54 protein-coding genes (2 of these 54 only partly in view) are annotated in these 56,563 nt (G+C 58.4%); 26 read left to right on the top strand and 28 right to left on the bottom strand.

What is annotated here, in order from left to right; genetic code table 11:
- A protein-coding gene (locus MHN28_RS08170) for a DMT family transporter (protein WP_239337847.1) crosses the window boundary here: on the top strand, nucleotides 1–778 show its 3' portion. 113 nt of this gene lie to the left of the window's left edge; the window shows 778 of its 891 coding nt (coding positions 114–891); its start codon lies beyond the left edge, outside the window; its stop codon occupies nucleotides 776–778.
- On the opposite strand, the gene MHN28_RS08165 is transcribed toward MHN28_RS08170, so the two are convergent.
- From MHN28_RS08165 to MHN28_RS08155, 3 genes are all read right to left on the bottom strand, one after another.
- Nucleotides 775–2,595 (bottom strand): M3 family oligoendopeptidase, encoded by a 1,821-nt coding sequence (locus tag MHN28_RS08165; RefSeq protein ID WP_239337845.1) that lies wholly within the window; start codon nucleotides 2,593–2,595, stop codon nucleotides 775–777. The two genes, MHN28_RS08170 and MHN28_RS08165, sit on opposite strands and share 4 nt — an antisense overlap.
- 77 nt (nucleotides 2,596–2,672) lie before the next feature.
- Nucleotides 2,673–3,650, bottom strand: a complete 978-nt coding sequence (locus tag MHN28_RS08160) for an alpha/beta fold hydrolase (RefSeq protein WP_239337843.1) — start codon at nucleotides 3,648–3,650, stop codon at nucleotides 2,673–2,675.
- Complete coding sequence (locus MHN28_RS08155; RefSeq protein WP_239337842.1) at nucleotides 3,650–3,940, bottom strand: SCP2 sterol-binding domain-containing protein; 291 nt, start codon at nucleotides 3,938–3,940, stop codon at nucleotides 3,650–3,652. The genes MHN28_RS08160 and MHN28_RS08155 overlap by 1 nt, the downstream gene beginning before the upstream one ends.
- Before the next feature lie 70 nt (nucleotides 3,941–4,010).
- Between MHN28_RS08155 and MHN28_RS08150 the strand changes: the two genes are divergently transcribed.
- The 6 genes from MHN28_RS08150 (at nucleotide 4,011) to MHN28_RS08125 (ending at nucleotide 9,882) form a co-directional block, all read left to right on the top strand.
- Entirely contained in the window at nucleotides 4,011–4,580 is a 570-nt protein-coding gene (locus tag MHN28_RS08150) for a tetratricopeptide repeat protein (RefSeq protein WP_239337841.1), read from the top strand.
- Between the two features lie 22 nt (nucleotides 4,581–4,602).
- On the top strand, nucleotides 4,603–7,416 hold the full coding sequence (locus tag MHN28_RS08145; RefSeq protein ID WP_239337840.1) for a DEAD/DEAH box helicase: 2,814 nt from the start codon (nucleotides 4,603–4,605) through the stop codon (nucleotides 7,414–7,416).
- 6 nt (nucleotides 7,417–7,422) lie between these two features.
- Nucleotides 7,423–7,788, top strand: coding sequence for an RNA-binding S4 domain-containing protein (locus MHN28_RS08140; RefSeq protein ID WP_239337839.1), 366 nt, complete (start codon nucleotides 7,423–7,425; stop codon nucleotides 7,786–7,788).
- A 66-nt stretch (nucleotides 7,789–7,854) separates the two neighbouring features.
- A complete protein-coding gene (gene fdxA / locus MHN28_RS08135; protein WP_170742515.1) occupies nucleotides 7,855–8,193 on the top strand; it encodes a ferredoxin FdxA in 339 nt (112 codons plus the stop codon).
- Nucleotides 8,194–8,478: 285 nt separating this feature from the next.
- A complete protein-coding gene (locus MHN28_RS08130) occupies nucleotides 8,479–8,997 on the top strand; it encodes a CarD family transcriptional regulator (protein WP_239337838.1) in 519 nt (172 codons plus the stop codon).
- Between the two features lie 114 nt (nucleotides 8,998–9,111).
- Nucleotides 9,112–9,882 carry a potassium channel family protein gene (locus tag MHN28_RS08125; RefSeq protein ID WP_239337836.1) on the top strand — a complete coding sequence of 257 codons (771 nt, stop codon included), beginning with the start codon at nucleotides 9,112–9,114 and terminating at the stop codon, nucleotides 9,880–9,882.
- Here MHN28_RS08125 and cobS read toward each other — a convergent pair.
- On the bottom strand, nucleotides 9,879–10,643 hold the full coding sequence (gene cobS, locus MHN28_RS08120) for an adenosylcobinamide-GDP ribazoletransferase (protein WP_239337834.1): 765 nt from the start codon (nucleotides 10,641–10,643) through the stop codon (nucleotides 9,879–9,881). The genes MHN28_RS08125 and cobS overlap by 4 nt on opposite strands.
- 79 nt (nucleotides 10,644–10,722) lie before the next feature.
- Between cobS and cobT the strand changes: the two genes are divergently transcribed.
- Complete coding sequence (gene cobT / locus MHN28_RS08115; protein WP_239337831.1) at nucleotides 10,723–11,736, top strand: nicotinate-nucleotide--dimethylbenzimidazole phosphoribosyltransferase; 1,014 nt, start codon at nucleotides 10,723–10,725, stop codon at nucleotides 11,734–11,736.
- 30 nt (nucleotides 11,737–11,766) lie between these two features.
- Here the strand turns inward: cobT and MHN28_RS08110 are convergent, their stop codons facing one another.
- Both MHN28_RS08110 and MHN28_RS08105 read right to left on the bottom strand, forming a co-directional pair.
- Entirely contained in the window at nucleotides 11,767–13,647 is a 1,881-nt protein-coding gene (locus MHN28_RS08110) for a monovalent cation:proton antiporter-2 (CPA2) family protein (protein ID WP_239337828.1), read from the bottom strand.
- Nucleotides 13,648–13,666: 19 nt separating this feature from the next.
- Nucleotides 13,667–14,122, bottom strand: coding sequence for an Lrp/AsnC family transcriptional regulator (locus tag MHN28_RS08105; protein ID WP_239337826.1), 456 nt, complete (start codon nucleotides 14,120–14,122; stop codon nucleotides 13,667–13,669).
- A 146-nt stretch (nucleotides 14,123–14,268) separates the two neighbouring features.
- Here MHN28_RS08105 and hppD point away from each other — a divergent pair, with 146 nt between their 5' ends.
- Entirely contained in the window at nucleotides 14,269–15,366 is a 1,098-nt protein-coding gene (gene hppD, locus MHN28_RS08100; RefSeq protein WP_239337824.1) for a 4-hydroxyphenylpyruvate dioxygenase, read from the top strand.
- A 56-nt stretch (nucleotides 15,367–15,422) separates the two neighbouring features.
- Here the strand turns inward: hppD and MHN28_RS08095 are convergent, their stop codons facing one another.
- Nucleotides 15,423–17,357, bottom strand: coding sequence for a hypothetical protein (locus tag MHN28_RS08095; RefSeq protein WP_239337821.1), 1,935 nt, complete (start codon nucleotides 17,355–17,357; stop codon nucleotides 15,423–15,425).
- Nucleotides 17,358–17,521: 164 nt separating this feature from the next.
- Between MHN28_RS08095 and MHN28_RS08090 the strand changes: the two genes are divergently transcribed.
- Nucleotides 17,522–18,217, top strand: a complete 696-nt coding sequence (locus tag MHN28_RS08090) for an SIMPL domain-containing protein (protein WP_239337818.1) — start codon at nucleotides 17,522–17,524, stop codon at nucleotides 18,215–18,217.
- Nucleotides 18,218–18,219: 2 nt separating this feature from the next.
- Here the strand turns inward: MHN28_RS08090 and MHN28_RS08085 are convergent, their stop codons facing one another.
- The 3 genes from MHN28_RS08085 to MHN28_RS08075 all read right to left on the bottom strand — a co-directional run bounded on the left by MHN28_RS08085 (nucleotide 18,220) and on the right by MHN28_RS08075 (nucleotide 21,296).
- Nucleotides 18,220–18,930 (bottom strand): GNAT family N-acetyltransferase, encoded by a 711-nt coding sequence (locus tag MHN28_RS08085; RefSeq protein ID WP_239337815.1) that lies wholly within the window; start codon nucleotides 18,928–18,930, stop codon nucleotides 18,220–18,222.
- A 3-nt stretch (nucleotides 18,931–18,933) separates the two neighbouring features.
- A complete protein-coding gene (locus tag MHN28_RS08080; RefSeq protein WP_239337812.1) occupies nucleotides 18,934–20,226 on the bottom strand; it encodes an O-acetylhomoserine aminocarboxypropyltransferase/cysteine synthase family protein in 1,293 nt (430 codons plus the stop codon).
- Between the two features lie 74 nt (nucleotides 20,227–20,300).
- Complete coding sequence (locus MHN28_RS08075) at nucleotides 20,301–21,296, bottom strand: hypothetical protein (protein ID WP_239337809.1); 996 nt, start codon at nucleotides 21,294–21,296, stop codon at nucleotides 20,301–20,303.
- Between the two features lie 172 nt (nucleotides 21,297–21,468).
- On the opposite strand from MHN28_RS08075, the gene MHN28_RS08070 reads away from it, so the two are divergent.
- The 3 genes from MHN28_RS08070 to preA all read left to right on the top strand — a co-directional run bounded on the left by MHN28_RS08070 (nucleotide 21,469) and on the right by preA (nucleotide 24,972).
- Entirely contained in the window at nucleotides 21,469–22,101 is a 633-nt protein-coding gene (locus MHN28_RS08070) for a cupin domain-containing protein (RefSeq protein ID WP_239337808.1), read from the top strand.
- A gap of 161 nt (nucleotides 22,102–22,262) precedes the next feature.
- Entirely contained in the window at nucleotides 22,263–23,597 is a 1,335-nt protein-coding gene (locus MHN28_RS08065; protein WP_239337807.1) for an NAD(P)-dependent oxidoreductase, read from the top strand.
- A gap of 70 nt (nucleotides 23,598–23,667) precedes the next feature.
- Nucleotides 23,668–24,972: an NAD-dependent dihydropyrimidine dehydrogenase subunit PreA gene (gene preA / locus MHN28_RS08060; RefSeq protein WP_239337806.1), complete on the top strand. Its 1,305-nt coding sequence runs from the start codon at nucleotides 23,668–23,670 to the stop codon at nucleotides 24,970–24,972.
- A 387-nt stretch (nucleotides 24,973–25,359) separates the two neighbouring features.
- Here preA and MHN28_RS08055 read toward each other — a convergent pair whose 3' ends face one another.
- Together MHN28_RS08055 and MHN28_RS08050 are read right to left on the bottom strand one after the other, a co-directional pair.
- Nucleotides 25,360–25,956, bottom strand: a complete 597-nt coding sequence (locus tag MHN28_RS08055; protein ID WP_239337805.1) for a hypothetical protein — start codon at nucleotides 25,954–25,956, stop codon at nucleotides 25,360–25,362.
- 235 nt (nucleotides 25,957–26,191) lie between these two features.
- On the bottom strand, nucleotides 26,192–26,800 hold the full coding sequence (locus MHN28_RS08050; RefSeq protein WP_239337804.1) for a TetR family transcriptional regulator C-terminal domain-containing protein: 609 nt from the start codon (nucleotides 26,798–26,800) through the stop codon (nucleotides 26,192–26,194).
- A 171-nt stretch (nucleotides 26,801–26,971) separates the two neighbouring features.
- Between MHN28_RS08050 and MHN28_RS08045 the strand changes: the two genes are divergently transcribed.
- The 9 genes from MHN28_RS08045 to MHN28_RS08005 all read left to right on the top strand — a co-directional run bounded on the left by MHN28_RS08045 (nucleotide 26,972) and on the right by MHN28_RS08005 (nucleotide 35,845).
- The gene (locus MHN28_RS08045) at nucleotides 26,972–28,222 is read left to right on the top strand and encodes a Zn-dependent hydrolase (RefSeq protein WP_239337803.1); all 1,251 of its coding nucleotides are present in this window, start codon (nucleotides 26,972–26,974) and stop codon (nucleotides 28,220–28,222) included.
- A 74-nt stretch (nucleotides 28,223–28,296) separates the two neighbouring features.
- Nucleotides 28,297–29,751 carry a dihydropyrimidinase gene (hydA, locus tag MHN28_RS08040; RefSeq protein ID WP_239337802.1) on the top strand — a complete coding sequence of 485 codons (1,455 nt, stop codon included), beginning with the start codon at nucleotides 28,297–28,299 and terminating at the stop codon, nucleotides 29,749–29,751.
- Between the two features lie 55 nt (nucleotides 29,752–29,806).
- A complete protein-coding gene (locus tag MHN28_RS08035; protein ID WP_239337801.1) occupies nucleotides 29,807–30,604 on the top strand; it encodes an ABC transporter ATP-binding protein in 798 nt (265 codons plus the stop codon).
- A gap of 4 nt (nucleotides 30,605–30,608) precedes the next feature.
- A complete protein-coding gene (locus tag MHN28_RS08030) occupies nucleotides 30,609–31,526 on the top strand; it encodes an ABC transporter permease (RefSeq protein ID WP_239338174.1) in 918 nt (305 codons plus the stop codon).
- Complete coding sequence (locus tag MHN28_RS08025; RefSeq protein ID WP_239337799.1) at nucleotides 31,523–32,368, top strand: ABC transporter permease; 846 nt, start codon at nucleotides 31,523–31,525, stop codon at nucleotides 32,366–32,368. Before MHN28_RS08030 ends, MHN28_RS08025 begins: the two co-directional genes overlap by 4 nt.
- 57 nt (nucleotides 32,369–32,425) lie before the next feature.
- Nucleotides 32,426–33,415 carry an ABC transporter substrate-binding protein gene (locus MHN28_RS08020; RefSeq protein WP_239337797.1) on the top strand — a complete coding sequence of 330 codons (990 nt, stop codon included), beginning with the start codon at nucleotides 32,426–32,428 and terminating at the stop codon, nucleotides 33,413–33,415.
- A gap of 154 nt (nucleotides 33,416–33,569) precedes the next feature.
- A complete protein-coding gene (locus MHN28_RS08015) occupies nucleotides 33,570–34,283 on the top strand; it encodes an ABC transporter permease (RefSeq protein ID WP_239337795.1) in 714 nt (237 codons plus the stop codon).
- Nucleotides 34,276–35,010, top strand: a complete 735-nt coding sequence (locus MHN28_RS08010) for an ATP-binding cassette domain-containing protein (protein WP_239337793.1) — start codon at nucleotides 34,276–34,278, stop codon at nucleotides 35,008–35,010. The genes MHN28_RS08015 and MHN28_RS08010 overlap by 8 nt, the downstream gene beginning before the upstream one ends.
- 19 nt (nucleotides 35,011–35,029) lie before the next feature.
- Nucleotides 35,030–35,845 (top strand): substrate-binding domain-containing protein, encoded by an 816-nt coding sequence (locus MHN28_RS08005; RefSeq protein ID WP_239337792.1) that lies wholly within the window; start codon nucleotides 35,030–35,032, stop codon nucleotides 35,843–35,845.
- Between the two features lie 6 nt (nucleotides 35,846–35,851).
- Here MHN28_RS08005 and MHN28_RS08000 read toward each other — a convergent pair whose 3' ends face one another.
- The 10 genes from MHN28_RS08000 to MHN28_RS07960 all read right to left on the bottom strand — a co-directional run bounded on the left by MHN28_RS08000 (nucleotide 35,852) and on the right by MHN28_RS07960 (nucleotide 45,010).
- Nucleotides 35,852–36,724 carry a helix-turn-helix transcriptional regulator gene (locus tag MHN28_RS08000; protein WP_239337791.1) on the bottom strand — a complete coding sequence of 291 codons (873 nt, stop codon included), beginning with the start codon at nucleotides 36,722–36,724 and terminating at the stop codon, nucleotides 35,852–35,854.
- Entirely contained in the window at nucleotides 36,725–36,850 is a 126-nt protein-coding gene (locus MHN28_RS24825; RefSeq protein WP_255732248.1) for a hypothetical protein, read from the bottom strand. It abuts the gene before it with no gap.
- 13 nt (nucleotides 36,851–36,863) lie between these two features.
- Nucleotides 36,864–38,126: a c-type cytochrome gene (locus tag MHN28_RS07995; protein WP_239337790.1), complete on the bottom strand. Its 1,263-nt coding sequence runs from the start codon at nucleotides 38,124–38,126 to the stop codon at nucleotides 36,864–36,866.
- Nucleotides 38,127–39,332, bottom strand: coding sequence for a formate dehydrogenase subunit gamma (locus tag MHN28_RS07990; protein WP_239337789.1), 1,206 nt, complete (start codon nucleotides 39,330–39,332; stop codon nucleotides 38,127–38,129). It lies immediately after the preceding gene.
- A 73-nt stretch (nucleotides 39,333–39,405) separates the two neighbouring features.
- The gene (gene fdh3B / locus MHN28_RS07985) at nucleotides 39,406–39,999 is read right to left on the bottom strand and encodes a formate dehydrogenase FDH3 subunit beta (RefSeq protein WP_058273836.1); all 594 of its coding nucleotides are present in this window, start codon (nucleotides 39,997–39,999) and stop codon (nucleotides 39,406–39,408) included.
- 12 nt (nucleotides 40,000–40,011) lie between these two features.
- Nucleotides 40,012–42,906, bottom strand: coding sequence for a formate dehydrogenase subunit alpha (locus MHN28_RS07980; RefSeq protein WP_239337788.1), 2,895 nt, complete (start codon nucleotides 42,904–42,906; stop codon nucleotides 40,012–40,014).
- A 104-nt stretch (nucleotides 42,907–43,010) separates the two neighbouring features.
- Nucleotides 43,011–43,199, bottom strand: coding sequence for a ubiquinol-cytochrome c reductase iron-sulfur subunit N-terminal domain-containing protein (locus MHN28_RS07975; protein ID WP_239337787.1), 189 nt, complete (start codon nucleotides 43,197–43,199; stop codon nucleotides 43,011–43,013).
- 62 nt (nucleotides 43,200–43,261) lie between these two features.
- Nucleotides 43,262–43,873 carry a molecular chaperone gene (locus MHN28_RS07970; protein ID WP_239337786.1) on the bottom strand — a complete coding sequence of 204 codons (612 nt, stop codon included), beginning with the start codon at nucleotides 43,871–43,873 and terminating at the stop codon, nucleotides 43,262–43,264.
- Nucleotides 43,874–43,877: 4 nt separating this feature from the next.
- Nucleotides 43,878–44,459, bottom strand: a complete 582-nt coding sequence (locus tag MHN28_RS07965; RefSeq protein WP_239337785.1) for a DUF3306 domain-containing protein — start codon at nucleotides 44,457–44,459, stop codon at nucleotides 43,878–43,880.
- The gene (locus MHN28_RS07960; RefSeq protein WP_239337783.1) at nucleotides 44,456–45,010 is read right to left on the bottom strand and encodes a DUF3305 domain-containing protein; all 555 of its coding nucleotides are present in this window, start codon (nucleotides 45,008–45,010) and stop codon (nucleotides 44,456–44,458) included. The genes MHN28_RS07965 and MHN28_RS07960 overlap by 4 nt, the downstream gene beginning before the upstream one ends.
- A gap of 263 nt (nucleotides 45,011–45,273) precedes the next feature.
- Between MHN28_RS07960 and MHN28_RS07955 the strand changes: the two genes are divergently transcribed.
- On the top strand, nucleotides 45,274–47,226 hold the full coding sequence (locus MHN28_RS07955) for a 4Fe-4S binding protein (protein ID WP_239337781.1): 1,953 nt from the start codon (nucleotides 45,274–45,276) through the stop codon (nucleotides 47,224–47,226).
- On the opposite strand, the gene MHN28_RS07950 is transcribed toward MHN28_RS07955, so the two are convergent.
- Nucleotides 47,220–47,948, bottom strand: a complete 729-nt coding sequence (locus MHN28_RS07950) for a cytochrome c (protein WP_239337780.1) — start codon at nucleotides 47,946–47,948, stop codon at nucleotides 47,220–47,222. The genes MHN28_RS07955 and MHN28_RS07950 overlap by 7 nt on opposite strands.
- A 132-nt stretch (nucleotides 47,949–48,080) precedes the next feature.
- Between MHN28_RS07950 and MHN28_RS07945 the strand changes: the two genes are divergently transcribed.
- The 3 genes from MHN28_RS07945 to MHN28_RS07935 are packed head-to-tail and all read left to right on the top strand — an operon-like array spanning nucleotide 48,081 to nucleotide 50,313.
- Nucleotides 48,081–49,142 (top strand): Mrp/NBP35 family ATP-binding protein, encoded by a 1,062-nt coding sequence (locus MHN28_RS07945; RefSeq protein ID WP_239337779.1) that lies wholly within the window; start codon nucleotides 48,081–48,083, stop codon nucleotides 49,140–49,142.
- Nucleotides 49,139–49,834: a biotin/lipoate--protein ligase family protein gene (locus MHN28_RS07940; RefSeq protein ID WP_239337777.1), complete on the top strand. Its 696-nt coding sequence runs from the start codon at nucleotides 49,139–49,141 to the stop codon at nucleotides 49,832–49,834. The genes MHN28_RS07945 and MHN28_RS07940 overlap by 4 nt, the downstream gene beginning before the upstream one ends.
- Nucleotides 49,834–50,313, top strand: a complete 480-nt coding sequence (locus tag MHN28_RS07935; RefSeq protein WP_239337775.1) for a DUF6505 family protein — start codon at nucleotides 49,834–49,836, stop codon at nucleotides 50,311–50,313. The genes MHN28_RS07940 and MHN28_RS07935 overlap by 1 nt, the downstream gene beginning before the upstream one ends.
- Nucleotides 50,314–50,316: 3 nt before the next feature.
- Here MHN28_RS07935 and MHN28_RS07930 read toward each other — a convergent pair whose 3' ends face one another.
- The 5 genes from MHN28_RS07930 to MHN28_RS07910 all read right to left on the bottom strand — a co-directional run.
- Nucleotides 50,317–50,817 (bottom strand): flavin reductase family protein, encoded by a 501-nt coding sequence (locus MHN28_RS07930; protein WP_239337774.1) that lies wholly within the window; start codon nucleotides 50,815–50,817, stop codon nucleotides 50,317–50,319.
- Nucleotides 50,818–50,906: 89 nt separating this feature from the next.
- Entirely contained in the window at nucleotides 50,907–52,319 is a 1,413-nt protein-coding gene (locus tag MHN28_RS07925; RefSeq protein WP_239337773.1) for a 3'-5' exonuclease, read from the bottom strand.
- A gap of 1 nt (nucleotide 52,320) precedes the next feature.
- Nucleotides 52,321–52,839: a hypothetical protein gene (locus MHN28_RS07920; protein ID WP_239337772.1), complete on the bottom strand. Its 519-nt coding sequence runs from the start codon at nucleotides 52,837–52,839 to the stop codon at nucleotides 52,321–52,323.
- 49 nt (nucleotides 52,840–52,888) lie between these two features.
- Nucleotides 52,889–54,712, bottom strand: a complete 1,824-nt coding sequence (locus MHN28_RS07915; RefSeq protein WP_239337771.1) for a DUF294 nucleotidyltransferase-like domain-containing protein — start codon at nucleotides 54,710–54,712, stop codon at nucleotides 52,889–52,891.
- Nucleotides 54,713–54,821: 109 nt separating this feature from the next.
- Nucleotides 54,822–56,563: the 3' portion of a sodium:solute symporter family protein gene (locus MHN28_RS07910; protein ID WP_239337769.1), read on the bottom strand. It continues 217 nt past the right edge of the window; the window shows 1,742 of its 1,959 coding nt (coding positions 218–1,959); the start codon falls outside the window, past its right edge; it ends in the stop codon at nucleotides 54,822–54,824.

The following is a 56,563-nucleotide window of genomic DNA, read 5'->3' as shown; positions in this document are numbered from 1 at the left end:
TCTCGGCGGGCTGCAGATTGCCGTGACCCGGTTGTTAATCGCAGCACTTGCCATCTATTGCATGCTCTGGGTTATGAAGGTCTCGGTGTCGATCCGGATCGGCGACTGGAACTTTCGGTTGGCCGTTCTGTCCACGGTGGTCAATTACATCCTGTTCCACATCGGGCTTGAACATACCGGTGCGGCCAACGCCATGGTTCTCGAGAATACCGCGCCGTTCTTTGTTCTGGTGTTCCTGTACTTCTTTGCGGATACGCCTGTCACGCGCACTGATGTTCTGGCAACTGCACTGGCGATTTTTGGTGTTTTCCTAACGGTTTATAAGGATTTTCAAGGCGGCGGCGAGCCTCTGTTCGGCGATCTTCTGGAAATAGGAGCGGGTCTCAGCTGGGCCGTCTTCCTGATTGCCAGCAGCCGGGCGATGCGGAATTCTGAATCGACCGAAGAGCGTTTGAATTTCCTGTTTGGGATTTTCCTGTGCTCTGGGGTGTTTCTGTTACCGTTGGCCGTCTTTTCACTGCAAGCGCCGACGGCCAACGACGTTGTCTTCCTGATTCTGCTGGGGGTGCTGCCAACCGCCTTGGCCTACTACCTGTGGTACGAGGCTGCGGCGCGTGTTTCGACATTGACGGCCACGTTGATGTTTGCCGCATCCGTGGTGTTCACGTTCATCAATTCGGCCTTGTTTCTGGGGGCCGCAATCACTCCGATCGCGGCCCTTGGGGCAGTGCTTATCGTGGCCGCCGTGTTTCTGACGACCAAAGCCAAAAGCGATTAATCTTCCATGGCTTCCAGTTCGTCGATGAAGCTGGAAATCATCGACAGGCCCTTGTCCCAGAACTTCGGATCACTTGCGTCCAGCCCGAATGGGGCCAAAAGTTCCTTGTGGTGCTTCGATCCACCGGCGCGCAGCATCTCGAAATACTTGTCCTCGAACCCATCCGAGCCACTTGCGTAAACGGAATAGAGCGCGTTCACGAGGCCGTCACCAAAGGCATAGGCATAGACGTAGAAGGGTGAGTGGACGAAGTGCGGGATATAGGCCCAGAAGGTCTCATAACCTTCCATGAATTCGAATGCGGGTCCAAGGCTTTCGGCTTGAACGCTCATCCACAAAGCGTTGATGTCGTCCGGGGTCAGTTCGCCTTCACGGCGGGCGGCATGCAGTTTGCATTCAAAGTCGTAGAAGGCGATCTGGCGGACGACCGTGTTGATCATGTCCTCGACTTTGCCCGCCAGCAGCACCTTGCGCTGTTCCGGGGTTTCAGCCTGATCCAGCATTTTGCGGAACGTCAACATTTCGCCGAACACGGAAGCGGTTTCAGCCAGAGTCAGCGGGGTCGAAGACAGCATCTCACCCTGATCTGCGGCCAATACCTGATGGACGCCGTGGCCCAGCTCATGCGCCAGGGTCATCACGTCGCGAGGTTTGCCCAGGTAGTTGAGCATCACGTAAGGATGCACCTCGGTAACGGTTGGATGCGCAAATGCACCCGGCGCTTTACCCGGTTTAACCGCCGCGTCGATCCAGCCTTTTGAGAAGAATGGCGCTGCAATCTCACCCATGCGCGGGTCGAACGCGTTATAGGCGTCCATTACGGTTTTCTCGGCCTCATCCCAACCGACAATGCGGGTGTCTTCCATCGGCAAGGGGGCGTTGCGGTCCCAGACTTGCATGACGTCCAGGCCCATCCATTTCCGCTTCAGCTCGTAATAACGATGGCTGAGTTTGGGATAGGCGGCCACGACCGCCTCACGCAGGGCCTCAACGACCTCGGGTTCGACATCATTCGACAGGTGGCGACCGGTCTGAGCAGTTGGCATCTGGCGCCAACGATCTACGATTTCTTTTTCCTTGGCTTGCGTGTTGTGCACGCGGGCAAAGGTCTTGATGTTGTCTTGAAACACGCTTGCCAGCTCGCGCGAAGCGGCTTCGCGTTTGGCGCGATCCTGCTCTGTGAGCAGGTTCAGAGTGCCTTCTATATTCAGTTCTTCGCCGTCGACAGTGAAGGTCAGACCGGCAATGGTTTCGTCGAACAAACGCTCCCACGCGTCGCCAACCACGCCGAGGTCGTGCAGGAATTTCTCGAGCTCATCAGAAAGTTGGTAGGGCTTCATCGCACGGATGCGGCGGAAGACAGGCTCGTACCGAGCCAGATCGGCATTGGCGTCGAAATGGGCTTTCAAAACATCATCTTCGATGCGGTTGATCTCGAGCGTAAAGAACACCAGCGGGGTGGTGAAGATCGTGATCTTTTCCTGCATGTCCGACAGGAACTTGGCGCGCTCGGCGTCGGTGGTCAGCTGGTAATAGCGCAGACCAGCGAAGGACATGACGCGTCCGGCGATGGAATTGATTTTCTCATTGCGCTGAACGCAGGTCAGCAGACCATCGGCATTCAACTCTGCCAGCTTGCCCTCGTAATCTGCGGCAAAAGAGGCGCATTCGCCTTCCAGCCACTCGAGATCTCGGGATAGCTCGGGCGCATCCTCTGACGTGTACAGATCGGTCAGATCCCATTCCGGCAGGTTGCCCAGATTGTCGGTGCCCCCGACAGCATTAGCGTCACGGACGGGAAAGGGAAGGTCGCGCATGGATCACCTCGAATAACAGCTTTCGCCAACATCTAGGCGCGGAGCAAGAGGATCACAAGCGGTGCGTGTGGGGGTCCCTAATTCGACAGGGCCGGTTCCGGCGCTGTATCCGGCTGAGCGGCTTTGAAATGCGCGGCCAGTTGGTCAAAGACCGGTCCGCGTACCTCCGGAGCTTCCATCAGTACCTCGTGTTCGCCATCTGGAATTTCTACCAAGGTTCCACTGGGCCAGTTTGCTACGCGCGCGCGAATGGCCTTGCGGTCGACGATCTGTTCGTGGCTGCCCAGGAAGGTCAAACTGGGTGTTTCAGGAGCTGTTTGTTCCATCAACCAGGCGCATTCATCCAGCGCCTCACGCAGCCATATTGTCGAAGGCGCGCCAAGGGCAAGTTCAGGATGTGCGGCCAACTGGTCCTTCATCATCTGGAACATGTCCGGATCGCGGGTCAGTACATTACCCTCAAAGGGTTGGGATGCGACGTAGCTCTCCAAAGTTGTGGTCGGAGGAGTTTTTTCCCCCAACCCGATCCGAGGTCCCCAGTAGGCTGTCAGACGGCTGAGTGGTTTCATGATCGGTGTAAAAAAGATGCCCCACATCGGACCGGTAAAGGCGCAAGCTGCAAAACAGTTTTTTTCCAACGCGGCGCGCAGGCCGATTGCCCCGCCCATGGAATGCCCAATGACGAACCATGGCTTTGGCAGGTTCAGCTCGGTCGCCAGATCCAGGGTGGCCTGTACGTCCTTTTGATAGTCCGTGAACTTGTCGACGTGACCGATCCTGGGATCATCCAACAGCCGGTCCGCCAAACCCTGTCCGCGCCAGTCGACGGCCAAAAAGGCAAAGCCCCTGCTGGTAAACTCGGCAGACGCGTCGCCATATTTCTCGACATACTCAGTGCGGCCGGGGAACATCATCACCGTGCCGCAAGCATCGCCTTCGGGCAGCCAGTGGCCAACCCGAATGCGTGTATTGTCCGCTGTGATCAGCCAATGGGCCGTACCACCGGCGGGGACGCCGGCCATGTCATCAAAGAAAGGGGCCGGCGACAGTTCCATCAGGCCAGCACCGACGCCAGCTGCATGGCAACGCCCATGTCGCCGTCTACGGTCAACTTGCCGGACATGAAGGCACCGGTCGGGTTCAGTTCACCGCTGAGGATTTGTTCGAACGTCTCGGCATCCGCGCTCATGGTGACGTCTGCGTCTTCGTCGCTGACGCGGGCACCGCTTGCGTCCAGAACGATCGAGCCCAGATCGGCGATGGCAAATTTTGCCGACGCGCTAAAATCGCCGCCCGACAGTTTTTCGTTCAGCGCGGCTGCGGCTTTTTCCAGAGTGTCGCTCATGATTCTCCTCACTATGTTTTGTGCGCCGGGAATGGACATCCACGGGCGCTGCGCTACACTGAACGTTGTTATGAGCATTGCAAGCACCAATCTCAAAGGTATCGTTGCGGCAACAGCGCTTCTAGTCACGTTTTCCTTCCCTTGTTCCGCTCAAACGGCGGATTCTCGGGATGAAGAAGAGCTATTGCAGCAATTGTCGCAGGCAACCCCCGAACAGTCGATCAACATTGATCGCCAACTCAAGGCACTGTGGGCGCAATCCGGATCAGCCTCGGCGGATTTACTGCTGGAGCGTGGCCGAGAAGCGCTGGATCATGGGGACACACAGGCCGCAATTGAGCATCTGACTGCGTTGACGGACCACGCCCCTCAATTTGCCGAAGGTTGGCATGTTCGGGCGTCCGTGTTCTTCGGGATCGATCTTTTCGGCATGGCCGCCGCCGATCTGGAGCATGCGCTGACGTTGAACCCGAACAATTACGAGGCCATCTACGGTTTGGGCCTGATTTTCGAGATCATCGGTCAGCCCGACAAAGCTCTGGAAGCCTATAACCGTGCTTTGTCTATACATCCCCATCATGAAGAAGTAACCAATGCCGTGAATCGACTGAAGCCTCAGGTCGAGGGCTCGGCCCTCTAAAGAACCGGGGCAGGGGGCAAAGGTGAGCGGGTCATCCCGAATCGTGGCCGTACTTGGCCCGACCAACACAGGTAAAACCCACTACGCGATCGAGCGGATGCTGGGGCATCGAACAGGTGTGATCGGCCTGCCGCTGCGTCTGCTGGCGCGTGAGGTCTATGACAAGATCGTCGCGATCCGAGGGCCGTCCGTCGTGGCGCTGGTCACCGGTGAAGAGCGGATCGTACCGCCGCGCACCCAGTATTGGGTCTGTACGGTTGAGGCGATGCCCGAAGGCATGGGGGCGGATTTCGTGGCCATTGACGAAATTCAGCTTTGCGCGGATCCCGAGCGGGGCCACGTGTTCACCGATCGTCTGCTGCGTGCGCGTGGGACCAATGAGACGCTGTTTCTGGGTTCTGACACGATGCGCGGCCCTATTGCGGCACTGGTGCCCGAGGCGCAGTTTGTCCGCCGTGAACGCATGTCCCAATTGGTTTATGCGGGCTCGAAAAAGATCAGCCGGATGCCGCCGCGCAGTGCTATCGTCGGATTTTCAGTTGAAAACGTCTATGCCATTGCCGAATTGCTGCGGCGTCAAAAGGGTGGCGCAGCGGTGGTTATGGGGGCGCTCAGCCCACGAACCCGGAACGCGCAGGTGGATCTCTATCAGAACGGCGAGGTTGACTATCTGGTCGCCACGGATGCCATCGGAATGGGCTTGAATCTTGACGTAAACCACGTGGCGTTCTCGTCCCTGACCAAGTTCGACGGCAGGCGGATGCGTCCACTTGCGCCGAACGAATTGGCCCAGATCGCCGGTCGGGCAGGACGTGGAATGTCGGACGGCACCTTTGGCGTCACCGGCGAAGCACCACCTTTGGACGATGGCGTTGCACAGGCGATCATGGATAGCCGGTTCACGCCGATGAAAAAGCTGAACTGGCGGAATGCCGCCCTGCGGTTTGGCTCGGTTGAGGCTCTGATTGCCTCGTTAGAGGTCGGCCCGGACAGCGAACATCTGATCAAGGCGCGCCCTGCCGACGACTTGAATGTGCTGAAATCGCTGTCGCAGGTCGCTGAAGTCGCGGCGCGCGCCAGTGACGGTCCGTCGATCCGATTGTTGTGGGATGTGTGTCGAATCCCTGATTTTCGCGGCATCAGCCACTCCGAACACGCTAGTCTGCTCGAAGTTATCTACGGCCACTTGCACGAGCGCGGTTCAATCCCAGATGATTTCATGGCGCGGCAAATCCGCCGTATCGACAAAACGGAAGGGGATATTGATGCGTTGTCCAAAAGGTTGGCATATATTCGCACCTGGACATATGTTGCGCAACGAAACGGCTGGGTCCGTGACGAATCGCATTGGCGCGCCGAAACGCGCACTGTAGAAGACAGACTGTCGGACGCTCTTCACGAACGTTTGACTCAAAGATTTGTGGACCGGCGCACGTCAGTGTTGTTGCGCCGGCTCAAACAGAAGGAGGCCCTTTTGGCCGAAGTAAATGACAAGGGTGAAGTGACCGTCGAAGGCGAATTCGTCGGTCGTTTGGAAGGGTTCCGGTTTACACCGGACAAAAGCGCGCAAGGAACCGAAGCGAAAGCGCTCAAATCGGCGTCCCTGCAAGCACTCGCGCCGCAATTCCATCTGCGTGCCGATCGCTTCTACAATGCGCCCGATACCGAAATTGATTTCACCGATCAGGGTGGCTTGATGTGGGGCGAATATGCCGTCGGCAAGCTGGTTGCCGGGGCAGAGCCTCTCAAGCCGATGGTCGAGGTGTTTGTGGACGAGGCCGCGGGTCCGGACGTCGAACAGAAGGTTCAGCGCCGCTTGCAGCACTTCATCGACCGCAAAGTGGCCGCTCTGTTCGAGCCGCTGCTGAATCTGTCGCGGGATGAAGAACTGTCTGGCCTGGCGAAAGGATTTGCTTTCCGCATGGTTGAGGCGCTGGGCGTTCTCCCGCGCGCTCAGGTCGCACAAGAGGTCAAGGATCTGGATCAGGACGCCCGTGGCGCATTGCGCAAGCACGGTATCCGCTTCGGTCAGTTCACCATCTTCATGCCGCTGCTGCTGAAGCCCGCCCCGACGCGCCTGCGTCTGGTTTTGTGGGCCCTGGCCGGCGGTCTGCAGGAATTCCCTGACGCGCCGCCTCCGGGACTGGTTACTGTTCCGGTCGCCAAGGATGCGCCCGAAGGCTACGATACCATGTGTGGCTACCGCGATGCGGGCGAACGCTCGATCCGGATTGATATGCTGGAGCGTCTGGCCGACATGCTGCGCGCAGAAGACAGCCGGGGCGGGTTTGAAGCCAAACCCGACATGCTGTCGATCACCGGTATGACGCTGGAACAGTTTGCAGACTTAATGCAGGGCTTGGGCTACAAGGCCGAGCGCGGTGAGCGTGAAAAGGTCAAGGCGGTATCGGTTGAGGCCGAAAAGCCTGCGGCAGAAGCTGCCGAACAACCTGCTACCGAAGAAGCACCAGCGCCCGAGGCCTCAGCTGAAGAGGTCGCCACAACCGCCGAGGCGCCAGCCGAGGCCACCGAAAGCGCAGAGGCGGTAGCCGATGCACCTGCTTCGGACGAACCTGAAGTTGAGGTCTTCTATACCTTTACCTGGGGCCGTCAGCGTCAGGCCAATCGTGGTCCACGCCGTGAACAGCGTCAGGGGCAGGGCAAAGGCAAGCCACGCGGTAAACCCCAGGACGGTCGCGGCAAGCCGCAGGGCAAGAAGGGCGGAAAACCTCAGGGTTCCAAAACCTTCTCTTCACGGCCTCCGAAGAAAGAAAAGGCTATCGATCCGGATAACCCGTTCGCAGCAGCGCTGATGGGTTTGAAAGACGGTAACTAAGGCGAGATGGCCGAGGCCAAGCTGCGGATCGACAAATGGTTGTGGCAGGCGCGGTTCTTCAAGACCCGTAGCCTGGCCGCCAAGCAGGTCAGCGGTGGCCATGTCAGGTTGAACGGAAACCGGGTGCTGAAACCGGCACAAGCGGTGGCCCCCGGTGACGTTCTGACCTTCCCGCAAGGCCGTATTGTTCGGGTTGTACGGGTCAAAAAGCTGGGCGAACGCCGCGGCCCGGCACCCGAGGCGCAGACGTTGTACTTCGATATGACGGAAAAGAAGGACGCGCCGCCCAAAAATCCGGGATTTGAGGGAAAAGGTCGTCCGACTAAGAAAGATCGACGCGCGCTTGATCTTTCTCGCACCAAAGAGGGCTGATCCGCCCTTGAAGACAGTATAATACTGGATTAGCTAGACGCCCAAACCGCTAATGGGAATCCCACAATGACCTATGTTGTCACCGAAAACTGCATCGCCTGCAAATACACCGACTGCGTCGAAGTATGCCCGGTGGACTGTTTCTATGAAGGTGAGAACACACTGGTCATCCACCCGGATGAATGCATCGACTGCGGTGTTTGCGAACCGGAATGCCCAGCGGATGCAATCCGTCCTGATACCGAGCCGGGGATGGATCAATGGGTTGAGTTCAACCGGAAGTACTCGGAGCAGTGGCCGGTGATCGTGACCAAGAAAGACCCCCTGCCTGACGCAGAAGAACGCGACGGCGAAGAAGGTAAGATGGAGAAGTATTTCTCTGAAGCACCCGGCGAAGGTGGCTAGGCGATTCGCTCATTGAACCGGTTGGTTCAATTGCCAATTCAAGACGTATACCTCTGAAAAACATCAGACTTTCTGAGGGTCAGGGGGGTCGGCCTTTCGGGTGCCGCAATTTTGTGATATACTCCTAAGCTGAATGATGAATGAGATGGGGATGTGCTCCGTAAGTATGTGCGCTTTGGAGTCGTGATTTTTTGACATACTTGTCGCCTGACCGGGCCTGCAACTGGCGTGGTTTGGGGTCTTTTGTTGTCTGCACCTCGCTCTCGTAACCAAGGATGAACCTGTATGTCTAAGTCGAAAAAGCTTGAGTTCCGCCCGAACGACTATGTTGTCTACCCTGCCCATGGCGTTGGCCAGATCATCTCGATCGAAGAGCAGGAAGTCGCGGGATACTCGCTCGAGCTGTTTGTCATTTCCTTTGAGAAAGACAAGATGACCCTGCGGGTGCCGACCAATAAGGTCACGGAATCCGGTCTGCGGTCGCTCAGCTCGCCTGATGTTATCAGTCAGGCGATGAAAACGCTGAAGGGCAAGGCCAAGGTGAAACGCGCCATGTGGTCGCGCCGGGCACAGGAATACGAGCAAAAGATCAACTCGGGTGACCTGATCTCGATCGCTGAAGTTGTTCGCGACCTGCACCGCACCGATGATCAGCGCGAGCAGAGCTACTCTGAGCGTCAGCTGTACGAAGCTGCGCTGGAGCGTCTAACCCGCGAAGTTGCTGCTGTTTCCGGCGCCGATGAAGTGTCCGCAGCCAAGCAAGTTGATGAGGTTCTGACCTCGCGCGCTGCTGCTGCTGCGTAATCTCATCTGTTTTCAATATCCAAGCCGCTCTCGAAAGGGGGCGGCTTTTTTCATTTTCGCGGCTTGGTGAACGTCTGAATTGCCGTTAATTTCCCAATAGACAGAGGCATGTAGATGGCGAATGTGAAGCAAGCAGTTAAGTACCTGTATGTCGGGCACGACCCGATTTCGGTCTGGTTTCGCTATGTCCTGATCCTGTTTGATGCGGTCACAATCGTCTTCTTTGTTGCAACTGCCAGAGGCGAGCACGGTCCAGGATTCACGGTTGCCAGCCTGATTATCGGGTTGTTCATCGTGCTGGATTTTTCGGCACGGATGTGGATTGCGAAAGATCGTTGGAAGCTGCTGCGCAAGATCTACACACTGGCCGATATAGTCGTGATCGTTTCACTTCTGGCTGATCTTTTCTTACCGTGGAATCTGGCGTTCCTGCGGATCCTGCGTGCTTTGCGCCTGATCCATTCCTATCATTTGCTGAGGGATTTACGGCGCGACAGCGATTTCTTTCGCACGCATGAGGACGCGGTAATTGCGGCGATCAACCTTTTGGTCTTCGTATTCGCCACCTCGACGGCTGTTTTGGTTTTCTTCATCCCTGAAAACAGCCCGAACGCATATATCGACGCGCTTTACTTCACGATGGCCACGCTAACCACGACCGGGTTCGGAGATATCACTCTGGCCACGCCCGGGGGCAAACTGTTTTCGGTCTTCATCATGATTGTCGGCGTGGCGTTGTTCGTCCGATTGGCTCAGGCAATCTTCATGCCGCAGAAAGTGCGTCACAAGTGCTCCAACTGTGGTCTGTATCGCCACGATCCCGATGCAGTGCACTGCAAGCACTGCGGCGAGACGCTCAGGATTGAAACCGGCGGGACCAGTTAGATCGCTGCGGCCACCGCAGCCAAAAACGCAAGCTCGGCCAGTTGCTGCGACGCGCCCAATACATCCCCCGTCTGACCTTTGATCTTGGCTTTTGCCACCATAGCCAGGGCAACGACGACTAGTGCGGCAAACACAGTGGGGATCAAAGCGCCAGATCCAAGCAGCAACATGGACAAGCCAATGGCAAGGCCGAAACCAATTGCTGCAGTTTCGGCCTTTGGACCGCCGACAGAATGGCTCAATCCACTGTTTCGGGCGTTCGGCAGCGCGGACATAAGTACCGGCATGAACGCGCGAGATATGATGCAGGCCGCCAGTATTCCTGCGTATTTGTTTGCGGCCATCAGGGTTGCAACCAACGCGACGCGCAGCAATTGTGTGAAGATCAGGGTCAGGACACCGTAGGCACCAATATGGCTGTCTTTCATGATTTCCAGCCGGCGATCGGTGGTGAAGCCGCCCCAAAAGCCATCGGCCGTGTCGGCCAACCCGTCCTCGTGCATCGCGCCCGTGGCTATGACCAGCACTGCCACCAAGACCACCGCACCTGCCGTTGCTGGCAGGTTCGTGGTCATGGCAACCCAACCGAATGCACAGGCCAAAAGGCCGACCACCAGCCCAACCAAGGGAAATGCCCAAGCCGCGTTGGCTTGCCTTGAAAACACATTTTCCGGCAGGCGCGGTATAGGCAGGCGCGTCAACAGCACCAGCGACAGCGGAAAATCCCACGCGGAAAAGAGTTTGGTGTCGTTTTTGTTCACTCCCGCGCCTTTCGGGGTCTTGTTGGATCGGACGCTTCGGTTAAACACACAGGACCACTCTGATGCAACGAGGCTTTGGATGCTGCCCGAACTAAAAGACCTGAATACACTCCGAGACGCCCTGAACAACGCTCCCGGACCCGAGGATACGGCACTGCAAGGTGCCGCTGAGCGGAACGGACAATTGACCAAACCCCCTGGAGCCTTGGGGCGGCTCGAGGATCTGGCGATTTGGTATGCAGGCTGGCGTGGGGATGCCCGGCCGCAGATCTCGGCCCCGCAGGTCATCGTGTTTGCCGGAAATCATGGCGTGACTGCGCAGGGCGTATCGGCCTTTCCGCCAGAGGTGACCGTGCAGATGGTCATGAACTTTGAACATGGCGGCGCGGCGATCAACCAGTTGGCTAAGGCGGCAGGTGCGGCGATGGATGTGCACGCGCTGGATCTGGACCGACCCACGGCGGATTTCACCTCAGGCCCGGCCATGTCCGAGGATGAACTGCTTGAGGCCCTGCGTGTAGGTTGGACAGCTGTCGACCCTAATGCGGATTTGCTGGTGGTCGGAGAAATGGGGATTGGCAACACGACTCCGGCGGCCGCCATCGCTTGTGCTTTGTTCGGCGGTGGGGCAGCGGATTGGACCGGCCGCGGCACCGGCGTCGACGATGCTGGCCTGGCCAACAAAACCCGCGTTGTGGCCGAGGGCGTGGCCCTGCATGGCGGATCGGGCGACGGGCTGGAAATCCTGCGCCGTCTGGGTGGGCGTGAAATCGCGGCCATGGCCGGCGCCATTGCTGCAGCCCGTGCCCTGCGTATTCCGGTCATTCTGGATGGCTTTATCTGTTCGGCTGCGGCGGCCTGCCTGGCTGATGCATCCGAGGGCGCGCTGGATCACACTGTCGCAGGCCACCAAAGCGCCGAGGGCGCGCATGGTGCGGTGCTGGCCAAGCTTGGAAAAGAACCGCTGTTGAGCCTTGGGCTGCGTCTGGGCGAAGGCTCGGGCGGGGCGCTGGCCATCAACATCCTCAAAAGCGCTGTCGCGTGCCATTCCGGTATGGCGACATTTGCCGAAGCGGGCGTTTCGGACGGCTGATCAAAATGGCCTGATCCGAAAAAAAACGGATCAGGCCGATTTCTTTGCGTGTTTCTCGGCCAGTTCCAAAAGCTCGGTCTCAAGATCTTTCTCAAGCTGCTGCGCGCGTTCGATGTACTTCTTGTTGTCTGCGGTTGGCATGCCGGGAATCCACAGCTCTGCCAGATCGCGCACAGAAGACCGGTCGTGGTGGTAAAAGGTCTGCTCGGCCTGCGCGGCCTCGTATTCGCTCAGTCCAATGTTTTCGAGGACATAGCGGCCCGCTCGTAGCGACCCGTCGAACATCTCGCGCACAATGTCGTCTGCACCGGCTTGATATAGCTCGTAGACATGGGTGCGATCATGCGCCCGTGCCACGATGTGCAGGTCCGGGCGTTGACGACGTGCATAGCCCACCAGTCGTGTGACCTGTTTGGGGTCGTCCATTGCAGCAACCAACACGGCCGCCTTTTCAATCCCGGCGGCACGCAGCAACTCGGGCCGTGTTGGGTCGCCTAAGAACCCTTTGACGCCAAAACGGCGCATCAGTTGGATCGTCTCGATATCGTGGTCCAGCACGACGGTCTTGAACCCGCTGGCCCGGACCAGCCGGTTCACGATCTGACCAAATCGCCCAATCCCGGCGATGATGACCGGGCCTTTTTCGTCGATCTCATCCGGCTCGGCCTGGGGGACGCCGTCACCGATACGGCGCGAAAGCTGGTCGTAGATGATGAACAAAAGCGGTGTGATCAGCATGGTCAGGGCGATGATCATCAACAGCTTCTGGGACAGGTCGGGGGGGATGACGTTCTGCTGGGTCGAAAAGGCCAGCAAGACAAAGCCAAACTCGCCCGCCTGCGCCAAGCCCAACGTGAATAGCCAGTGATCCCGGCCACGCAGCCTGAACGCGCGCCCGACGAGATACAGAATGACCCCCTTCGCCAATATGACCAGCAGCGCCAGGCCGATCAGGTCGAGCGGGTCGTTGAAGAAGTACCCCACATCGATCCCGGCACCGACCGTTATGAAAAACAGACCTAGAAACAGGCCTTTAAACGGTTCGAGGTCGCTTTCCATTTCATGCCGGAACTCCGAGCTGGCCAGAACAACGCCCGCCAGAAACGCGCCAAGGGCTGGGGAAAGCCCGACAAGGGTCATCAGGAAGGAAATGCCCACGACTATCATCAACGCCAGCGCCGTATACATCTCGCGCAGGCGCGTGGCGTGTATGAACCGGAAGAGGGGACGTGTCAGGTAGATGCCCGCCAGAATGACAAAGGCAACCGCGCCAATCGTGACAAGGGTAACGGCCCAGCCCGGCAAGCCTTCGACCAGAGACAGGCTGTGATGCGCCGCGTCATGCGCTGCGCCCGTGCCTCGATCGATCGAGCCATCGCTTTCGAGATGAGGAATGGCCGGCAGAGCCAACAGCGGCAGCAATGCCAGAATTGGAATGACCGCGATATCCTGCGTCAGCAGTACCGAGAACGTGGCCCGGCCGCCATTCGTCTGCATAAGTCCCTTTTCCGAAAGGGTCTGCAGAACAATCGCAGTCGAGGACAAAGACAAGGTCAACCCGACAGCCAGAGCGACCGACCACGGGTGGTTTGCGTACATGGCTACAGCGGCGATTGCGGCTGTGGACAGCAGAACCTGCAGGCCCCCAAGACCCAGCAGCCGATCCCGCATGTCCCATAGCGCCCTTGGTTCCAGCTCGAGCCCGATCAGGAACAGCATCATGACGACGCCGAATTCGGCCACATGCTGCAGGCTTTCGGTCTCAGCACCGACCAGACCGAAAATAGGTCCGATAACGATACCAGCAGCCAGATAACCCAGAACTGACCCTAACCCCAGACGTGCCGACAACGGCACTGCTATCACGGCGGCAGCCAGATAGATTGAAGCCTGGTAAAGGAAATCGTCCATGTCTGTCCTCTCGGTCCGGTCAGGTGGGCAACGGTGCGTCGCGTTTAAGTTGGTCCATCACGATCTGGCTGTGCACCCGTGCCACTGCAGGATGCGGCAGTATCACTTGGTGAAGCAAGCGATTGAGCGCGGAAAGATCGTCGCAATAGACGTGCAGCAGGTAATCTGCCTCTCCGGTCATCGTCCAGGCGCTGGTGATCTCGGGGCGGGTGTTTACCATGCGGGCAAAACTCTCGGATTGTTCCGGTCCATGGGTGCCCAGATGCACCTGAATAAAGCCCTGAACCTGCAGCCCCAGTTTCAGGGGGTCCAGCCGCGCGGCATAACCGGTGATGTAGCCTTCGGCCTCTAACCGTTGACGACGTCGCCCCGCCTGGCTTGGGGAAAGGTTCAGCATTTCACCCAGTTGATGCGCGGTCAGGTGGGCGTCCTTTTGCAGGGCAGACAGCAGACGCGTATCGGTGGAATCCAGCATATGCGGAATTTCTCCAGAATTTCTTAAAACCGTGCGTGATTTGCGCGCGTGAATACAGTTTACACGAAAACTATGCGCAGAAACAGCGCTTGATAAGGCGTATTTTGGAATCAGCAAAGAAATTCCTGTTTTTACGGAGACGCGCCATGGGTCCTTTCCCGCATAACGCCCCGAAATCTGTCATCAGCCCCGAAAACCCCGCCGGAACCGATGGGTTCGAGTTTGTCGAATTCGCCCATCCCGAACCTCAGGAACTGCGCGATCTCTTCGCAAAAATGGGGTTCGAACTGGTCGGGCACCACAAGGACAGGCCTCTGGTCGAACTGTGGCAACAAGGTGATGTGACTTACATCCTGAATGCCGAGCCCGAAAGCTTCGCCGCCAAATTTGTCCAAGAGCACGGACCATGCGCGCCAGCGATGGGATGGCGTGTTGTGGACGCGCAAAAGGCCTATGAACACGCGGTGGCTAAAGGGGCTGAACCCTACGAAGCGGCCGACAAAACCATGGACGTCCCGGCAATCAAGGGCATTGGTGGGTCGCTGATCTATTTCATCGATCAGTATTACGAAACATCGCCTTACAATCAGGAGTTCAACTGGACTACCCAGTCGAAACCGCGTGGCGACGGGTTCTATTACCTCGATCACCTGACCCACAACGTCTACAAGGGCAACATGGACAAGTGGTTCAAGTTCTACGAGGACCTGTTCAACTTCCGTGAAATCCGGTTCTTCGACATTCAGGGCAAGTTCACTGGCCTGTTTAGCCGCGCGCTGACGTCGCCCTGTGGCCGTATCCGCATCCCGATCAACGAAGACCGTGGCGAGACGGGGCAGATCGTGTCTTACCTGAAAAAGTACAAGGGTGAAGGTATTCAGCACATCGCGGTGGGCAGCGAAGACATCTACGCGTCGACCGATGCGATTGCCGAAAAAGGTCTGAAGTTCATGCCGGGTCCGAACCAAGCGTATTACGAGATGTCCACGGATCGCGTCGCGGATCACGAAGAGCCTTTGGACCGGATGATGAAGCACGGCATTCTGATCGATGGCGAGGGCGTTCTGGACGGTGGAGAGACGCGGATCCTGTTGCAAATCTTCTCGAAAACCGTGATTGGCCCGATCTTTTTCGAGTTCATCCAGCGTAAAGGCGATGATGGCTTTGGCGAAGGGAACTTTCAGGCCCTGTTCGAATCCATCGAACGCGAGCAGATCGAAAGTGGCGAAATTTCAGCAGCTTAAAAGCTCTTCTTGAATCACGCGAAAGGCGGTCATTTAGGCCGCCTTTTTTTGCGCCTTTAGCTTCGAGGCATCTTCAAGGTCACGTTCTTGCCACGCTTCTGGTATCGCAGCTCGCTGTCACCGATGGCGATGACGCTGCCTCCGTCCAGCCTGTCTCCGACTTTCAGCTTTTTGTACCGACCACTCGGCAACCGGACCAAAGCACGCCGGTTGGCCGGGGTGCCGTAGACCCCAATCAGGTTCAGCTTGCGCAGATTGATCGCATTGTCGATCGTCGCCTGCCGCGCCACCGAAGCGGTCGAGGGTATTTTGGGTGCAACGCTTTTCGGCTGGAAAGATCCGGGCTCATTCGAGCTCTGGTCAATCGCAGCGGTCGAACCAAGATTAGCGGTCTTAGTGCTGGTCGGCGGAGCAAGCCCCGCAGGGCGCGTTTTGGGGCGTGGTACCCGAACGACGGCCAAAGCGGTCGGCGTGTGATCAACCTCGATCTCTTCCTGCACGGACGCGGGGCGCAGTTTCGGGCGGACTACAGCCAGTTCCTCGCGTGTGCGCCCGCCCAGTTGCTGACGTTCAAAGCTTTCCAACAGATTACCCGGCCGGGGTTTCGGCCGGTATTGCGCCAGCCGATCTGCTGGGTCTTCCTCAATTGGTTCTTGTTCGAACCTGACCGGAACGGCCGGTGGAACTTTGGCCGGACGGCCCAGATAAACAACAACCCCGTCGGGGTTCAGGGTTCCTTCGGCACTGGCCGTGACTAGACCGCGTTCATCCAGATCGAATTGGGCTCCGGCCAGCGCGGGCAGGACGGATTGTTCGAAAGGCAAGTCGGTTTCAAAACTGCTGACGGGGGGCAGCGCCACGGCGTCTTGAGACAGATCTGTTTTGTCCAAAGTCGCAAGGTACAGGTCTTCGGGCGGTGCCAGAATCGGGTCTTGCAGGGGGCCTGGAGCGGTAATCTCGATACCTGTCGGCGTCGCAGATTGCTGAGTCTCGGTGTCTTGTTCGACCTGTTCAACAGTGGTCGGCGCAACATTCAGGGCCTCAAGGATCGCGGCGTCCGTGGCGCTCAGGTCCGGAGCCGTTTCCTCGACAAGATCCAAGGCCGCTTCTCCATCCGGCGCAGGCTGCTGGGCCTCAGGTGGGGTAATGACTGCAATTTCCGGTTCGTCGGCTACCTCTGGTTCCGGCGCTTGGGCAATCTGGGTGTCACTGGTCAAGGGTTCAGGGGCTGGCTCGGTATCCTCGACCTGAACGGTGTCCGCTGCAGAAAGTTTCTCATCACCCGAACCTGTCAACGACCACATGGCCACGGCAATGCCAACGATCACACATGCCGCAGCGGCCGGAATGGCATACCGGGTAACGGACTGTGACGCGGGCGCGCTGACTGAGGGTTTGGCTACCGGCGCGGAACGAAACTCGGTCGGAGCCTCGGATTCGGCGATTGCATGGACGGCGGGGCCGGGCTCTTTGGCAGAAGGTTCTTCAACCTCGTCCGGCTCAGCTACAGTCGGGTTGTCGTCGCCGATGTAGAATGTGGGTTCAGACGGAAAGTCCTGCCCTTCAACCGGCGTGCTGTATTGAACGGGGACAAACCCGTGCTCGGTCGCAAACGTTCGCGCTTCTTCCAGGGTCTGTTTAGCAACCGCCGCGACATGGGTGATCGGACCATCTGTCGCTGTGTCAAAGGCCAGTTCATTCAATTCATAGGGCGTGGAATCGGCCAGTTCGGCCTGCGCTTTCTCGGCGCTTTCCTTCGGGCCAAGCCCGTCGGTCGTCACGGACAGAAATCGCACCTGATCCGCTGGGATCACCAGTTTGCAATTCAGATCGTTTTCGAGGGCAAAGCCTTTGTCTCGCAATGCGACGATTTGCGTATTCAGGTCCGGCGCATCCAGAGAGACCTCGCCAACGCAGAACCAATCGCCGTCCGAATGGTGGTGCAAGGATATTCCGGTCGAAGAAAAAGACAGCGCAAAGGCGGGTTTCATAATCCGGAAGAACCATAATTGTCAGCATCTGTGCAAACGACTGTTCGTTCGCAGAGTGACATTAAAGCAGGATCCCGCCGAGGGAAAGAAAAAGCCGGTCTTTCCCCTTGTTCGGCAGACCACCGCCACCCCATGTTGGGGCAAAGCATATCGGAGGGAAGACCTTGAATAAAATCGCTTTTCTGGCCGCAGTATTGTCGATGTCGGTGGCTGGCCTCGCCCATGCGGAAGAACGTCGCATCACAGTTGACGCGGCGGGAACCGTGCAGGCCGCGCCCGACATGGCGACCATCACGCTTGGCGTCACCAATGAGGACGCGCAGGCGTCGAACGCCATGAAAGCCACGTCAGACGCTGTGGCGCAGGTACTGAATCGCCTGCAAGAGCTTGGGATCGAAACGCGCGACGTGCAGACGCGTGATGTGTCCTTGTCGCCGGTTTGGAACAACCGGAACAGCTCGACCGGAGATCGACCGGAGATTTCAGGCTTTGTCGCGTCGAATCGCGTTTTCGTCCGCGTTCGTGACCTGTCGCAGCTTGGAACGATCATGGACGCGGTTATCCAGGACGGCGCCAATGACTTTGGCGGGCTGAGCTTTGGTGTGCAGGACCCCAAGCCGCTGGAAGCGAAGGCGCGGGCCAATGCCGTTGGTGAAGCGACGGCCAAGGCCGAGCAGCTTGCGCAGGCGGCAAACGTGACGCTTGGTCCGGTTCAAGAGATCAGCGAACAGGTCGGCGGTGTTCGTCCCGTTGCTATGATGCGTGAGTTCAGTGCCGCGGATGCAGGTGGCGTACCGGTCGCTGGCGGCGAGGTTTCCGTCTCGGTCACCGTGACAATGGAATTCGAAATCTCTGAGTGACCTCAAGAACCTGCGCGGGCCATCAGCGGTTGTCGTTGTTGGCCCGTTTGATCGAAGTTGTCTGGCGACAGCCACGCCCCAAAGGCGCTGCGGATGCGGGGCCACTCGCTGTCGATGATGGAATACCACGCCGTGTCCCGGTTGCGGCCTTTGTAGTGGGTGGCCTGTCGGAATGTGCCTTCGTAGGTAAATCCCAACCGCTCGGCCGCCCGGCATGACGGCGCGTTCAGCGCATCGCATTTCCATTCATAGCGACGATATCCCAGCTCATCGAATACACGACGCATCATCAGGAACATGGTCTCGGTCGATTGCGGCTTGCGTTGCAGCAGGGGCGAGAAGTGGATGTGTCCTACCTCAATCACACCCGCCGCAGGTTCAATCCGCAGGAATGAGGCCATACCAACCGGTGTTTCATTGCTGTCCAGCACCGTGTGAAACATCGGATCGGCGTCCATACAGGTTGCCCGCGCCCAATCCTCGAACGCCGGTTCACTGTCGAATGGCCCATAGGGCAGGTAGGTCCAGTTGTGGCCATCGGTGTCGTTGGCAAACGCCCGGAACAATCCGGGCGCGTGCCGGTTCACGTCCAGCGGCACGACAGAACAATAGCGGCCTTCCATCGGCGTATAAGGCGGGGTCGGGCGAGGGAAGTCGCCTGACACCGACAGTCCGACGGGTTGGCCCAGTTCGTTGGTGTCGTGCCCGCTCATCTGTCAGGCCGACGCTTTGGCCAACGCCTGATCCAGATCAGCGATCAGGTCGTCCGCGTCTTCGATGCCAATGGACAAGCGCACAACGTTCGGGCCAGCGCCTGCTGCCTCTTGCTGTTCGGGTGTCAGCTGACGGTGCGTGGTCGAGGCCGAGTGGATGATCAACGATCGCGCGTCGCCCAGATTGGCCACATGGCTAAAGATTTCCAACGCGTTGACCAGTTTGATGCAAGCGTCATAGCCGCCTTTGACCGCGAAGGTGAACAGCGCGCCCGCGCCCTTCTTGTATTGCGCCTTGACCCGGTCGTGGTAGGGCGAGGAGGGTAGTCCGGCATAAGTGACGTATTCCACGCGGTCATCCGCCTCGAGCCAGGCCGCAATCTTCTGTGCGTTTTCGACGTGACGCTCCATCCGCAAGGACAAGGTCTCGATCCCCAGCAGCGTGTAATGCGCCGCCTGCGGATTCATCGTCATGCCCAGATCGCGCAGGCCGATGGCAATACCGTGGAAAGTGAAGGCCAGCGGGCCGAAGGTCTCATGGAATTTCAGGCCGTGATAGGCCTGTTCCGGTTCGCTCAGTGAGGGGAACTTGTCGTTGGCCGACCAATCGAATTTGCCCGAATCCACGATGCAGCCGCCGGTGACGGTCCCGTTACCGGTCAGGTACTTTGTGGTTGAGTGCACCACCAGCGTCGCACCCTGTTCGATGGGGCGGCACAGGTAAGGTGTGGCCGAGGTGTTGTCGACGATCAACGGAATACCCGCCGCATCTGCAATGTCAGCCATCGCACGGATATCGGTGACATAGCCGCCGGGGTTGGCAATGGATTCACAGAATACCGCGCGGGTGTTTTCGTCGATGGCGTCTTTCACCGCGTCCAGATCATCGGTGTCGACGAATTTCGCAGACCAGCCAAAGCGTTTGATGGTCTGGTTGAACTGGGTGACCGTACCGCCGTACAGACGCGTCGAGGCCACAACGTTGCAGCCCGGACCCATCAGCGGGAACAGAGCCATGATTTGCGCCGCATGGCCCGAGGAACAGCAAACGGCGCCAACGCCACCTTCCAATGTGGCGATGCGTTCCTGCAGTACGGCCACCGTCGGGTTGGTCAGACGGGAATAAATGAAGCCGACCTCTTGCAGGTTGAACAGGGCGGCCGCGTGATCGGCGTCGCGGAATACATAGGCTGTGGTCTGGTAGATAGGTGTCTGACGTGCGCCAGTTGCCGGGTCGGGCCGGGCGCCCGCGTGAATTTGAAGCGTATCAAAACCGTAGGTGGGGCCGTCAGACATCTTGGAATTCTCCTGTTGATATATATGCGTTGCTGAATCTCTAGGCGATTGGGCTCGCGCGCACAACAATCCTGTCAGCGCATCCAAAGGCCGTTACTGCGGATCTGATTGCGAATGACCTGCTCGCGCTGCGGCAGGTTTTCGCGGTCGAACATATCCCGGATTTTGTGACCCTTGCGCTGGATCACCAGCTTCTTGATCGGGTCATAGCCCTTGAGCACTTTCTTGACCCGGTTTGGTGCCACAACGGTTTCCAGCACTTCGACAACGTGATCGTTTTCACGGGCGTAAAGCAGGGGGAACAACCGATAGTGACAGCTGACCGACCCATCCAGAAGACCCGAGGGCAGGGCATCCCGACCACCACCAAAGGAATGGATCACCAGTGGCAATGCAGCCTGATCCAGCCACGGATCAAGGTTTTGGCCTGCCAGTTCCGGAATATCCCCATCCCGGATCGTGCGGGCATAATCCAGAAAGCGTTCCCCAAACGTGTGCGGGCAGGAATAGAAGAAAAATCCTGCGTTGAAGTACAGGTAGCGCCGCCAGTAGTCCACCGGTTGGCTGGTATCCAGCGAGCTTTCAAAATCCAACCCGAACCGGCGATACAAGGCGTTCCAGATGCCATCAAATCCGGGACCGTAGAGTGTCGGCTTAGGCCAGGTTCCCTCGACCTTCAGCGATGCACCGGGGCGGTCAAAATCGAAGGGGACGGTGTTTAGATCACCGGTGATCAGCGTGTCGCTGTCGAAAAACACAAACGGCTCGCCTTTGGGCATGGCCTGCAGGGCTTCGATCTTGTTGCCACAAGGATAGCTGCTGCCAAAGAAATGGTTTTCGAAAGGCAGGAATTCGACATCCAGCTGACGCAGGGCTTTCAGGACATCCTCGTCCTGGATACTGGGGTCCTGCGGCCAGCGTGGCCCGGGCTGAGGTACTGCGACAAAGAGGCGACCAGAGAAATTCGGTGAACTGTGGCGCAGCGAGGCCGCGAACAGCAGCGCCTCGTATTGAAGCCGGTTGTTTTGTCCGATGATGACAATGTTGAATTTCGGTGGGTTGGCCTGCATCGGATTTCTTTCGGGTATTTGGCCGTTGTCCGGCACTGCTCGGATTCTGTCCGGCCTACAGTACGCAGCAGATGCCTCTAAAACCAGATGCGAACGGGGATCGTCCGGCAAAATTTGAAAACGTCGGATTCGCGCCCATGTAATGCTGAGGTGGCGAGACAGGAGAATCCTCATGAGGGTCAACGCAGATTTCACCAAACGCGTCGCGGTTCATTTCGATCAGAACGAATGGGTGGCTTCACCCGCAGCCGGGATCGAGCGCAAGATGCTGGATCGCATTGGTGAGGAGGTGGCTCGCGCGACAACCATCGTTCGCTTCGCTCCGGGCAGCGCTTTTGCCCCACATACGCATGACGGCGGAGAAGAATATCTGGTTTTGGACGGTGTGTTTCAGGACGAAACCGGAGATTTCCCGGTCGGTAGCTATGTTCGAAACCCGCCGACCTCATCGCATACACCTTCGGCTAAAGAGGGGGCGACGATTCTGGTGAAATTGCACCAGTTCGACCCTGAAGATCGGACCGAACTGCGCCGTTCGATCGATGGTGAGGGCACGGTTCGACTTTTTAAGGACGAACGTGAAGAGGTCCGTGTCCTAAACTTGGCACCTGGTGAGAAGCTGGATCTGGATGCATCCCAGGGTTTGGAATTGTTCGTGATCGAGGGCGGGTTTCAAGAATCCGGTGAAGAGTTTTCGACCTGGGATTGGCTGAGACTGCCACCGGAAACGCAGTCCAACGTCGTCGCTGGGCCTTCAGGCGCGCGTGTTTGGGTTAAATCCGGTCACTTGTCCGAGATGATCTGAATAATCCATCTGCATGAAAAACAGGCAAAACCTGCAGAAAATCGTACTTCGAAACCCGGATTTTTGATTTTTTTGACCATTTGGCAAATTTTACCAATTGATAAAAAATCAGATTGTGGCAAGCTGAGGTCATAACGAACATATCTACAGGGAGTAGAGTGATGGCACAGGGCCAGATTGCCTCCGGCATTGTCTCCGGGCGGCTGTCCAGCGATGAGCTGACCTCGAATTTCACGGATCTGCATCCGCCACTGGCCCCGCATGAGGCCGCCGTGGCAGCAGATCGGTGTTATTTTTGTTACGACGCGCCATGTGTGACGGCTTGTCCAACGGACATCGATATTCCGCTGTTTATGCGGCAGATACAGGCTGGCCAACCTGAAGCTGCGGGTGAGACCATTCTGGCGCAGAACATTCTGGGCGGCATGTGCGCCCGCGTTTGTCCCACCGAGACACTGTGCGAAGAATCCTGTGTGCGCGAAACTGCCGAAGGCCAGCCCGTTGAGATCGGTCGTCTGCAGCGCTACGCGACAGACAGTGTCATGGTTGCAGGGGATCATCCGTTTGAACGGGCTGCGCCCACGGGCAAAACGGTTGCCGTAATCGGGGCAGGGCCTGCAGGACTGGCGTGCGCGCACCGGCTGGCGATGCTTGGTCATGACGTGGTGATCCACGAAAGCCGTCCCAAACCTGGCGGTCTGAACGAATACGGGATCGCTGCGTATAAATCGACAAACGACTTTGCCCAGGCCGAGGTCGACTGGTTGCTGAAAATCGGCGGGATCTCAATCGAAACGGGTTCTGTGCTGGGCGAGAGCATTTCACTGGACGGACTGGTTCAAAACTACGATGCCGTGTTCCTGTCCATTGGACTGACCGGGGTGAACGCTCTGCGGGCGCAGGGGGCTGATCTGGACGGTGTCCGCTTCGCGGTCGACTTCATCTCGGACGTCCGTCAGGCGTCTGATCTGGCAAATCTTCCGGTTGGACGAAACGTGGTCGTGATCGGCGGCGGCATGACCGCGGTGGACGCTGCGGTAAAGTCGAAACTGCTGGGCGCTGAACATGTAACGATCGCCTACCGTCGCGGCCGGGATGCCATGGGAGCCAGCCGATATGAGCAGGATCTCGCTTCCTCGCACGGCGTCAAGATCATGACCAACGTGCAGCCCGTGGCCGTTCATGGAAACGGGGCAGCGGCCGAGATCGAATTGGAGTATACTTCCAGCCATGACGGCCAGCTTTCCGGTACCGGAGAGATGATCCGCGTGCCAGCAGATCAGGTGCTCAAGGCAATCGGACAAAAGCTGGATGGCGCGCCCGATGGGCTGAAGCTGGATGGCAACAAGATTGCCGTGAGTGAGGCTGGACGCACGTCGATGGCTGGGGTCTGGGCTGGGGGCGACTGCGCCGCGGGTGGCGAAGACCTGACAGTGACAGCTGTGGCCGAAGGCCGCGATGCCGCGATGGATATTCACGCAAGCCTGACCGCATGACGGCAGGCGTCGAACAGTGAGTATTTGTAAAAAGATGAAGATGCCGAGTTGCATCAGGGAGGCCGGATAAATGGCTGATTTGAAGACAAACTTTCTTGGGATAGAAAGCCCGAACCCGTACTGGCTGGCATCCGCGCCGCCGACGGACAAGGAATACAATGTGCGCCGCGCATTCGAGGCCGGATGGGGTGGAGTTGTTTGGAAAACGCTGGGGTCGGAAGGGCCGCCGGTCGTAAACGTTAATGGCCCACGCTATGGGGCAATTTACGGTGCTGACCGTCGGTTGCTGGGTCTCAACAACATCGAACTCATCACGGACCGACCGCTTGAGGTGAACCTCGAGGAGATGGCGCGGGTCAAGGCTGACTACCCGGATCGTGCACTGATCGCCTCGATCATGGTGCCGTGCGAGGAAGAGGCATGGAAAGCCATCCTGCCGCGCGTCGCTGAAACCGGCGCCGATGGGATCGAACTGAACTTTGGCTGTCCGCACGGGATGAGCGAGCGCGGCATGGGTTCGGCCGTGGGGCAGGTGCCGGAATATATCGAGATGGTGACCCGTTGGTGCAAGCAATACTATGACCGCCCGGTCATCGTGAAATTGACGCCGAACATCACCGACATTCGCAAGCCAGCCGAGGCCGCCAGGAACGGTGGTGCGGATGCTGTATCTCTGATCAATACCATCAATTCGATTACCAGCGTCAATCTGGACACGTTCAGCCCGGAACCGTCGATTGATGGCAAAGGAAGCCATGGCGGCTACTGCGGCCCCGCGGTGAAACCGATCGCTCTGTCCATGGTGTCCGAGATTTCCCGGGCTCAAGCCACGCATGGCCTGCCGATTTCAGGTATCGGCGGCGTGACCACATGGCGGGATGCGGCGGAGTTTATGGCGCTGGGATGTGGCACCGTTCAGGTGTGCACCGCGGCGATGACCTATGGGTTCAAGATCATCGACGAACTGACCGCCGGCCTGTCCAAATGGATGGACGAAAAGGGCTACAAGGATGTCTCGGAAATCGTCGGTCTGGCCGTTCCGAACGTCACCGACTGGCAGTATCTGAATCTGAACTACGTGGCGAAGGCCAAGATTGATAAGGACCAGTGCATCAAATGCGGCCGCTGCTATGCCGCGTGTGAAGATACAAGCCATCAAGCGATCTCGATGTCCGATGACCGGGTGTTCGAGGTCATGGATGACGAATGCGTCGCCTGTAACCTGTGCGTGGATGTGTGTCCGGTCGACGGATGTATCTCGATGGTGCCGATGGAGGCAGGAGAGGTCGATCCGCGCACCGGACGGGAAGTACAGCCGGAATATGCGAACTGGACAACCCATCCAAACAATCCGATGGCAAAAGCTGCCGAATAGGTCGACTGGCAAAAGCAACAAAGGGCCGGCAAATGCGGGCCCTTTTTTGAGAACCGCACTTCCGTTGACACATTGTACGTTCTACGAAACGAAAAGCTGCACGTTTGCCCTGCAAAGGCCCCCCAACAGCCCGCTACTAGAATTTGTCTTTAGCCAAAGGGTGAGTTTTCGCCCGGCGGGAAATGGCGGCCAAAAGGAAAATCCTGCGCATCTGAGCACTTAGATAAGTCATCGGGGGTAACTGCCCGATACATCCCTTGTGTTTGGTGGAAAGAGAGAAGGATCTCGAGAAAGCTGGGCTTGATCAGAGCCGCTCATAAGCCAGAAGACGAGTACTATAAGATATCAAGCTTTTAGGCAGCCACCGTTTTCGCCACCGTCGGTATCTTAGTCATCGTCATCGTCATCGTCATCGTCTTTGTCTTTGCCGCTACCTTTCCCTTTGCCTTTGCCCTCACCTTTCCCTTTCCCTTTCCCTTTCCCTTTCCCTTTACCCTTACCTTTGTCACCGCCCTTACCCTTACCCTTACCTTTGCCCTTGTCAGCACCTTTGCCTTTGCCTTTGCTGTCGTCGCTTTCACCGAAACGTTTGCCGCCTCGCGCGTCCGTCGCTCGGTCAACTTCGTCGAAGCTGTTTCCGCCAACTTGGGCGCTCGCGATTAGGCCTTCGAGCCTACTGTTGTTTAAGCTGTCGGCCCCATTATCTTTTTCGGAACGCCCGGTTCTTGTGCTGTTTGAGAAGTTATTCTTGCGGGGATCGCATTCGTTGCGAGATCTCCATACGAAGCTGCGCAATTCCCTTGATAGTTCGTCGTCACCTGTAAGGGCGAAAGGGCGTGCCACCACGTATCGCCACACTTCGCAGTTGTCACCCGCATTCAAAAGCCTATCGATCTCTTGCAGGTACTCTGCCTCGGTATTTCCGCGGGACGTTACACCGCACCCGGTCAAAAAGAGAAAAGCAACTAACAACAACTGGCGCATATCAAATGCCCCTACAAGCACCACGGAACGCCTGGCTGGTCGCGCGCCGTCACCAAAACCCAGTATGAACTAAGCAATCATACTATCACGCAGTTTCAGCCACGACAGAAAAAAGCTCAGCGACTTTGAGTGGCCTTAGCGTTATGCGCAGCTAAGCCAGACTATCGGAATCGCCAAAGTCTCCGTAGGTCGCATGCGGATGTTACTTGCCACGGCTCCCGCACGTAGCCCTTCGTCATGGCGCCAGCAGCTTGCGATAGAGCGTATCGATAAACGGTTCAGCCCCTTCAAACGGGTCTTCATCCCCCAGGATCGAACGGACCTGAACATCGAAATCCGCGTAGTGCTGCGTCAGTGCCCAGATCGAGAAGATCAGGTGGTAGGGATGCAGCCGTGCGATTTTCCCCTCATCCATCCAACCCGTCAGGATCGCCGTTTTTTCATCGACCAAAGCCTTCAGGTCATTCGAAAGTGCATCGTGAATACGCGGCGCGCCCTGAACCAGCTCATTGGCGAAGAGGCGGCTTTCGCGCGGTAACTCGCGGCTCATCTGCAATTTTCGGCGGGTGTACGAGAGGATTTCTTCCATCGGGTCGCCTGATTCGTCAAGATCGTGCAAGGGGGCCAGCCACGTTTCCAACAGGCCGGACAGCAGGGCAGTGTGGATCGCCTCTTTCGACGGGAAGTAATACAGCAGGTTCGGTTTGCTCAGCCCGGCCTCGGCTGCGATCTGATCGACAGTTGCCCCACGGAAACCATGCGCGGAAAACACGTTCAGCGCGGCCTCGAGAATCGCGGCGCGGTTCTTTTTCTGTATTCGGGTCGGGGCGCGGTCTTTGGGCATGTTTCCAGGTCGTCTCTTTTTCCGCCAAGCGGGCACCAAATATGCCGAAATTTCCGGCGGCACCATGCAATTTCTTGACTGATGTTGAACCCGTGATAGCGTGAGTTTGACCAGATGGTCAAATCAAGACACCAAAAGCGAGCCAATTCGCAAGCGACAGGGAAAATCAAAATGGCAGCTCCGGCGCAAAACCTCAGGATCAATGGCGACAGACTTTGGGACAGCCTGATGGAGATGGCCAAGATCGGCCCGGGCGTTGCGGGCGGCAATAATCGCCAGACCCTGACGGATGAGGATGCGGAAGGGCGCGCCTTGTTCCAGAGTTGGTGCGAGGATGCGGGCTGTACTATGGGGCTGGACCAGATGGGTAATATGTTTGCCCGCCGCGAAGGCACCGATCCCGAGGCGCTTCCGGTTTATGTCGGCTCGCATCTGGATACACAGCCGACTGGCGGTAAGTATGACGGTGTTTTGGGGGTGCTTGGTGGTCTGGAAATCATCCGCACGCTTAACGATTTGGGTATCAAGACGAAACACCCGATCATCGCGACCAACTGGACCAATGAAGAGGGTACGCGTTATGCCCCGGCGATGCTGTCTTCAGGCGTGTTTGCTGGAATGCACACGCAGGACTGGGCCTATGACCGCGAGGATGCCGAGGGCAAGAAGTTCGGGGATGAGTTGCAGCGCATCGGCTGGCGTGGCGACGAAGAAGTTGGCGCCCGCAAAATGCATGCGTTCTTTGAGTTGCATATCGAACAGGGGCCAATCCTTGAGGCCGAAGGCAAAGACATCGGCGTCGTTACGCATGGGCAGGGCCTGAGTTGGACCCAAGTCACCGTGACTGGCAAAGACGCGCATACCGGCTCGACCCCGATGCCGATGCGCAAGAACGCCGGGCTGGCGATGGCGCGTATTCTGGAGAAGGTGGACGAGATCGCGTGGTCCCATGCCCCTCACGCCGTTGGCGCGGCTGGGCATATCGATGTCTATCCCAATTCTCGCAACGTGATCCCCGGCAAGGCGGTGTTCACAGTCGATTTCCGTTCGCCCGAGCTGGACGTCATCACTGATATGGAGAACCGTCTGCGCGTCGCGGCTGAAGATATCGTCGAAGAGATGGGCCTGCAGATCGCATTCGAAAAGGTCGGCGGATTTGATCCGGTGAAGTTTGACGAGGGGTGCGTCGCAGCGGTTCGCGATGCGGCCGAGCGGCTGGGATACTCGCACACCGACATCATTTCGGGGGCGGGACATGATGCCTGCTGGATTAACCGTGTGGCACCAACCGCGATGGTCATGTGCCCCTGTGTCGACGGGTTGAGCCACAATGAGGCCGAAGAGATCAGCAAGGAATGGGCCGCTGCTGGTGCGGACGTCTTGTTTCACGCCGTCGTAGAAACTGCAGAAATCGTTGAATAAAAGGGAATCGGCCCGGTCGCTGGGTTCTCAAGTCAAAACAACATGAGGCGCAAAGCGCCCGCAGGGAGAAAAACATGTCTACTGTGATCAAGAACGGAACCGTCGTTACTGCTGATCTGTCGTACAAAGCTGACGTCAAAGTCGAAGACGGTGTCATCACCGAAATCGGAATGGGTCTGAAAGGTGACAACGAACTGGACGCCACCGGTTGTTATGTCATGCCGGGCGGGATCGACCCGCATACGCATCTTGAGATGCCTTTCATGGGTACATACTCCAGCGATGACTTCGAGAGCGGCACGCGTGCTGCGCTGGCAGGCGGTACCACAATGGTTGTCGATTTCGCTCTGCCAAACCCGGGCGAAAGCCTGCTGGACGCTCTGAAACGCTGGGACAACAAATCCACCCGCGCAAACTGCGACTACTCTTTCCACATGGCTGTGACCTGGTGGGGCGAGCAGGTGTTCGATGACATCAAGACCGTGATCGAGACACGCGGCATAAACACATTTAAGCACTTCATGGCTTACAAGGGCGCGCTGATGGTGAACGATGACGAACTGTTCGCCTCGTTCAAGCGTCTGGCCGAACTGGGCGGCACCGCGATGGTGCATGCCGAAAATGGGGACGTGGTGGCGGAGCTGAGCGCCAAGCTGTTGGCCGAGGGCAACACGGGACCCGAGGCGCATGCCTATTCCCGTCCGCCACAGGTTGAGGGCGAGGCGACCAACCGCGCCATCATGATCGCCGATATGGCCGGTGTTCCGCTGTATGTGGTGCACACGTCCTGCGAAGAAGCGCATGAAGCCATTCGCCGGGCCAAGATGCAGGGCAAACGCGTGTGGGGTGAACCTCTGATCCAGCATCTTACGTTGGATGAGAGCGAGTACTTCGATCAGGATTGGGATCATGCCGCGCGCCGCGTTATGAGTCCTCCGTTCCGGAATAAACAGCATCAGGACAGTCTGTGGAACGGTCTGCAATCCGGATCGCTGAGCGTGGTAGCTACGGACCATTGTGCCTTTACGACTGAGCAAAAGCGGTATGGAGTAGGGGACTTTACCAAGATCCCAAACGGCACAGGCGGGTTGGAAGACCGGATGCCCATGCTCTGGACACACGGGGTGAACACCGGGCGTCTGACGATGAACGAGTTTGTGGCCGTTACATCAACGAATATCGCCAAAATCATGAATTGCTATCCGAAAAAGGGCGCGATCCTTGTCGGGGCGGATGCGGATATCGTTGTATGGGACCCTGAGAAGACCAAGACGATCAGTGCGGGGTCTCAGCAGTCGTCGATCGACTACAACGTGTTCGAAGGCAAAGAGGTGGAGGGCCTGCCGCGCTTTACGCTGACCCGTGGCCATGTGGCTGTACATGACGGCGAAATTCGCACGCAAGAGGGGCATGGCGATTTCGTTGCGCGCGAACCCAATGGGCACGTGAACAAAGCGCTGAGTACTTGGAAAGAGTTGACCGCGCCGCGACCGGTGGAACGGTCGGGCATTCCGGCGACGGGCGTATGATGCGTGCGGGCCGCGTATCTCGCGGCCCAAAGCCAAATCTTTTCAAGGCTATGGAATGAATACTGAAAGCACTACCCAGCCCGTTATCGAGGCAAGGCAGCTGGACCTGACCTTCCAAACCAATGACGGACCAATTCACGCGCTGAAAGACGTAAACCTGACGGTCGACAAGGGAGACTTCGTCAGCTTCATTGGGCCTTCTGGTTGCGGCAAGACAACCTTCTTGCGATGCATCGCTGCGCTTGAAACGCCGACCGGGGGGACCCTGACCGTCAATGGCATGACACCGGATGAGGCGCGGCGAAATCGTGCTTACGGGTACGTGTTTCAGGCGGCCGGGCTGTATCCTTGGCGCACCATTGCCAAGAACATCAAACTGCCGCTCGAGATCATGGGATATTCGACTGCTGAGCAGAATGACCGCGTGAAAAACGTTCTGGAACTCGTTGATCTAGAAGGGTTTGGTGGAAAATTCCCATGGCAATTGTCTGGGGGAATGCAGCAGCGGGCCAGCATCGCTCGGGCACTGGCATTTGATGCGGATATCCTGCTGATGGATGAGCCTTTCGGGGCGCTGGACGAGATCGTGCGCGATCACCTGAACGAACAGCTTCTGGCGCTGTGGGCGCGGACGGAAAAGACCATTGGGTTTGTTACGCACTCGATCCCCGAGGCTGTGTATCTCAGCACCAAGATCGTGGTGATGAGCCCGCGACCGGGGCGGATTACGGATGTGATTGATAGCCCGCTGCCGAAAGAACGGCCATTGGACATCCGAGACTCGCCGGAGTTCATCGAGGTCGCCCATCGCGTGCGCGAGGGCCTGAGGGCGGGGCATGCGGATGATGAGTGACGGCATCAAGGCATTCTGGGCTGTTTTGACCGTTCTCGCGGTGATCGTCGCATTTTGGTACGCCGCCTGTGTTCCCATGAACATCAAAGGCGTGCTGACCGAGCAGGAGCGTGCAGGGGCCGAAGTGCAGCCCCCGTCAGCAAAAGACCGGCGGGATATGTCCGAGTTCGGACTGGTGTTCAAAAACAGCTTCGCTATTCCGGCGACGTGGGAGCAGGACCGACCTCGTTTGCCAGCCCCGCATCAGGTCGCCATCGAGATGTGGGAGACGACGGTCGAGAAGAAGATCACCTCAAAACGGTCTTTGATCTACCACGGCTGGGTTACGCTCAGTGCGACGATGCTAGGCTTTGTGATCGGCACCGGATTGGGCATCTTGCTGGCCGTGGGCATCGTCCACAGCCGGGTCATGGATCTGTCAGTGATGCCTTGGGCTATCGTCAGCCAGACCATTCCCATCATTGCTCTGGCCCCAATGATCATCGTGGTGCTGTACTCGGTCGGTATTCAGGGGATCATCCCAAAGGCGGTTATTTCGGCCTATCTGAGTTTCTTCCCGGTCGTTGTCGGCATGGTTAAAGGCCTGCGCAGCCCGGACGCAATGCAACTGGATCTGCTGCGCACCTATAACGCAAGTCGGTCTCAGGGCTTTTGGAAACTGCGTCTGCCTGCTTCGATGCCGTACCTGTTCACGTCGTTGAAAATCGGTATCGCAGCGTCTCTGGTCGGAGCAATCGTCGGTGAATTGCCGACAGGGGCGGTGGCCGGTCTTGGCGCGCGCTTGCTGGCCGGCAGCTATTACGGTCAGACGGTGCAGATTTGGTCGGCCCTGTTCGCGGCAGCCATTCTCGCGGCGTGTCTGGTCGGACTACTGGGGCTGATTGAGCGGACAGTTCTCAAACGGATGGGGATGGTCCAATGATGTTGGTGTTGATTGCAATCGCCGTTTGGATGTCTGGCTGGTGGCTGAACGGCCGACTGGCCAGCGGACCATATGCCAACACGCGTATGGTTCGATTTCTGGCACCGTTCATCTTTGGCCTGACGATCATTGCGGTGTGGGAGTTGGTGGTTCGGGGCCTTGAGGTGCCATTGGTCATCCTGCCTGCGCCATCCGTCATCGCGGTGCGCTTCGCCGATAGCCTGCCGATACTTTGGGCGGACTTCTTTCAGACCATCATAAAGGGGGCGCTCAGCGGTTACCTTATCGGCTGTAGCGCCGCGTTCCTGATGGCGATCGCCGTGGATCGTTGGGATTTCCTGCGGCTTGGGCTTCTACCAGTTGGCAACTTCGTCGCGGCCCTGCCTATTGTGGGCACGGCCCCCATTCTGGTGATGTGGTTCGGGTTTGACTGGCACTCCAAAGCCGCCGTGGTCGTTGTGATGGTCTTCTTCCCGATGCTGGTGAATACAGTGGCCGGTTTGCGAGAGGCCACTGCCATGCAACGCGACCTGATGGAGACCTATGCAGCCACCTACTGGCAAAGCTTTCTAAAGCTGCGATTGCCAGCCGCGATGCCCTTTATCTTCAACGGCTTAAAGATTTCTACCACTCTGGCACTGATCGGCGCTATCGTGGCAGAGTTCTTTGGCTCACCAACGCTTGGCATGGGCTTTCGGATTTCGACCAGCGTCGGGCAATTGTCGCTTGATATGGTCTGGGCTGAGATCGTGGTGGCGGCATTGGCCGGGACAGCATTTTATGGTCTGGTCGCAATGATCGAAAAGGCGGTGACATTCTGGCATCCGTCGCAACGAGGATAACAATAACAATTCAACAGACCCCAAAAGGGGCACCAACAGTAACTAGGAGATATGAAGATGAATAAGTTACTCAGCGGGGCGATAGCCGCCTTTAGCCTGGCCGCCAGTTCGGCCTTCGCTGCGGATGAGGTGACATTGCAACTGAAGTGGGTCACGCAGGCACAGTTCGCGGGCTACTATGTTGCCAAGGACAAGGGGTTCTACGAAGAAGAGGGGCTGGACGTCACCATTCTGCCCGGCGGTCCGGACATTGCGCCAACGCAGGTGATTGCAGGTGGTGGTGCTGACGTGACCGTTGAATGGATGCCCGCCGCTCTGGCCGCGCGGGAAAAGGGGTTGCCGCTGGTGAACATCGCGCAGCCGTTCAAAAGCTCGGGCATGATGCTGACCTGCTGGAAAGATGCCGGTATTGCCGCGCCCGAAGACCTTAAAAACCGCACGCTGGGCGTTTGGTTCTTCGGCAACGAATTCCCGTTCATGAGCTGGATGAGCCAGTTGGGCATCGACACCGGGGGCAAAAGCGAAAGTGGTGTCGAGGTTCTGAAACAGGGTTTCAATGTCGACCCGCTGCTGCAGCGACAGGCCGATTGCATCAGCACGATGACCTACAACGAGTACTGGCAGGTTATCGACTCCGGCGTTAGCCCCGATGAGCTGGTAACATTTAAATACGAAGATCAGGGTGTCGCGACGCTAGAAGACGGTCTGTATGTTCTGGAAGAGAACCTGAGCGACGCAGCCTTCGTCGACAAGATGGAGCGTTTCGTTCGTGCATCCATGAAGGGCTGGAAATACGCCGAAGAGAACCCGGAAGAGGCGGCGGATATCGTGCTTGAGAACGACGCGACCGGTGCCCAGACCGAAGAACATCAAAAGCGCATGATGGGTGAGATTGCCAAGCTGACCGCAGGTTCAAACGGCGCGCTGGACCCTGCCGATTTCGAACGCACAGTGGCCACGTTGCTGGCCGGTGGTTCTGATCCGGTGATCACCAAGCAGCCGGACGGAGCGTGGACGCATCAGATTACAGACGCTGCCCTGAACTGATCCTGCTCAATCGAGCTGAAAAAACGCGGTCCCATTTGGGGCCGCGTTTCCTTTTGAAGATGTCGGAAATGTGTCTGTACTTGCGGTCAAAATGGCTTAGAATTCCATTGTATTTTAGCGCATTTGCTACGAAACACCCGAAAGACCGAAGGAAATGCAGGGATTTGCAACAGAATTCAGCTCTGCCATTGCGCTCATCCTGAACGGGGATGCCGAGCTTTGGGCGATCGTGCTGTTGTCCCTTAAGGTTTCCATCTTTGCAGTCCTGATTTCCGCTTTGATCGGGATGCCGGTTGGGGCGGCTTTGGCCGTCGCGCGCTTTCCCGGGCGGCGGATGTTGATCATTCTGATGAACGCTCTGATGGGGTTTCCGCCAGTTGTTGTGGGTCTGTTGGTCTACCTGATGCTGTCGCGGTCCGGGCCTTTGGGCGTACTTGAGTTGCTCTACACACCTACCGCGATGATCATCGCCCAGGTGGTTCTGGTGACGCCCATTGTGGCTGCCCTGACGCGGCAGGTGGTTGAGATGCTGGCTGAGGAATACTCGGAGCAGCTCCGTTCGCTGGGCGTGTCTCGTTTGGCCTCGGTTCCGGTTCTGTTGTGGGACGCGCGGCTGGCGCTCGTTACGGCCCTGTTGGCCGGGTTCGGCCGCGCCATTGCCGAAGTTGGTGCGGTCATCATAGTCGGCGGCAACATCAACCACGTTACCCGCGTCATGACGACGACCATCGCGTTGGAAACCTCAAAAGGTAATCTGGCGCTGGCACTGGCGCTAGGGGCGATCCTGATTGGTATTGCGGTGGCGGTGAACGCGATGGTCAGCACGCTTAGCCTGCGTGCCGAGAAGGAGGGGTTGCGTCATGCGTGACCTGGCCCCTGAAATGATTCGTTGTATCTCTGTCAGTGGTTTGCAGATCTCAAAGAATGGCACCGCCTTGCTGAATGTACCGCGCCTGAATCTGGATGGGCCGGGGCCAACTATGATTCTTGGGCCAAATGGGGCTGGCAAAAGCCTGTTGCTGCGTTGCCTGCACGGTCTGATTGCACCCGACACAGGGCGCGTGGAACAAGACGGCGTTCCGTTGAATAAGGACCACAAGGCGCGTCAGGCGATGGTCTTTCAGAAACCCGTTTTGTTGCGCCGCTCAGTTGCGGCCAACATGGATTTTGTTCTGAAACGGCGGGGCTTGCAACGCACGGTTCGCAAGGCGCGCATCGCGGAATTGCTGGCCGAAGGCGGGCTGGAAAGCAAGGCTCGACAATCGGCCAGATCACTGTCCGGGGGTGAGGCACAAAGGCTGGCCATATTGCGCGCGTTGGCGCTGGACCCGGACACACTGTTCCTGGACGAGCCGACGAGCGCACTAGATCCCAGCGCTACACAGATGATCGAACGGATGATCCTGCGCGCCTCGACCCGTGGGGTGCGGATCGTCATGGTCACGCATGACATCGGTCAGGCACGTCGACTGGCGGCGGATATCGTAATGATGCAGGGTGGTCGTGTGGTTGAACACGGTGACGCTCGGCAGGTCTTGGATGCCCCCCAAAGCGATGCCTCTCGCAGGTATCTTGCAGGTGGGTTAGTCACATAATCAAAAACTGGAGTTCGGAATGATCCGGAACGTTTTTCGGGCAGCATTGGTTTCCCTTGGCTTGTTAACAGGCCCGGCATTGGCCGAAGAGCCCTTTATCGTGGTGCAATCAACGACTTCGACCCAGAACTCAGGGCTGTTGGATTACATCCTTCCCTGGTTCGAAGCAGAGACCGGGATCGACGTGCGCGTTGTGGCGGTCGGCACCGGTCAGGCGATCCGGAACGCGATCAACGGGGACGGCGACGTTCTGCTGGTCCATGCCAAAGCGGACGAGGAGCAGTTCGTCGCAGACGGCTGGGGCGTTGAACGGTTTGACGTCATGTACAATGATTTTGTCCTCGTCGGGCCCAAGTCCGATCCGGCCAAAGTCAAGGGCGGATCAGACATTGTGGCGGCGCTGGCTGCGGTGTCCGAAGCTGAGGCGCCATTTGCCTCGCGCGGGGATGATAGCGGGACCCACAAGGCCGAAATGCGTCATTGGAAAACGGCCGGTGTCGATCCAACCGGTGCCTCGGGCACCTGGTACCGCGAAACGGGTTCCGGCATGGGGGCGACATTGAACGTAGCCAGCGGCATGGATGCCTATACGTTGACCGATCGCGCGACGTGGGAAGCCTTTGGCAACAGAGGAAACCTAGAGGTGTTGGTCGAAGGCGATCCGCGTCTTTTCAATCAATATGGCGTCATTCTGGTGAACCCCGAAAAACACCCCCGAGTGCGCGCAGCGGCGGGACAGCGATTTATTGACTGGCTTGTCGGCCCGGACGGGCAGGCGGCAATTGAGTCCTATCAACTGAATGGCCAGCAATTGTTTTTTCCGAACGCAAACTGAGGCGGGTCACCCGCTGGCACCGTTATGGTGGATTGTGCCAAGCCCGGAAAGGTCGTAGCCGCCGAACTCATCCGCGCGGGTTGCGAACCTTTCCGATTGCAGAAAGCTCAGCAGTTTGAGCATCGGTTCGTCGAAATAGGCCCTGCGCCAGATTGCCAGGTCCAGACGCTCGGAATGCGTAGGAACAAACCCTAGGTCGTAGAGCCCGGCCAGTGCGCCCAGTCCGAAACCCGCTTCGGCCTTGCTGTCGTGCAGGGCAATGGCCAACTCTTCTTCGGTGCGGGCGCAGGTTGGCAGGGTTTCCAAATCGTCACGTGTCATGCCGTGGGCGTCCAGTTGGGCATCGAATAACCTTTGGCTGGCCGCACTGTCCTGACGCAGGATGACACGTCGGCCTTTTAGGTTCGCAAAACCCTGGATATCCGTTACGCCCGGAGCTAACAACAACCCGCGCTGGCGATGCGCAACTTCGAACAGAACAACCGGTGCTTCGCCCAAAGTGTCTCGCAAAGCTCGTATGTTGAAGCCACCGTCTTCGTGGATATGCAACGCCGCTGCCTGGGCGTTGCGGTCACTCAGGCGGGTCAGACCGTCGAACGAACCGTCATAGTACGTCGCCAGACCCGAACCGCTTTCGCGCAACGCCCAGTCCAGCAGCGGATCATGGCTGCCCGCGACAATCGGGGGCAGGGGCGGCTCGGCCACCTTCGGACCGGATCGCGATGCGTTCAGCCAGGCAATCACCTCGGCCCGTGGAAACAGCAGCTTGCCCATGGCGCGCACGCAGGGAACCTCGCCTGATGAGGCCAGATCATAAGCCTTTCGCTCGCCAATGCGCAGCAGGTCGGCCAGTTCTTTGGTGGTTAGATATTCGGACATTCAGTCGAGACGCACAGCCGATCCGGTTCCGGCATCTGCTGCACTGAAATCGATCTGCTCCAGCGCAAATGGCGCGGCGACAGTTATCACTGCCATTACGGCGACAGCTGCGAGAAAGGCTTTCATAGTCTCCTCCGGCTCAGTTTTCCGGTGCCGTTGCACGGCGCAGAAAGGCAATCAGGTCGTCCCGGTCCTGGGGTTGAGTAATCCGTTGCATCGGCATCTTCGACCCTGGGATGTAATGGTCCGGCCCTTCGTCAAACAGAGCGTTTATCGTTTCTTCATTCCAAACGATATCAGAGTCTTGCAGCGTGTCCGAGTAAAAATATCCCGAAAGCGTACCAGCCTTGCGCCCAAACACGCCGTGCAGCGTCGGGCCGGCGCGCCGCTGTCCATCTGGGGTCAGGCTATGGCAGATCGAACATTTGCGGGCAAACTGACGCTCGCCGTTTTCCATTTCCTCGGGGTCTTTTAGAAAGCTTGGCTCAGCAGAAGCCATCTGTTCCTGATCCCCAAGCGCGGTTACAGGCCAGCTATACATGGCCTCATCGATACCGCCTGCGTGCAGATTTTCACCATCCGGAGAAAAGGCCAGCGCCCAGACCGGCCCGCGCAATGTGGCCCGGAAATCCTGCGCGATGCGCCATTCTATAGTGTCGATCACCATGATGTAGCCCTCGCCATCTCCGACAGCCAAAAGGCTACGGTCCGGGCTGAGGGCCAGCGCTAGAATCGGGCGGCGGTCCAGTGTGAAATCGCGTTCGCCCCCGGTCGTTAGATCAACGATGCGGGTGACGCCGTCAACCGCGCCGTACGCGATCCAATTGTCCGCCTCATTCAGAATCAATTCGTTAATGCCAAAGCCGTGCTCGACCAAACGGTCTATTTCCTGCCCGCTGGCTACGTTCCAAAGGCGCAATGACCCGTCAACGCCGCCGGAATAGAGTTGCGATCCATCCGATGAAAACTGCACGGTGTTCACACCGCTGCCGGTCGGGCCAAGTGACATCGGTGTTGCTCCGTCGACGGGCCACACACCGATGGTGCCGTCCCAACTGGCCGTTGCCACATGGGTTTTAGACGCGGCGATACCAACGATCTTGCCTTTGTGCTGACCGACAACCTGACCACCGGGCCATTGGCGCAAGGTGAAGTCGTCTCCGGCGGAGTAGATGGCCGTGCCGTTGAACACCACTGAATTTACAGCTGCTTCGTGGCCCTCCAGCCATTTCGGAGTTTGGCCGGTCCAAACTCCCACCGAGTTGTCAAAGCTGGCTGTGGCGATCCGCCCATCCGGCGCCGTGGCTATTCCCATGATGGGCCCGCCGTGGCCCTTGAGTGTAAAGAACTCGGCCATAGTGGGCAGCGGCACCAACGCCAGCGCCAAAGCGAGCCAGCGCATTTATTCGGCGGGCGAGGCCGCTCCTTCGCTGGCCTCTTTTGCCTGCACCTCTTCCAGCCACAGCGAGTGATGCTCGCGGGCCCATTGCTCTTCTACCTCTCCGGTTCCCATTGCGTCGAACGCACCCTCCATGCCGACCGAACCTAAGTAGATATGAGCTAGAATAATGGCGATGAAGGCGTAGGCGACCATGACGTGCCAGACTTGGGCGTATTGCATTTCCTCCTGCGGGGACATCTGCACCGGCAGGTTCAGGCCCAGCATCTGCGGGATGCCTGTCGCATTTGCGATCGAGAATGTTTTGGCAAACAGCGGCATTTCAAACGGGAACAGCAGCGACAACCCGGAAAGGCTGATCGAGACGCCCAACACGATACAGGCCCAGAAGATGATCTTTTGTCCGGCATTGAATTTCTTGGCCGGGGGATGGCTGCCTTTCGTGAACAGGCCGCCACCGGCGGCGAGCCATTTCAGATCGACACGGTTCGGGATGTTATGGCTGATCCAGTTCACGGTGACGATGATCAACCCCAGCATGAAAGCCCATGCGAGGTTGTTGTGCAGCCATTTGCACCCCTGAGCGATCATTGCGAAGCCCTCTTTCCCGAAGATCGGTATCAGGAAGTCGCGGCCATACAGGGTCAACAGGCCAGTAATGCCCAGGATCAGGAATGACCCGGCAAACAGCCAATGGCCGAACCTTTCAAAACCACCAAAGCGGGTGACCGTGCGGCCGGTCTTTTCGCCGTCGATCCTGATCTTTCCACGGATCAGGAAGAATAGCAGAAGGATGATGAGCATTCCGCCGATGATGTAGCTGCCATATTCGCGCAGCGGACCGGTGCGGAAGTTCAACCACCACATGCCACCGTCCTGAATCAGTACTCCGGCTGCTGGCCCTTTGGACGACACCGTTACGTCCGCTGAACCATAGCGCAGCGCGCGGTAGACATCGCTGTCCGAGGCCACACCGCGCGTACCCAACTGGCCAAGCAAACCTTCAGCGTTGCCCTGGCCGGTATTGTCCGAGCGATAGCTGTCATCCACCTTTTCACCGCGCTGTCGCGCCATGATATCCTCAAGCGTCGTCGCACCCCCGGTTTCCGCCCTGTCAGCCGGGGCAGGGGCTTCGGTTTCACTTGATTGGGCCACAGCGGTCTGGGCCATCGAGAATGTCAGCAGCAATACGGTGAGTAAGCGGAACATCTGAACCTCGGTCAAAATCCCTGTTCAGACGACCCGACGTTGCGGGTCGTCTGTTTGGTTCACGAAGACGGTTTTACCCGTCTTTCTGGTCGTAGGCCGTGCCCCAACCCCAGGCGCCCGAGCCAAACCCGCGCGCCACGACGCGCTCGCGGTAGATGGCCGACACCACGTCACCGTCACCGGCGAGCAGGGCCTTGGTGGAACACATCTCGGCGCAGATGGGCAGTTTGCCCTCGGCGATCCGGTTGCGACCATATTTTGCGAACTCTGCGGTCGAGTTGTTTTCCTCGGGACCACCGGCGCAGAAGGTACATTTGTCCATCTTGCCGCGCGATCCGAAGTTGCCCGCCTGCGGGTATTGCGGCGCGCCGAATGGGCACGCATAGAAGCAATAGCCGCAGCCAATGCACAGGTCCTTGGAGTGCAGGACGACCCCTTCTTCATTCTGATAGAAGCAGTCGACCGGGCACACCGCCATGCAAGGCGCATCCGAACAATGCATACAGGCCACCGAGATCGAGCGTTCGCCCGGGTTGCCGTCATTGATCGTCACCACCCTGCGGCGGTTGATGCCCCACGGCACCTCGTGTTCATTCTTACACGCGGTTACGCAGGCGTTACACTCGATGCAGCGTTCAGCGTCGCAGAGAAACTTTGCTCTAGCCATTCGTCGTCCTCCTTACGCTGCCGAGATTTTGCAGAGAGTACATTTCGTCTCCTGCATCTGGGTCACTGAATCGTAGCCATAAGTCTGGGCGGTGTTGGAACTTTCACCCAAGACATAGGGGTCTGCACCTGCGGGGTATTTGTGCCGCTGGTCCTCGCCCTGGAAATGGCCGCCAAAGTGGAATGGCATGAAGGCCACGCCGGCACCGACCCTGTTGGTCAGCATCGCCATCACCTTGACCTTGCCGCCCTCAGGACCTTCGACCCAGACCTGGCTTCCGTCACGAATGCCAAGGTTGTTGGCATCGCGCGGATTGATCTCGACGAACATGTCTTGCTGCAGCTCAGCCAGCCACGGATTTGACCGTGTCTCATCACCGCCGCCTTCATATTCGACCAGACGACCAGACGTCAGGATTATCGGGTAATCCTTTGAGAAGTCGTTCTTTTGGATCGAAGCATAAAGGGTGGGCAGGCGATAGGCCTGACGGTCCTCGTAGGTCGGATAGTCCGCCACCAGATCGCGCCGCGGTGTATAAAGCGGTTCGCGGTGCAGTGGGATCGGATCCGGGAAGGTCCAGACGACCGCGCGGGCCTTTGCGTTCCCGAAGGGCGCACAACCATGCTCGATCGCGACCCGCTGGATACCGCCGGACAGGTCGGTTTTCCAGTTGGTCTTTGGGCCCGCCACAGCGTCGATCGCCGCGCGTTCCTCGGCGGTCAGATCGCCATCCCAGCCAAGGTCCATCAGCATCTGCATCGTGAATTCGGGATATCCATCCTGAATTTCCGATCCGGCGCTATAGACCCCTTCGGCCAGCAGGTTATCGCCGTCACGCTCCACGCCGAAACGGGCGCGGAATGTCAGGCCGCCTTCGGCCACCGGTTTGGACATGTCATAGAGGTTTGGTGTCCCCGTATGACCCATCTCAGCCGTTCCCCAGCAGGGCCATGGCAGACCATAGTATTCGCCGTCGTTCGGGCCACCGATTGCCTGCAGCGTGGTTCTGTCGAACGTGTGCTGATTGGCCATGTGGCTTTTCAGACGTTCCGGCGACTGACCGGTGTAACCGATGGTCCAGAGGCCCGAGTTGAACTCACGTGTGATGCTTTCAACATTCGGAGTCTCAGCGTCTTCCATCTCGATATTGCGGAAGAACCGATCCGCCCAGCCGAACTTGTTGGCGAACTTGGCCATGATGACCTCGTCCGGCAGGCTTTCGAACAGGGGCTCAACCACCTTGTCACGCCACTGCAACGACCGGTTCGATGCCGTGACCGAGCCACGGGTTTCGAACTGCGTACAGGCGGGCAACAGGTAGACGCCATCGGTGCGGTCATGCAGCACGGCCGAGACAGTGGGATACGGGTCGATCACGACCAGCATGTCCAGCTTCTCCATCGCCGTCTTCATTTCCGTCATCCGGGTCTGTGAATTTGGCGCGTGGCCCCACAGCACCATGGCGCGGACGTTGTTGTCCTGATCCATGTTGGCCGGGTCTTCCAGAACACCATCGATCCAGCGGGAAACAGGGATGCCGCGTTCGTTTTGCAGCGGTTTGTCCTTGCCTTCCTTGTCCTTGATCGTGGCGAACTGGCCAGCGAGCCATTCGGGTTCTTCACCCCAGACCCGTGCCCAGTGACCCCATGCACCTTTTGACAGGCCATAGTAGCCGGGCAGGGTGTGTGACAGAACACCAAGGTCCGTCGCGCCTTGCACGTTGTCATGGCCGCGGAAGATGTTGGTGCCACCACCCGATGTGCCCATGTTGCCCAAAGCAAGCTGAAGCACGCAGTAGGCGCGGGTGTTGTTGTTGCCATTGGTGTGCTGCGTACCGCCCATACACCAGATCACTGTGCCAGGACGGTTGTTGGCCATGGTGCGCGCAACACGCTTCAGCTGCGAACCCGGTGTGCCGGTGACGCGCTCAACCTCATCCGGGTTCCACTTGGCAACCTCTTCACGGATCTGGTCCATGCCCCAAACACGGGTGCGGATGAACTCTTTGTCCTCCCAGCCGTTATCGAAGATGTGCCACAGGATGCCCCAGATCAGCGCGACGTCTGTGCCGGGACGGAACCGCACATACTCATCCGCATGCGCCGCAGTGCGCGTAAAGCGCGGGTCGCAGACGATCAGCGGCGCGTTGTTCTGCTCTTTCGCGCGCAGAACGTGCAGCAGCGAGACGGGGTGCGCCTCGGCCGGGTTGCCGCCGATGATGAAGATGGCCCGAGAGTTATGGATGTCGTTGTACGAATTTGTCATGGCGCCGTAGCCCCATGTATTCGCAACACCCGCAACGGTGGTCGAGTGGCAGATACGGGCCTGATGGTCCACGTTGTTCGTACCCCAATAGGCGGCGAACTTGCGGAACAGATAGGCCTGTTCGTTGTTATGCTTCGCGGAACCCAGCCAGTACACGCTGTCCGGTCCGGATTCTTCGCGGATGCTCATCATGCCGTCGCCGATCTCGTTGATCGCCTCTTCCCAGCTGATGCGCTTCCACTCGCCGCCTTCCTTTTTCATCGGATATTTCAGGCGGCGCTCGCCGTGGGCGTGCTCTCGGACCGAAGCCCCCTTGGCGCAATGTGCACCCAAGTTGAACGGGCTATCCCAACCGGGTTCTTGCCCGATCCAGACGCCATTCTGCACTTCGGCGACGACCGTACAGCCGACCGAGCAGTGGGTGCATATGGATTTGATGTTTTCGACAGCTTGATTTGCGGCTGTCTGGGCGCTGGCTGGCGTCACGGTTCCACCCGTGGCGCTGATCGCGGCCAAACCGCCGATCGTCAGGCCCGAGCCACGCAGGAATGCGCGGCGATCGACGGTTTTTTCGCCGACCTGGGACAGGATACTTGTCCGCTGGGGGCGTCTCGCAACCCCGTTGGTCTTTTTCCTAAGCATTTCGTTCCTCCCTTGCTCGCCATGTAAGCCATGGCTGGCTTGGTACTTCTGGTGCCGACGTCAGGGCCAATCGCAACCGTCAGTCGGGTGTGACGTCGTCCGGTTCAGAACCGGGCGCTGTCGAGGTAGGCGCGGGTATGCGCAGTGTCCTGAATGCGGGTCTCATCCGTCGGCAGCTCTGCTGCCTCGGACTTTCCGCTCAGGCTGGCGGCGGCAACAGCAGCGGGCGCTGCGGTTCCGGCCAGTTTCAGGAAGTCGCGGCGGGTTGCGCCTTCTTCCTTGGTCTTGCTCATGGGGTCCTCCTTTCCCATTTGCAGTTTGACGCCTTTAGCGGGCGTCGGCGAATGACAGCGGTTCACGCTGTCGTCATTCGAAAGGCTTCGCGCTCGATTTCCATGAACACCCGACCGGCGGTGCCGATCGAGGCATAGAGAACCGAGTTCTCAGCGCCTTCCAAATCTGAATAAAAATGCGTGGCCCAGGGGCCGATATGTTTGCTCCAGAACGCTTTCTGGTCCTCAAGTGGTGCCGGTGTGCCAAAGCGACCGACGATCATGCCAGCCATCATCTCCATCAGTGAGGCGATGTTGTCTTCAGGCTCAAACACGTTCTGAGCGCGGGTGATACCGCGCGCAGCCATGTCATTGCGCAGTTGCGCCAGCGGTTTCTCGTTCAGGAACCCGGTCAGGTAGAAACTGGCATAGGGAAGCAGCTCGCCACGTCCCAAACCGATAAAAAGCGCGTTGAATTCGCGCTCTGCTGCTGCGGGTTTGGTCACTTTGGCAACGCGCGCCATGGCCTGAATGGCCTGACCCAGATCCGTGTCGTCGCCGGTCAGGCCAGACACCTGATCCAGCAGCATATGATCGGGCGGGGCTGCCAGTAGCAGCCCAAGAAAGTTGTAGAAATCCGCGCGCAGGCGATCCTCGGCCGAGACATCAATCTGTTGCGCTTCGCTTGCGGTCATCAGGTCATCCTTCAAATTCAAATTTCATACGGCGCGGGGCAGGGGCAACTTCAGCCTCCTCTGATGCGTCCGCCGGTGTGTCTGCCTCAGCCACCAAAACAGGCTCGGGTGTGGGATCTGTGGGTGCCTCAGGTTCCTCTGGCGGCACATCCCTTTCAGGCGTTTCCTCGGCGTCGTTCTCTGCCTCAGCGGCCAGAGCCTCGACATGCGCCAGCATACCCTTGCCAACCTGATAAGCGGTCTGGAGGTTTTCGATCACGCAAGCCGCATCCGTGTAATCCTCGCCATAGTCCACCAGGCCATCGACATTGGCCAACACCGGGTTCAGCCGCCAAAGCCGCCGCAATGCACGGCGGCGCAGCCGGTCAGGGACCGCTTTGGCCATGAAACCAGAGACATCGTCACCGGCCTGGAGCTGATCGGGGTCAGGAAGGTTGAATTCGGCCAGTATCTCGGCATCGCTCTTCTCTTCCAGCTTCGACTGTTGGACGGCAATAGCTTGTTCCTCGGCCGTGATAATCTCGGCCTCGGCTTCCGCCTGAACGGCGGCTTTGCGGCGGGACCAGAAATCGCGGGCTTCGGTCATTGCACGATCCTCCGCGGGGCGCGGTAGACGTCTGACTCCTGCCGGATACGCGCATCTCCCTTGCCGTCCTCTACAAGGTCGGTCCGTTTCTTATCGCGGCGGCGTTTGATGAAGACTTCTTCCCGGTGGTGTTCCAGCGCGAAATCCCGAACCCAGGCGATCAAGCCTTCGGTCATTGGAATTTTCTCGACGATCTCTTCGCCAGTATCCGCGTAATCCTGCCCTTCGAACGGAGATGCCGTGACCAGCACGGCGTTAAGGGGCTGGTCGCCCTTCAGCTCATCGCGCAGAACCAGATAGATGGAAGGTTGCCCGTCAGAGAGGTTGACCATGTAGGCTTCACTCTCATCCGCCCACAATGTCAGGGGGAGTGTGGCGGCGTGGTACTCGACAGCTTCGCCCTCGCGCCGCATCTCAAGCCAATCCGCAGGACCCGCACCGGGCAGGACGGCAACGGCACGCCAGTTCCATTTTGCCCAGCGGGTTACACCGGGTGTTTTGCGCACAACGACGCCTATCGGCATTTCTACCTGACTTGCGGCCTTGGCCACTGGCTCCTCCCCGAAAGACGCTCCCCTGTCTTTCCTCGGGTCCACTATGGTACACAAAGCGCTTAGGTGCCAAGCCCGAGCCTTACGACCTTAGTCGTAGGCCGGGGTAGCATATTCGTGATTTCATCGTGCAGATGCCTGTGTTTCTTAGACAAGACAGGCATTTGCGCGAGCAATCGCTCCGCTTTGCCAAAGGGTTTACATTGCCGCGGGCGGGATACAGCCTACGATGCGGAGAGACGGAGACTTTTCGGGGGAGGATTATGAGCACCAAACTACTGCTATGCGATTGCGCTGGGTCTCAGCCTCTGAATGCCGAGGAAATTGCCTCAGCCTGCGGGGCCGAATGCACGAAAGTTCACACTGCGCTTTGCACACGCGAACTGGAGCTGGCGGCGGCGTTAATGCAGGACGGAGACGCCATCATCGCCTGCGGGCAGGAACAGGACACGTTCCAGGCGCTTGCCGAAGAGCTGAATGTCGAAGCCCCCGGGTTTGTCGATCTGCGTGACCGGGCAGGTTGGTCCGAGCAAGGCGCGGACGCGACGCCCAAAATGGCGGCGTTGGCGGCGGAGGCTATTTTGCCGCAACCTGTCACGCCCAGCGTTGATGTCTTTAGTGAAGGGACTTGTTTGATCATTGGTCCCGGCGAAATTGCCTTTAGGCTTGCTGATCGTTTGTCGGACACACTCGCGGTGACGGTACTGGTCACCGATGAAACCGAGCCGATGTCGCGTGCATTTGACGTTGTGCGGGGGCGTATCAAAGCGCTCAGCGGGGCGCTGGGCGGGTTTACCTTGCAGCTAGACGCGTTTCAGCAACTTGAGCCCGGCGGGCGCGGCGCGTTTTCCTGGGCCGATTCAAAGGACAAGGCGCGTTCGGCCTGTGATATTGTTCTCGATCTGACTGCGGGAACGCCTTTCGTGCAGGCCCCGGCCAAACGAGAAGGGTACTTGCGGGCCGATCCAAAGGACGCTCTGGCCGTGGAACGACTGGCCTTTGAAGCGGCTCAACTGGTCGGAACCTTTGAAAAGCCGTTGTATGTGCGGATGGAAGAAACGCTGTGTGCCCATTCGCGCGCCGAGAAGGTCGCCTGTACGAACTGCCTGGACATCTGCCCGACCGGAGCTATCACACCAGCTGGCGAACACGTAGAGATCGACCCGATGATCTGCGCTGGCTGTGGCGAGTGCGCTGCGGTTTGTCCCTCGACAGCGATCACTTACGAGGACCCACCGGTATCGGCGTTGCTGTCGCGCTTGCATATTCTCGCACGCACTTACCGGCGTGCGGGTGGGACTGCGCCGCGGCTGTTGGTGCACGACGCCCACGGGGCCGAAATGATCCGTCTGGCGGCTCGTTTTGGGCGTGGTTTGCCTGCGGATGTAATCCCTCTGGAATTGAACGTGATTTCTGGCTTTGGCCATGCTGAGATGCTGGCCGCTCTGGCTCATGGCTTCGCGCGCGTAGATGTCCTGCTGGCTCCGACGACCGAGCGTGACGCGCTGGATCGTGAACTGACGCTGGCGCAAGCAATAGCTGCGCCGAATGCTCTTGGCCTCGTTGACGAGGCTGATCCGGACGTCATGTCCGACATTCTATACACGCAGGACGTCCCAAAGCCTTTGCCTGACCCGGTTCTGCCCTTAGGCAATCGTAGACAGATCGCGCGGCTGGCGGCGCAAGCTTTGAACCCGGGCATTGAGGCACCTTTGCCGCTGCCGGAAAACGCACCCTACGGCGCAATTGCGGTAAATACGGATGCCTGCACCCTGTGCCTCAGCTGTGTGTCGCTGTGCCCGTCGGGCGCGCTGATCGATAATCCGGATAGGCCGCAGCTGAACTTCCAGCAGGATGCCTGTCTGCAATGCGGGTTGTGCAAAGGTATTTGCCCCGAGGATGCTATCGCACTTGTTCCGCAGTTTGATCTGAGCGACGCAGCCCTGTCTCAGCAAGTCCTGAACGAAGAAGAACCGTTTGCCTGCGTGGAATGCGGGGCCTTGTTCGGCGTGAAATCGACAGTCGAACGGATCATGGAAAAGCTGTCGGGCACGCATCCGATGTTTGCAACCTCGGACAAAGCGCGGATGATCCAGATGTGTGACAACTGCCGTGTGAATGCGCAGTTCCAGCAACAGGACAATCCGTTCCAGTCCAACCCGAAACCTCGCGTCGTCACGACCGAGGACTACTTCTCAAAACGAAAGGATCATTGAAGCTGCAGTGGCGCACCCAAGTCCGCCGCGCTAATGACCGAGACAAAGGCCAGAATGGCCTCGAGGTCTTCCAGCGTCATCTCGACCGGGTATATGGGCGACGGGCGCTGAGGATCAAACGGAGGGGTCAGACCGTCAATCTGCGTGAAGGCGGGATGGGGATTCAGGGCAAAGAAGGCCTCGAACCGTTCCGACCAATCAGGCATGGCGCGCAGGACCGCGAAAGACGGTGTCGAGCCCAGGCCGTTCATCCGGTTTTTTGGTCCGATAACGTGGCACCTGCCGCAATGGGTCATCGACAGTTCCTCGCCACGCAGGGCATCGCCGTCGATCACCGTTTCGGTTTCCGCAGCCGCGACATCGAAACTGGCTGAGAATGGCTCGCCCTGATCCGGTGCAAAGCTTTCAACCGTCCGTTTGCCGATATCGGACAGCAGCCAGTCGCGGAATCGTTCATGTTTGGCGTCGTCTTCGATCCGCAGATGATAGATCACACCATCGCGGGCAAAGACGGGATCACCCGGAGGGGCGGATTCCAACATCAAAACCCCCGCGTCATCTGCAATAACCCGTATCCCGGTCTTGAGTGAAAAGCGTGGAAGAATATGTTGCAACAGGCCAGAGGCCGTAACTTCATCAGGCGCATTAAGACCAATTGCCTCTTGCGACCAAGAGGGGGTAGTAGAGAGCGTCAGGCTCAGGCACAAAAGGACAACGCGCATGCCGCAGCCTAACGGCACGGCACCAAATGCGTCAAATGAACTGAATGAGACGGAGACACATGCAATGAGCGGCAGCCACAGCTTGTCGATACGCAGAGCCCTAACAGCCGGGTTCCAAAAGGAGAAATACGCATGAGTGTTCGTGACGCAGTTCTGGCGAACCTGAGAAAGATCACCGATCCTGTCTCCGGACAGGACATCGTAAGCGCCGGTGTTGTCCGAGCACTGAATGTCGAAGGCGACACGGTGCGCTTTGTGCTGGAGATCGATCCGAAGCAGGCCGAGCGGATGGAACCTGTTCGTGCAGCAGCTGAGCAAGCCGCCCAAATGGTCGAAGGTGTCGACAAGGTCTCGGCCATGCTGACCGCGCATTCCGAGAAGGCACCGCCGGATCTGAAGCCCAAGCCTAAACCCTCGCAGACCGGCCCGCAGGCCGTCCCCGGCGTAGACCGGATTATCGCGGTCGCTTCAGGTAAGGGCGGCGTTGGCAAGTCTACCGTGTCGGCCAACCTCGCCTGCGCTTTGGCTGCCGAAGGTCGCCGGGTCGGTCTGTTGGATGCCGATGTCTATGGCCCGTCGCAACCTCGGATGCTGGGCGTCTCGGGCCGTCCGGCCAGCCCGGATGGGAAGACAATCCTGCCTTTGCGCAACCACGGCGTGACCATGATGTCGATGGGCCTTATGACCAATGAAGGACAGGCGGTTGTCTGGCGCGGTCCGATGTTGATGGGCGCGTTGCAACAGATGATGAACCAGGTGCAGTGGGGTGCGCTGGACGTGCTGATCGTCGACTTGCCACCGGGCACCGGTGACGTGCAACTGACGCTGAGCCAGAAGTTCAAGGTGGACGGTGCCATCGTTGTCTCGACCCCGCAGGATGTCGCACTGATCGACGCCCGCAAGGGCATCGACATGTTCAACCAGCTGAAGACGCCGATTGTCGGGATGATTGAGAACATGTCGACGCATATTTGCTCGAACTGTGGGCATGAGGAACATGTGTTCGGCCACGGCGGCGTCGCATCCGAGGCCGAGGCGCTGGGCGTTCCTTTGCTGGGTGAAATCCCGCTGCACCTGGATATCCGTGTGGCGGCAGACGGTGGCGCGCCGATTGTGGTCAGCAAACCCGATAGCCCGCAGGCAGAGTCCTTCCGCAAGATCGCCCGTGACATGATTACTAAGGGTAACGCATGAGCGAGCCGGTCTTCCCCCCTTTGCTGACGGGTCACCCGGTGCAAGGCGGGGAAGACCCGTTCGAGCGCGCGCAGGCGATGGCCGCGCTGGGCTGTGATGCGGGGACAGTAGTCTACAATATTCAGGCAGATCGCTTGCGTGTTGCTATCGTCTTTGCACCCGAGGTCCCCTTGCAGGACGCGATGGCGATGATGCCGCTCTGTGCTGTCGGGTTTCAGAACGCTCTGGGCGCGTTGGCACCGCCAGAGGTTGCGGTCCACCTGGGCTGGGAAGGGCTGATTTGTGTCAACGGCGCGAAGTGCGGCATGTTTCACGGTGCGGCCTCAAGCTCTGATCCGCAGGCAGAGCCCGACTGGCTGGTCGTCGGTTGGGAGCTTGCCCTGCTGCAAACCAACGAAGCGCCGGGAGAAACGCCGGATGTCACCGCCCTGTATGACGAGGGCTGTGCGGACGTTTCGGCAACCCAGCTTGTTGAAAGCTGGTCACGACATATGCTCACATGGCTCAATCGCTGGCAGGAGGACGGCAACGCCCCGTTACACGCCGAATGGATGGGCCTTTTGAACGGTGTCGGAGAGCCATACGGAGAAACAGGCGTGTTCCTGGGAACGGACGAGCGGTTCGGGATGTTGATCCGTTCCGGGTCTGAAACACAGCTTCGCCCGCTGACGGAATTGTTGGAGAACGGATAATGAAACTAGCCCGCGCAATTCATTTCGATGAGAGCGATTTGAATGTGTTCCACTCTCCGGCCCGTACCGGCGAGTGGTGCATTTCGGGCGGTTTCGAGTTTTCCAACTGGGGTGAGGGCGATCTGGAAGGTAAAGCGCGACAGGCGTTTTCAAATGGCTGGTTAGGGGTCGAAACATTCGGGCGCGTGACATTTGTCGCGGTCACGCAGGTTGAGCCTGCTGAACTAGACGGAATTACCCAGAACCTGGCCGAGCACTTTGTGCAGTTCTACGGCGCACCCTCGGTTGAGGCCGCCATGGACGTCGCGCGCGCAGAGGTCGCACATATGTCCGAACTGTGTGAAGAGCACGGGCCAAATACTCTGCTGACCGTGGCTCGGGATCTGTCCGATGCCGGGGTGCGCGAAGCCTTCCGCGTTATCACGCCGCAAGAAACTCAGCTTGAAGCCCTGGCCGTCCATGGGTCGCTGGACGAGTAGACGTCAGATCAGATCCGCAAAGCCGCCGAACTGGCCGCGCTTGAAAATCAGGCCTTTCCCGGTGCGGTACATGACCTCCTGGACCTCGCCGACAAGGATCAGGTGATCTCCTGCATCATGGCGGGCGTGTACCTGACAATCGAACCGGGCCAGGCAACCGGATAGTCGAGGCCGACCCGCTGAATCGTGCGCCCAGTCGGCGTGCGAAAAGTCCTTGCCGTCTCGAGCGAACTTCAGGGCCTGTTCCTGCTGATCCTGCGCCATCACGTGAATCGAGTAATGCTGGCTGGCATTGAAATCGTCGAACCGGTTGGATTCTTTCGCCAAGCACCACAACACAAGGGGCGGGTCCAATGAGACTGAAGCGAAGGAGTTGACAGTGATAGCCCGTGGTCCCTGTGCAGTGTTCGTGGTGATCACCGTCACACCGGTGCCGAAACACCCCAACGCTTCGCGAAATGCGATGCTTTGATCCGGAGTTGGGGTAAAGTGTTTTTCCGTCATTGCGCGTTCATCCCGTGGCCGCGCCTGAGGTGCCACGGCGCGCCGGGATTGTCCATGAAAACCTAAGTTCGGATTGCGTGTTTTCCAGCTTAGTTCAGGTCTTCCAACAGACGGCCATGTTGACGTGTTGCCTCGATAACCAGACCAAAGGTCGTCATTCCGCGCGCCTGCAGCATCGGCAGCATTCTGACCAACGCCTCGGCGGTCGCGACAGCATCCCCCAGTGCCGTATGGCGCAGATCTTCAGGAATGGTGACACCCAGCCTCTCGCACAAAGCGTCCAACGTGTGTTTGTCGCTTGCGCCGAACAGGACTGCGGACAGCAGCACCGTGTCCAGAATTGGATGGTTCCATTCGACATTCATGCGTTTTGCATGTCGGCGCAGAAAGGCCATGTCAAAGGGAGCATTGTGGGCCACGATCACGGCGTCACACGCAAACTGGTGCAAAACGCGACCGGCCTCGGCGATGTCGGGCGCGCCCTGAACCATCCGGTCGCTGATCTTGTGCACTTTGGTCGAGGCGGTCGGGATAGGGATGCCGGGGTTGACCAGCAGGTCCAACCGCTCGCCGTCGACGATGCGCCCGTTGACAACCCGGACGGCTCCGATCTGAACGATTTCGTCCTTGTGAGGCAGCAGGCCCGTGGTTTCGGTGTCAAACACGACAAAACACAAATCCCGCAGGGCAAGACTTTCAAAGGCGTCATCGCTGGCCGCGCTCAGCAGGTTGAAGTCGTAGACCAAGGGCCGGGCCGCTTCGGGCGCGATATTGGCCGCACTGTCTTCGAAAATCAGCATGTATCCCGGCGCATCCCCCAGCGGTTTCAGACGCGCGCTGTAGCTTTGTGTGCCGTCGATGCTGGTCAGGGTGCAGGCGACCTCAAGACCGGTTTTCGCCAGTTTTGCGTATGCGTCCTCCAGCGGGCCAGGCTGCAGGTATTCAAAAAGTGACGCGTTCAGGCGTGGGTGTGCTATCTGCGCCAGAACTTCGGCAGACTGACTATCGTACAAAACGATTTTATGGGTCGGGCTGGCCAGCAGCATCGCAACCGGGATGTCTGTCAAAAGGGCAGTCAGTCGCTTTTTTTCGGCCGCGAGATGCGCGGTTTCTTCGGCGACGGCCTGTGCCACATCCATTGTTTTGTCTGACAGCTGGTCTGCCAGTCCGGCCGCTGCAGGGGCCAAGTCGCCCAGATATCGCGCGGCCTGCACGTCCATTTCAGTGCTGACGCCCGCATGCGCCCGCGCCCGGAGTTGGGCTGAAATTCTTTCGATTGGCTTGGCGACGTTGTCATCAAACAAAAGCCAGACCGCGGCTATCAGGGCCAGAAAGCCGAAAGCCATCACGATTTCGGCAAAGACGAATGCGTTGGCCAATTCAGGGTTCGCGGCGCGCCGATAGCTGATCCACAAGGCCAGTGTGCTGACGGCAAGCGACCCCACAGCCAGAAGGCAGAAGAACAGAAAGATGCGCAGGCGCAGGCTCAACCGGGTCAACACGTTACACTCCGCAGGTTGCCTCGACGATCGGGTCGTTGGCGGTGACGTCGATCCAGTCTGCGTTCAACAGGCGGCCGTCATCACCAAATTCGGCTCCATCCGCAAGGTTTGCGCGGCTGAACTCCTTGCAGTTGACGACCACCGGCAGTTTCGAAACCGGAGCCCAACGACCGAAGAAATACAGATCAACCAGCCGTTGTTCGGGTACTTGTTCGTTGGTACGCACGGAACCTGCATCAATGGCGGCAAAGCGGTCGACGAAGGGCACGGCATAGGTCCAGGGGCGGTAGAAGGCGCGGCTTTCGACCTCTTGGATAACGGTCATGCCTTCGGGAAGAGCGTCGCGCGTCCGGTCGTACCACGAATATTCGCTGGCAATTGTCACGCCGATCATGCCCAGCCCAGCAGCGACAGGGGTTATCCAGCGGGGCAGGCGGCCACCGGTAAGCTTGTTCAGCAACATTACGATACCGGCAAAGGCGAAGCCTGCAAAAATGGTGCCGATCAGTTCCAGAAACATGATGTCTCTCCGTATTTCAGGCGCTTCCGCCGGTCTTGATTTGCCGGACCTAGCCCAGCATTCCTTTGCCGTGACCCACTGCAGATTGCATGGTCTTTACCACAACGAACGCATCCCGAAGATGGCTTCTCTCAAAGTCCGATAGGTCTGAAGGAGGCAGGAAATTGTCTGGTTTTTGGTCTGCTTTTACAAGCCTGACCTGATGCTCCAAACGGGTTTCGGCAATCAGATCATAGGCATCCAGCAAATCCCGCGCGCCAGAGGGGCTAAGGATGTTGGCGGCTCCTGCGGCTTTCAGCCGGGCACTTGTATTGGCTTCAGTTAACTGGCCCTGCAGGCTATAGATGCGCGCAAGATCGACCACCGGCACCACGCCGTTGTGCTTGAGGTCCAGTGTGTTGCGATGCTCGCCGGAACGGATCGTGGCAATCCCGCGCAACAGGCCCAGCGGAGGCGTGTGTTTCAGTGAATTCGAGATCATATGCGCGACAAAGATCGAGTTTGCATTGGCCGCTGCCAGCGTTTCGGCCTGCAGATCGTCGAACAGGTGAAAGGCCCCCCCGATCGGGCGCAGATCGAACATGACCGAGGCCAACATCTGTGCCTCGGGGTCGGGTTTGGCGATCCAGCCGCTGAAGTAATCGCGCCAGACGCGCACCGGCTGGCACCACCGCGGATTGGTCGCCATCATATCGCCCGGGCAATAGAAGTATCCGCAGGTGTCGAGACCGTCCGAGACAAACTTTGCAAGGTCCGTGAAGTAACTCATGTCTGCATCGGTCACGCTGTCATCCAGCATCAGGCAATTGTCCTGATCCGAGACGCCGGTCTGTTCCTGCCGCCCTTGCGATCCGCAGGCCAGCCACAGGTAAGGAACGGGTGGGGTGCCCAGCTTGTCCTCGGCCAATGAAAGCAGACAGCGGGTGGCCGTGTCTGCGATGTCGGTAATCAGGCGTGTTACGATTTCATGCCGGTTTCCCGCAGCTACCAATTGCACCAGAAGTTGAGGGATTTCAGCGGTCACAGCCGCCATTTGATCCGCCGAAGACGCTTGTGCAATCCGACGGACCAGCTCTGCCGAGTTTACCGCCTGATAGTGCGTCAGATCCGTCTGCGTCACGATGCCGACCAGACGACCACCCTCGCTGATCGGAATGTGACCGATTCCGCGTTCCATCATCACGTGAAGAACGTCCGAGCCGATATCGGATGGCGACAGGGTGATCGGGTGTGCCGTCATGATCGCTGAGATCGGCGTGTCGGCGGGCATGCCATTGGCCACGAATTTGCCTGAGATATCCCGCAGCGTTGCAATGCCCAGTAGGTCGTCCGCCTCAGTGACACACAAGGATGAAATGTGCTTGTCGCGCATCATCCGGGCTGCTTCCTGAACTGATGTGCCCGGCGGGCAAGTGGCCGGGTTATGTGCCATCAGAACGTCGATGGCGCTGGTGGCAAGGCTCTGTGGACCGGACCGGTTCGATCGGGTCCGGTTGAAGAATTTCGAAACGACCTCGTGTCCGTCAATGAGCTGACGCACCAGATCAGGGGGCAACACCAGCAACACGGATGGCGTATGCGCCCGCGCTTTGGTCGCGGCCTTGCCGTCTTTCAGCAGGCCGCGCTCTCCGAACGAGTTCCGTAGGCCAAGATGGGACACGACCGCGTCGTTCTCATCGGTAATCTCAACTTGCCCCTCGTAGATCACAAAGACGCCGGGCAGGGTATGTCCCAATTCGTACACGGGAAAGTCCTCGTCGACCTCCCATACCTCGATCTGCTTTGCGACCTGATCCAGTGTTTCCGGAGGCAGCGCGTCATAAGGATGTACGGATTTTAGAAACCGGGTGATCTGGTCATAGGACAGGGGCATCAGTCACTCCTTGGTTTCTGGTTTAAAAATCCCGCCCGGTGGAGTTCCGGGCGGGAGCAGTAGATCGAAAAACGCGGCGCATGGAAGTTAACCATATGCCGCATCATGCTCATTTATTCTGAGCTGCGCCTGCGCCACGGGGAATACGCACGCTTTCGACCAATTCGACGATCTCTGGCGGAGTCTCTTTGGTCATTCCGGCGACGACGTAAGCAACGCCGAAGTTGATCATCGCACCGATGGCGCCGAACGAGGTCGACTTGATCGGACCCAGCAGCGGGTCAGCATCGGTGAACGAGTTGGTGCCCGGAATGAATAGCCAGCCTTTGTGCAGGAAGATGTAGACCAGCGTCACGGTCAGACCGGCCAGCATACCAGCAACAGCACCGGTGTTGTTGATGCGGGTCGAGAAGATCCCCATCATCAGCGCCGGGAAGATCGAGGCAGCCGCCAGACCAAAGGCAAGTGCCACGGTTTGCGCCGCAAAGCCCGGTGGGTTCAGACCCAAATAGGTTGCAACAACGATGGCTACAGCCATGGCGATACGAGCGGCCAGCAGTTCACCCTTTTCAGAGATTTGCGGGTTGATCGCACCTTTGACAAGGTCGTGGGACACCGCCGACGAGATCGCCAGCAGCAGACCCGCAGCGGTCGACAGAGCAGCCGCAAGACCACCGGCAGCGACCAGACCGATCACCCAACCGGGCAGGCTGGCAATCTCGGGGTTGGCCAGAACTAGGATGTCACGGTTGAAGTTAGTGAACTCATTCCCGTTCCAACCTGCAGCTGCAGCACGTTCCGAAATCGAGTCGGCTCCGTCATTATAGTACTGGACTTTTCCGTCTCCATTCTTGTCCAGGTGGTTCTGAATTGCACCGGATTCCAAATAGCCGTTGATTTCTTGGGCAACTTCTTCTGCGCCACGACCATTCGCTTGAACGAACACGCTATCGCCGTCTTTGGTGCGCAATGACAAAGTAGCCTGTGGATTCTCGGTAAGAAATTCGGCGGATTCTTCGGGGGCTTTAGGTGCAAAACCAAGCAGGCCGGTTTTCTGCCACGTTTGCATCCAGTCGTAACGCGGATCATTGTCGATATCTTCGACCGAAACTGCACCACCTTCGATGCCACCGTTGGGCCACATCATGTCGGTGATGTTCAGACGCGCCATTGCGCCAACCGCAGGGGCAGTCAGGTACAGCAGAGCGATGAAGACCAGCGTCCAGCCAGCGGACCAGCGTGCGTCCGACACTTTCGGCACGGTGAAGAAGCGCATAATCACGTGCGGCAGACCGGCAGTACCGATCATCAGCGACAGCGTGAACAGCACCATGTTCAACGTGTTCGAGTGGTGCGCCGTATACTCGGCAAAGCCCAGTTCGGTCACGATCGCGTCCAGCTTGGTCAGCAGAGGCTCACCGCTGGCGGTATCGCTGAACAGACCCAGCGCCGGAACCGGCGTACCGGTCAGCTGCAGCGAGATGAAGATCGCCGGGATGGTGTAGGCGGTGATCAGCACGCAGTACTGAGCGACCTGAGTATAGGTCACGCCCTTCATCCCACCGAACACTGCGTAGGCAAACACCACACAGGCACCGATCAGCAGGCCAGATGTGTTCGACACCTCAAGGAAACGACCAAACGCCACGCCAACGCCGGTCATCTGACCGATAACGTAGGTCACCGACGCTACGATCAGACAGATCACCGCAACGACGCGTGCGGTCTGGCTGTAGAAACGGTCGCCGATGAATTCCGATACGGTGTATTTGCCGAACTTACGCAGGTACGGCGCAAGCAGCAGAGCCAGCAGAACGTAGCCGCCGGTCCAACCCATCAGGAAGGTCGAGT

The sequence above is a fragment of the Ruegeria sp. Ofav3-42 genome, assembly GCF_022347725.1.
Lineage (GTDB): Bacteria > Pseudomonadota > Alphaproteobacteria > Rhodobacterales > Rhodobacteraceae > Ruegeria.
The sequence above is the reverse complement of the archived record's forward strand: the minus strand, read 5'-3'. Positions and strand labels throughout refer to the sequence as shown.

Coding starts and splice junctions, on each gene's coding strand:
- MHN28_RS08025 (WP_239337799.1), top strand. CDS start 31,523: ATGATGTTGGTGTTGATTGCAATCGCCGTTTGGATGTCTGGCTGGTGG.
- MHN28_RS08020 (WP_239337797.1), top strand. CDS start 32,426: ATGAATAAGTTACTCAGCGGGGCGATAGCCGCCTTTAGCCTGGCCGCC.
- hppD (WP_239337824.1), top strand. CDS start 14,269: ATGGGTCCTTTCCCGCATAACGCCCCGAAATCTGTCATCAGCCCCGAA.
- MHN28_RS08140 (WP_239337839.1), top strand. CDS start 7,423: ATGGCCGAGGCCAAGCTGCGGATCGACAAATGGTTGTGGCAGGCGCGG.
- MHN28_RS08010 (WP_239337793.1), top strand. CDS start 34,276: ATGCGTGACCTGGCCCCTGAAATGATTCGTTGTATCTCTGTCAGTGGT.
- MHN28_RS07965 (WP_239337785.1), bottom strand. CDS start 44,459: ATGACCGAAGCCCGCGATTTCTGGTCCCGCCGCAAAGCCGCCGTTCAG.
- MHN28_RS07990 (WP_239337789.1), bottom strand. CDS start 39,332: ATGTTCCGCTTACTCACCGTATTGCTGCTGACATTCTCGATGGCCCAG.
- hydA (WP_239337802.1), top strand. CDS start 28,297: ATGTCTACTGTGATCAAGAACGGAACCGTCGTTACTGCTGATCTGTCG.
- MHN28_RS08130 (WP_239337838.1), top strand. CDS start 8,479: ATGTCTAAGTCGAAAAAGCTTGAGTTCCGCCCGAACGACTATGTTGTC.
- fdh3B (WP_058273836.1), bottom strand. CDS start 39,999: ATGGCTAGAGCAAAGTTTCTCTGCGACGCTGAACGCTGCATCGAGTGT.
- MHN28_RS07935 (WP_239337775.1), top strand. CDS start 49,834: ATGAAACTAGCCCGCGCAATTCATTTCGATGAGAGCGATTTGAATGTG.
- MHN28_RS08105 (WP_239337826.1), bottom strand. CDS start 14,122: ATGCTGGATTCCACCGATACGCGTCTGCTGTCTGCCCTGCAAAAGGAC.
- MHN28_RS08055 (WP_239337805.1), bottom strand. CDS start 25,956: ATGCGCCAGTTGTTGTTAGTTGCTTTTCTCTTTTTGACCGGGTGCGGT.
- MHN28_RS08045 (WP_239337803.1), top strand. CDS start 26,972: ATGGCAGCTCCGGCGCAAAACCTCAGGATCAATGGCGACAGACTTTGG.
- MHN28_RS08150 (WP_239337841.1), top strand. CDS start 4,011: ATGAGCATTGCAAGCACCAATCTCAAAGGTATCGTTGCGGCAACAGCG.
- MHN28_RS07950 (WP_239337780.1), bottom strand. CDS start 47,948: ATGCGCGTTGTCCTTTTGTGCCTGAGCCTGACGCTCTCTACTACCCCC.
- MHN28_RS07915 (WP_239337771.1), bottom strand. CDS start 54,712: ATGCCCCTGTCCTATGACCAGATCACCCGGTTTCTAAAATCCGTACAT.
- MHN28_RS08070 (WP_239337808.1), top strand. CDS start 21,469: ATGAGGGTCAACGCAGATTTCACCAAACGCGTCGCGGTTCATTTCGAT.
- MHN28_RS08125 (WP_239337836.1), top strand. CDS start 9,112: ATGGCGAATGTGAAGCAAGCAGTTAAGTACCTGTATGTCGGGCACGAC.
- MHN28_RS08085 (WP_239337815.1), bottom strand. CDS start 18,930: ATGAGCGGGCACGACACCAACGAACTGGGCCAACCCGTCGGACTGTCG.
- MHN28_RS08165 (WP_239337845.1), bottom strand. CDS start 2,595: ATGCGCGACCTTCCCTTTCCCGTCCGTGACGCTAATGCTGTCGGGGGC.
- MHN28_RS08015 (WP_239337795.1), top strand. CDS start 33,570: ATGCAGGGATTTGCAACAGAATTCAGCTCTGCCATTGCGCTCATCCTG.
- MHN28_RS08000 (WP_239337791.1), bottom strand. CDS start 36,724: ATGTCCGAATATCTAACCACCAAAGAACTGGCCGACCTGCTGCGCATT.
- MHN28_RS07945 (WP_239337779.1), top strand. CDS start 48,081: ATGAGTGTTCGTGACGCAGTTCTGGCGAACCTGAGAAAGATCACCGAT.
- preA (WP_239337806.1), top strand. CDS start 23,668: ATGGCTGATTTGAAGACAAACTTTCTTGGGATAGAAAGCCCGAACCCG.
- MHN28_RS07920 (WP_239337772.1), bottom strand. CDS start 52,839: ATGTTTCTGGAACTGATCGGCACCATTTTTGCAGGCTTCGCCTTTGCC.
- MHN28_RS08035 (WP_239337801.1), top strand. CDS start 29,807: ATGAATACTGAAAGCACTACCCAGCCCGTTATCGAGGCAAGGCAGCTG.
- MHN28_RS07980 (WP_239337788.1), bottom strand. CDS start 42,906: ATGCTTAGGAAAAAGACCAACGGGGTTGCGAGACGCCCCCAGCGGACA.
- MHN28_RS08075 (WP_239337809.1), bottom strand. CDS start 21,296: ATGCAGGCCAACCCACCGAAATTCAACATTGTCATCATCGGACAAAAC.
- MHN28_RS08110 (WP_239337828.1), bottom strand. CDS start 13,647: ATGGACGATTTCCTTTACCAGGCTTCAATCTATCTGGCTGCCGCCGTG.
- MHN28_RS07930 (WP_239337774.1), bottom strand. CDS start 50,817: ATGACGGAAAAACACTTTACCCCAACTCCGGATCAAAGCATCGCATTT.
- MHN28_RS07955 (WP_239337781.1), top strand. CDS start 45,274: ATGAGCACCAAACTACTGCTATGCGATTGCGCTGGGTCTCAGCCTCTG.
- MHN28_RS08155 (WP_239337842.1), bottom strand. CDS start 3,940: ATGAGCGACACTCTGGAAAAAGCCGCAGCCGCGCTGAACGAAAAACTG.
- MHN28_RS08050 (WP_239337804.1), bottom strand. CDS start 26,800: ATGCCCAAAGACCGCGCCCCGACCCGAATACAGAAAAAGAACCGCGCC.
- MHN28_RS08065 (WP_239337807.1), top strand. CDS start 22,263: ATGGCACAGGGCCAGATTGCCTCCGGCATTGTCTCCGGGCGGCTGTCC.
- MHN28_RS08005 (WP_239337792.1), top strand. CDS start 35,030: ATGATCCGGAACGTTTTTCGGGCAGCATTGGTTTCCCTTGGCTTGTTA.
- MHN28_RS07975 (WP_239337787.1), bottom strand. CDS start 43,199: ATGAGCAAGACCAAGGAAGAAGGCGCAACCCGCCGCGACTTCCTGAAA.
- cobT (WP_239337831.1), top strand. CDS start 10,723: ATGCTGCCCGAACTAAAAGACCTGAATACACTCCGAGACGCCCTGAAC.
- MHN28_RS08095 (WP_239337821.1), bottom strand. CDS start 17,357: ATGAAACCCGCCTTTGCGCTGTCTTTTTCTTCGACCGGAATATCCTTG.
- MHN28_RS07995 (WP_239337790.1), bottom strand. CDS start 38,126: ATGCGCTGGCTCGCTTTGGCGCTGGCGTTGGTGCCGCTGCCCACTATG.
- MHN28_RS24825 (WP_255732248.1), bottom strand. CDS start 36,850: ATGAAAGCCTTTCTCGCAGCTGTCGCCGTAATGGCAGTGATAACTGTC.
- fdxA (WP_170742515.1), top strand. CDS start 7,855: ATGACCTATGTTGTCACCGAAAACTGCATCGCCTGCAAATACACCGAC.
- MHN28_RS07970 (WP_239337786.1), bottom strand. CDS start 43,873: ATGACCGCAAGCGAAGCGCAACAGATTGATGTCTCGGCCGAGGATCGC.
- MHN28_RS07940 (WP_239337777.1), top strand. CDS start 49,139: ATGAGCGAGCCGGTCTTCCCCCCTTTGCTGACGGGTCACCCGGTGCAA.
- MHN28_RS08080 (WP_239337812.1), bottom strand. CDS start 20,226: ATGTCTGACGGCCCCACCTACGGTTTTGATACGCTTCAAATTCACGCG.
- MHN28_RS08160 (WP_239337843.1), bottom strand. CDS start 3,650: ATGGAACTGTCGCCGGCCCCTTTCTTTGATGACATGGCCGGCGTCCCC.